Source organism: Vibrio ulleungensis, from assembly GCF_016900875.1.
Taxonomy (GTDB): Bacteria; Pseudomonadota; Gammaproteobacteria; order Enterobacterales; family Vibrionaceae; genus Vibrio; species Vibrio ulleungensis.
This window is the reverse complement of record NZ_JAFEUM010000001.1, coordinates 448,918-506,588: the sequence shown is the minus strand read 5'-3', so window position 1 is coordinate 506,588 and position 57,671 is coordinate 448,918. Positions and strand designations below refer to the sequence as shown.

Sequence of the window (57,671 nt, the reverse complement as noted above, 5' to 3'; positions counted from 1 at the left end):
AGCCTGCTGTAATACTCCGTCGTAGCCCAGTGTCATGAGCTTGTTGAAGTCCATGGCAAAATGACCAATTCCCGCAAAGTGATAATTGTTGGTTTGGAACACTTTCTCGCCCATGTGCGAGCCTTTCTTCTGGTCGTCATCCAAATGGGCGGTAATGATTTCGTTGGCGCTTTTGCCTTTCCAGTACTCACACAGCTCCAAGATTTCGGCGCGATCTTGATCGTTGCGAATGTAGAACTGATCGTTAGAACGCTCTTCAAACGGCGAATGCAAAATCTCGTCAATAATCCAATCTACGGAAAACTCGGGATAAATCGGAGAGGCTTTGGCAGGTGCGGCAATCTCACCCAAAATAAGGTCATGCTCATAGATGTGTAACGTGCTGTTTAGTAGTACGTTTTCAAATGCATACGCACATTGCAAAATGCGAGGCGTGGCCTCGTTATCCTTATAGGCTTGAGTCACTAGGCGAAGTCGTTCGACATCAATTTCATAAGGTCTATCAAGGAAAGTCTGCCTCAGAGTATTGACTCGTGGATAGGGTGACCAATCCTCATGGCCCACTTCATAGCCCAAGCCATACACCTTATCAAACGCCTCTACACCACGCGCTAATGTGTGCGTACCCGAGTTGCTTTGGAGTAAAGCATCCTGTTCCACCTGAAAATTGTCCATTGTTTTCCTCTTAAAATATTCAATCTAATTCGATATGTGGACGCGCTTCAGTGCGGCAGTTCAACCGCACTCCCCTTACTATCATGGTGCTTCTTTGGTAGCCCATTGGGGTCTTTAAATCGCTTAACGTCTCACTCAACAAGCCCACGTTAAGGTCGACTCGTTATTGTATTTTTTGTCTACAACCCGTTGGGTGCAGTTAGGGCTTTGTATTGTTAAGCCCATTATATAGAGCCGTTGAATTGCGTCTGGGAGAAATGTCACAATGCGAAAGTAAATCAACAAAAATTGACACAATGTGACACGTGTAATGGTAATTAACTGTATGAAGCCTATAGTGTCCATAAATTTACAGGGCAACTCAGCGCTTTTTAGGACGGAAGATGGATACAACCCTTATACTCATTTCGATGATCATCGCATTGGCCGGATTTACCCAAGGTCTCACCGGGTTTGGCTCGGCGTTGGTGTCGGTACCTTTACTCTCACTGTTAGTTGGTGCGCAAACAGCTGTGCCTATCGCAGGTATATTTGGCTGGATTGTAACCTTCCCAATCGTATGGAAAATGCGTCACTCCATTCAGCGAAAAGTCGGCTTAATTCTATTTGCAGGCTCAATTCCCGCCTCTTTTATGGGTGCGAAGTTGCTGGCAAGTCTTCCTTCTCATTACATTTTGATCACTATGGGCTTGGTGTTGATTGCTTCTAGCATTCACTCACTTCGCTCTACTAAGCCTTTGTTTCAAAAAACATCTGTCCCAGTTACTGTGGGTGCAGGGTTTACTTCGGGGTTACTGGGCGCTAGTGTTGGTGAATCAGGTCCACCGGTTATTGCTTACACCTCTATGCAGCCATGGTCAGCTGACGAAATTAAATCAACGCTCGCGTTTTTCTTCATGTTACAAATGATCGGTGCCAACATTGGGTTTTACAATGAGGGGTTAATTACTGCAGAAGTGCTCGACTATGTGATGTCTGCAATGCCTGCATTTATTGTGGGACTGGCAGGCGGTATGATTGCGTATCACTTTATGCAGAAATACAAAATTGACTACCACAAGATCGTTCATGGCTTCCTACTGTTCATGGGTATCGCGCTTGTGTTCAAAAATGTTAGTTTTTGATTATTTGTGTCATAGCGAATGGCGTATATGGTAAAGCCCACGCATAATTTGGACTGATAAACAGAAAAAAGCCCTCACAGTAAGACTGTGAGGGCTTTCTATTTAGGGCTTAATTCCAGTGTCAGCTAAGATTAGTTCCACTCTTCTTGGATGTTCTCGTAGCCTTTCACGTTCTTAAGGTGCTCACGAATATCAATTGGGAACGTCTCTTCATCAACACGGAGCTGACTTGCACGCTCGACTTCTTCACGTGGGTTCTCAACCGTTAGGAACGGCATTGCACGCTCTTGTTCAATATTCGGGAAGGCGTCGATCATCATAAGGTGACGCGTCTTCATAGTAGTGAACATACCTTTAGCAGGGAACATTGGTAGCATCATACCAACGCGCTCACGTGGATCCGCATACAGGTCGTAGTACTCTGCACCAGATAGACCTTTTTGTGCGCCAGCAACATGGTGCTTGTAGCGGCCTTTAACAATCGCACCTAGCTCATCACCTGTGTAGATGTAAACGTAGTCACGACGACTGTAAGTATCACCATTGATAAATAGGGACGTTTGGTCAACACCGTCGATAATACGGTCTGTAGGTACGTGGTCCATTGCTCCGCCTAAGCGTGCGAATGTAGTGAACAAGTCTGTTACGTGCAGAATATCACCCGGTACTGAACCTTCTTCAATCATTCCAGGCCAAGTAGCAAACATAGGAACGCGAACCGCGCCTTCTGTGTACATACCTTTACCACCCGTGTAGAGAGTTTCGTTCATGCCAACTGGACCACCAGACACCATAGGGCCATTATCTGCCATAGCGATGATCAGGGTGTTTTCTTCAATACCTAGCTCAACCACTTTTTCTTGGATTTCGCCAAGCATTTCATCGATGCGAGTTAAGCCTTCTGCCAAGATAGAACCATTGGTGGTGCGGAACTCATCCGATGGATGGATGTTTAGGAACGATGCCATAGTTGGCCAATGTGCCACATAAAATGGCTTGCCTTCTTCAACACTGCGCTCAATGAAGTCTATTGTACGATCGGTCGCTTCACGGTCGATGTTGTAGTAGAAATCTTCCGTAGGCTCGCCCCACTCTGTTACTGGACCATTTTTGTTACCTTCTAACGCGTATACAAAGCCGTTTGGTCGCCAGTTTGGATCCATGTCGTATGGGTCTTCAGGGAACATTTCTGGAAGCAATACGCCTTTCGCTAGTGCGCCGTGCTGTCCACGAGCGTTATACAGGCTCGGAACTTGGTTGTATGGCGTCCAGAACGCTTCGTCAAAGCCTTGCTCATTCATGTTACCGCCTTCGGTATCACCTTGGTGAGCTTTGCCGTGGAATGCCGTTTTGTAGCCCGCTTCGCTAAGGATCTCAGCGATGGTCACTTCTGAGCGAGGTAGACCGCCATACTCGTATGGGAAACCAACTGTATACATACCATTACGAACCGCATAACGACCCGTTAGCGCTGCGGCGCGAGTTGGCGTACACGAAGGCTCGGTGTACATACGCATGAAGTTAGCACCGTCGCGCGCCATTTGGTTTAGTACAGGCGTTTCGTAGCCACGTACCTTTTGAATTTCTGGAATACCTACATCACCAATTGGTGTGTCATCCCACATGTAGTGGATGATGTTTGGCTTAGTGCCAAAGCGTGCTTCAAGTTCGGCCAATTTTGCGTCGAGATCTTTGTCTTCAACAGCCCAACGTTCGCCGCTTTGTGCGTGTAAGATGTAGTGCTCAGCATCATGGATGATTTCATTAGCGTGAACCGCTGATGCACCAAGGGTCGCTGTAGCGATGGATGCCGCTACGATAGATTTATTGAGTTTTAACACAGTATCGCCTCTTTAGTTATGCGTTTGTCGTCGAGCCGTAATACTGAATCGCCCGTCATGATGCATAACAAATAGGTTAATGGTTTTGTCAGGTGCCGCAGTGAGACCACTCGGCCAATGAGTTCCTAGTGCCTATCCTAAGGAAAAGAACCCACTGTATTGCTGACTGCTTTGTCCATCTCTGTATGAGTAGGACTGCATTCCGTGCGAGGCCTATCTTCTACCGATGGCCAATTTCAATCAATTAGGCTAAGTTGCTTTGAAACCTCACTTTCAATTATGTTTTACGCCAAATACAGTGGGTTTATTCATTAGTATTTAGGTTAAACACAAAAAATGGCCACGTTTGATCGGTTAGATGCGATCAATCGTGGCCATGTTAGGCTAAAGATGTACTTTTACAGATGATTAGAATTGATGATTAAACTCGAGTTTAAAGTCGCCTTTCTTAAAGTCAGTCTCATTATCCCAATTGGCGTAAAAGCGAACATTTTGGCGCGGGTTGAGTCGATAGGAGGCGGTAATTTCATGATCCAGCTGGCTCCAATCACTGAGCTGCCCACCGACACCTGCTTTATACATTGGGTTGTAGTTTAGCCAGATGGTATCGGTAAGCGTCACTTTGGTATACACCCCCACCAAGGCAAAGCCGCCAGGAATGCCGATGCCATCCTCTTTCTCATCCGACACCGTAAAACCTGCACCAGCTAAAGGATAAAATTGAAACGCGCCGTATTTAGGCGTTCCTTGTAAAAAACTGTAAGAGGCGCTGCCCATATCACTGTCGAAGTCCCAATCCATATCGATTTGAGTACCGCGATTTTTTTGCTTATCAAGTTGGAAATTGCGGTAGCGAATGGAGTCTATTGAATCGTCTCGGGTGTCATGGTCACTCCACCCAAGCGCTTCACCCGCTATTCCCTTTATTTCGAGCACATGCATAGCTTGGTTATTGGAGTCTGGGGTCGCATATTCTATGCCAAACTTAAGGTTAATTCCGTTATTGGTCACACCTGCTCCCGCACGATTATAAACCGCTAACGGATCCGACATGTCTGCCAGTTCGGTCTCTTGCGTATTGGCAACATCAGCATGGGAAATAATAGGCACAAAGACTATTAAGCTTGCTAAAGCGATAGTAGATTTATTCACAGTTCATTCTCGGTGTTTAAAACAGATTTATTCAGGGGAATGCACTAGTGTTGAATTGAAATCCATTATCTATAGCAACCGACTTACATACCTCCCCTAGCGTATTTAAATAGTCAATGAGAAACGACACCACGATCAATACGGTCAACTTAATGTATCACCTCACCCTCATTTATGAATTAACAAAGTGCGCACAAATCATTGATAATAAATGATTTTAATCTTCATTATTTTCATTTGCTAAAGTGTTTTTCTTTGATTTTCGTTCAATTACCTGCGAGCAAGAAATAACCTATTCACCTCAATTATCTATTCATTTATAGTGACCGAAATTAATGCTTCTTGGCACAAACGAACGAGTAATTGGAGATAACCATGGCCGACACAATTAAGGCATTTCTTATAACCGCTTCTGCACTTTTACTTATTGGATGCCAAGGCGACGATGTTCAGGCAAATAATAAATCCGACGCCACAGCGATAGTAGAAAATAAAGAGGCTGACTCGATACTGGTACCTTCCAACCGCCTTGAGCAGCAAGCCTACGCACTGGGTTCAACCTTCGCCTCTCGCTTATCACAGAACTTAGAGCACCCACAGCAACTAGGCATCGAACTGGATCCTGATTTTGTGTTGCAGGGCATTGAAGACGCCTTTAAGCGCACTTCACAAATCACTCCTGCTGCTGCCACCGAGATTTTAGAGGCGCTACAAGAAGATATGGCGCAAGCGGCCGCTCGCAAAGAGCTAAGCAACAGCACCGCGAGTGATCAACAAGGCTAATAGCCCAGCAAACCACTCGAATTTAAAAACCACAGTTTTCAGCGATTGTGTACACACACGATGACATAGGTAACAGACAATGACCGTACAAGACAGCTCCACTTTCAATGGTAAACCCACCAAACGCACCCACATTATGGCTAAACCTGTAGGGGCAGCGTGCAACATTGATTGCACCTATTGCTACTACCTAAGTAAACAAGATTTGCTTGAATACAAACCAGGCTGTACACCAAAAATTGAAGGTGAAGCCTTAGAAACTTATATCAAGCTATATATCGAATCACACAACGCACCAGAAATCATTTTTTCATGGCAAGGCGGCGAGCCAACGCTACTGGGGCTCGAGTACTTTAAAACGGTTGTTGAACTGCAGAAGAAATATCAACCCGACGGCGTGGTTATAAAAAACGATCTTCAAACCAACGGCATCTTACTTAACGATGAGTGGTGCGCTTTTTTGGCGGAGCACGACTTTTTAGTGGGCCTTAGCATCGATGGTCCCGAGCTTTTGCACAATGCCCACCGCACTAACCGCGCTGGACGCGGCACCTTTAGACAAGTCATGAAAGCCGTGGATCTGATCCACAAACACAACGTCACATTCGCGACTTTGACATGCGTAAACAACCTGACCAGCAAAAACCCTGTTGAGGTATACCGGTTCTTACGTGACGTTGTTAAATCAACACAGATTCAATTTATCCCTATTGTCGAGCAGAAGACCTTCCGTACCGATGCACCGCAAAGTGATACAGAGTCTTGGCAGGCCGAAAATCAAATTAAGCAAGGTGACAAGCGTCTTATTCCTGGTCACAAAAACTCAGTAGTTGAGTCATTTTGTGTTTCAGACCTAGGCTGGGGCAACTTTTTGATCGCGGTTTTTGACGAGTGGGAAAAAAGTGATATTGGCAGCGTGTTTGTTCAATATTTTGAAGCAAACCTTGCCTCGTGGATTGGCGAGCGCAGTCAATTGTGCACCTTAAACCCAGTTTGTGGCAAAGGGTTGGCGATGGAGCCTAACGGTGACCTCTATACCTGTGACCACTATGTGTATCCGGAGCACAAAGTCGGCAATATTTATCACGACAATCTCGAAGAGGTGTCGTACGGGCAGCAGCAACAAGACTTTGGCTACGCCAAAATTGAATCGCTCACCAGTGCTTGCCAACGCTGCGAGTATGTATTTGCGTGTTACGGCGAATGCCCAAAAAATCGATTTATCAAAAACGCCGACGGCGAACCGAACCAAAACTACCTGTGTGCAGGCTGGAAAAAGTACTTTGATCACATCGACAAGCGCATGGCACACATCGCCCGCAGCTATGGATACCCGGTGAAATTTGGTCGCTATAGCGATGATAAAATGGCAAGCCTGTTGGGCTCAAACCCACGCTACATGTTTAATACTCAATACTAATTCCCATCTTTAGAGTCAGCGACAATGGAAATTGCTGAGTCTTGAGATCAGTTTAAATCGAATCACCCTTAATAAAGGAGTATGCCATGAGTGATTCCATGCATAAGTGAATCTTCCAATGAAAAAGGCACTCTCGTTTTTAAGCCTAGCTATCTTTTCTACAACCGCATTTTCTAACCCCACATCAGACGAAAACCTACAACTCACCATTTCTGGATACGAATTTCCAAGGCTCAAACCCATCCTAAACGGTCAAGTTGAGATTGAAGGTGTTGATCTCCATTTTAAAAAAATGGGCATCGGTGAAATGAATAACGATGTCCTCAATGGCGATCAAACTTTAGACATCACAGAGATTGGTTTGCACCCATATATGCTAGCCTACGCCAATGAAGAGTTTCGGGACTATACCTTGATTCCTGTTTACCCATTGCGCGTCTTTCGACATAAGAGCATCTTTATCAACAGCGACTCGGGCATCGAAAAGCCTGAAGATCTAAGAGGCAAAACCATCGGAACGCCAGGTTACTCGTCCACCTCTCTCACCTATATACGCGGTATGCTGCAGGACGAATACAACATATCTCCACAAGACGTTAACTGGGTTGCCTCCGATGTAGATTCATCTAAAGGAGTAACGGGCGCGGTATCGGCTCAAGAAGCGCACATGCCAAACGGCGTTGTGGTTCGCACAGGCTCGGCAGGTAAAGACGAGTCAGAACTTTTAGTCAGCGGTGAGGTAGACGCTTTATTCCATGCCGCGGAGCCCGAAGCTTATATACAAGGGCACGAAAAAGTCGCTCGCCTATATAGCGATTCGCGCACCGCAGAGCAAGAGTACTACCAAAAGACCGGTGTATTTCCAATTATGCACGCGGTCGCGATTAAAACAGAGTTACTGGAAGAGCACCCATGGTTAGCAGAAGCTGTCTATAACGCTTATGTCGAAGCCAAACAGATCGCGTATGGGCAAATGAACCAGATCGGTTGGGCGGCAGATATGATGCCTTGGTATGTCCAAGAGCTTGAGTCGACGCGCGCGTTAATGGGCGATAACTTCTTTAGCTATGGCTTTGATGCCAATAACACCAAAACCTTAGAGACCTTATTCCGTTATTCGTATGAGCAAGGTCTGTCAGAGCGCGAACTCACTATAGAAGAGCTGTTCCACCCAGCAACACTCAAACTGGCTGAGTAGTTACCCTCTATCGTTTCAATCCCCCCCAATAACACCCATGGCAAAGAACAATGTTGTCTTGGGTGTTCTTGGCCAGTTTACGGCTATCAATTTGACTTAGAAGCCTCAAGCGACGCGACAATCAGCGACATTGGCCCTTTAATCATGTCCGTTTTAATCAGTGACTGGTCTTCACAGCAGCTGATTGAAAGTGCAAAACCATGTAAATAATCCGCAAGTAAATCCAAACAGTCCTTCTCAATTCTTTCTGATAATTCAAGCGGCCTGATGAGAGCAAGGTAGCGACTAGTAAAAACGTGCGCCGGACCGCCAGATTTCATACTTAGCATAGTAGTCAACAGCCCGCGATACTCCCGAAGAAGCTCAATATAACTGACCGATAAATGTAAGAGCTCTTGCTGCCAATCTGCATTCTGGCTTGGCTGATAAATCTCTTCCACCAGAGAAGAGGTGAGGGATTCAAGCAAGGCATTTTTATTCTTGAAGTAGTGGTAAATCGCCATAGGGTCGACATTGAGCTCTTTTGCGAGCAAACGAATACTGGGCACTTTTCCTTCGCTTTTCATCAATGACTTTGCCATACCTAAAACAACGTCTGCACTAAGTTGTGTTTGCTTCGCGCGCGGTCTACCGCGTTTTTTATCATTGACAGCCATAACGTCTTCTCGCTAAACTCCATTAAATCTACACTGTAGAATTAATTTTACCCTATCCCAAACCATGACTCAAGCAAGTCATCCTTTAGTGAGGTTTACATGGCGAACATCGTATTTATTGCAACAAGTTTAGACGGATTCATTGCCGACAAAAACGGAGGTTTGGATTGGCTTGAATCGGTACCGAACCCCGATCATGTCGACACCGGCTTTTTTTCTTTGATGGAACGTATTGATGGATTAGTCATGGGACGTAACACCTTAGACGTGGTGTTGGGATTTGGAGGAGAGTGGCCGTACTCAAAACCTGTGTTTGTGTTAAGTAACACCATGACTGAAGTGCCAAAGGGCTATGAAGATAAGGTCACGTTAGTAAATGGCGACCTAAAAGACGTGGTGGCGGATCTAAATGCGAAGGGCTTCAACGATATTTACATTGATGGTGGGAAAACAATTCAAAGCTTCCTGAAACTCGACCTCATCGACGAAATGGTGATCACACGTTTTCCAATGTTACTTGGAGGTGGTGCGCCACTGTTTGGCGACTTGGATACCTCGTTGAATTTCACAGTGAGTAAAAGTGAAGTCGTGCTGGATCAGCTGGTTCAAACTACTTATCTGCGTAATCGATAAGCCACTATCGAAGCTCCTTTCTACAGATAAACGGGTGTCTTATCACCCGTTAAATCAATGGCTCAACTTGCCCTTATTCAGCAAGCCAATGACCATCCAGCGCGAACGTTTTTTCATCAAAATCAATGGTTGCGTTCACACCCAATGGTGTAACTAACATTGGGTGTGTATGGCAACTGTCGAAGCCATACAAAATAGGAACTGCTTTACCATTAAGCACTTCCTTAAGAACATCCAATGGCGAGCGACCAGTCCCTTTGTCGTTAAACAACTCATGCTTGCCTAACACAATGGCCCCTACCTTATCAAAAACGCCACACGCGAAAAGGTGCGCAAAGGAGCGCTCAACCGATTCAATACCCTTAAGTGAATCTTCCAGCAACACTATATCGCCAGCTTCTATCTTAGGCATATACTCACTGCCCCATATCCCCGACATGGTATTGAGGTTGCCACCGATAATTCGGCCACTAACCTTGCCACTACCAATGTATTGCCATTGATTATCGAACGTAGGTTTTGCGGTGTCTTGAGTCTCCCAGTCGTGCATCACATCGGTCCACACCGCTGGCATGGTGTATTGATGCGAGGACGACACACCGCATAAGATGTCGCGAAATGAAGCAAATGTCTCATCAACCAGTGGTGGCAGTTCACCAAAAGACGCCACCAGCGCAGGGCCATAAAACGTCACTATATCCGTTTTTGCGACTATGCCTAACAGCAGCGCTGTCACATCGGAATAGCCAATAATGATCTTAGGATCCGCTTTGAGAGCTTGATAATCGATGTAAGGAAGGAGCGAATTACTGTTGTAGCCGCCGATTGTGGACATAATACATCGGACACTAGGATCGCGAATCAGTTGATTGAGCTCGTCTGCACGCTGCTGAATGGACCCCGAACGATAGGAGTCCGAGCATCCGGTCAATGAGCCTGCAACCAGTTCAAAACCATGAGAAGCTAAATATGATTTGGCGCGTTCAAATCGATTGGGTGCGAAACTGGTCGCGGGAGAAGACGGTGAAAAATAACCAATTTTGTCGCCTTGTTTTAATGCCTTGGGATAGATCACTCAGTAGATTCCTTTTGACTGAATACGCCAGATTTACTGGGTATTTTTAGCAAACTTTATCTCTGAATAATCTCTTAACTCTGTTTAATTATCAAAAGGTTATTTCATTAATGCATCGATTAGTCTTTGCGTTATCAATTCATAGCATTATGGCTTGCAAGCTAAGCGCGATAACCAAAGCGGGCAAGATAGTGCCACACTTTCTTAATATCTTGCTCATCATAACCTTGCTCTGTCACCGCCAAGCCCAAAAGCTTGGGGTTAATTTTTCCATTACGCGCAATCTCTCGCGCCAAGTCAATATACTGCGGTCCACGGTAATTAGGATAACGGCTCATTTCTTCAATACTTAGCTCATAGCCATTGTGCCATCGAACGGGAATACCTAGTGCTAGCGCCTGTTCCTCAACTGGGGTGTTTCGGTACACTGGATCAAGCACTATGCACTCGATGTCTTGTTCAATAGAAAGTACACCATGAATGTGCGCCTCAATATAATCATCAAGCCGATCCTGGTTGTCTTCTGTGGCTTTGCTAATAAGCAGGCCTATCTGCTCACTGACAGCAAAATCTTCGGGTTCAAAAAAGCTGTCTGGATAGCAAAAGGTGGTGCGATTGAGAGTCTCTGCTTTTAGGACAAAGTAAGCCGACCCAAATCGTGGTGAAGCACCGGTCTCATAGAGTCGAAAATTAAGAGCGCCGTATTTAGGACGAAGTGCATCTGACGCTTCGTCGTACGCTCCGTCAAACACTCGATTCTCCCACAACCAGCGTTCGCCGCCTTTAAATGCCGTCAATCCACCATTGCTGGTCTTGGTTTCAAATTGGGATTTGATGTTTCCTTGCTGCGCGATCGCCTGTAATAGAGGCTCGCCATCCGGAGTAAAACGATCGGGGTGAAAATTGATGGTCACCGAGTAAGGATGCGCGGTAACTTCACCTTGGGACTTGTGCTTAATATTCTCTATTGCGGCGACAACGTAGTGGTGCATAAGGTCTCCAAGCGGTGGTAGGGACATCTAACTTATTGAGTCAAAAATGGAAGTACTAACGCTCACATTACAGTTGCTTTAACTACTTTGGCAATGTGGCGAATTAAGCCGTTTTTAATGCATGCTTAACTGCGAGTTAGACAGGGTAATGATCTCTTCAGCTATATCTTCTATTAACCGCCCAGTGGTTGTTATCTGCTTAAACTGTTTAAAGTAAGGGGCACTTTGTTGCTCCAGCTGCTGCATCAGTTTGAGCTTGTCTTCAGCCTGAACAAAGCGAGGTCTATAGGTTGTGCTTGTCGTATTGCTTAGGCGCTCAACAAGTTCAGAGAGCTCTGCCACCAAACACACTACAACACCGGTGTGTTGCATAACATCGATGTTTGATTGATTGAGCATGAATCGTCCGCCAGTAGAAATGACGCAGTGCTGCTTGGCACTTAACTCATTCGCGACCTGCTCCTCGATAGCACGAAACTGCATATCCCCGTTAGTTTGACTAAAAATGGACGCTGCAGGTCCAAATTGCGCTTCGATATATTCGTCAGTATCGATAAATGTACGGTTGAGCTTGTTGGCAACGTGTCTACCTAAAGTTGTCTTACCGGTTCCCATTAGACCCGTTAATATCACGTTATTAGCCATAAATGTTGCTCGCTATTAAACCGTTGAACCACTAGCGCTTTCGATTCTGTTGAACCAGTTTCTCATTCCACGCGGTGTTGCCATCTCGCTTGCTCACATCGTACTCCGAGCAAAACTGAGAGATCGTCATATTGTTATCACCCGTTGCGAGTTTTAACGCCAATTGAACCTGTTGCAGTTTGCTTTGCAATCGCAATATTTGCCCTGCATTTGGACTTTTCTCTTTGGCAAATTTTAACGCGGCGTGCTTACGCTCAGCAGCTCCAGCGCGGCGATCGGCTTCTCCCAGCAAGAATCGTAACTGAGCAATACTTTTACCTTTTTTGAATGCGGGATCTATCAGCTCGACACACTCTTCAAAAGAAGGGTCTACAACGTAAGGATCAATTTTATGCGCTTGCTGGCGCATCCATTCAAGAGCGAGTTTTTCGTCAGACATAATCCAATCTTTACTGAAATAATGAGTGCTTATGGTATCGCTCAATACTAAACCACCGCAATAGAAAGTTGTGTATCTAAATTTTAGTTATCACATTACGAATACGTTCCCACATATGCGGGTTATTTTATTTTAAGTTTTAGATGCCAAGTAGCGGGAGAATTGGCGGTAACGTAAGCGCTCGTGCCATTGTTCTGCGCCATTTGTGCACTATCATAGATGCCTGAACATGGTTCTAAAGCGAAATTATGGGTGCCATTATGTGCACCTTGGTTTTTCCAAACCCCTAAATAAGGAGCAACATTTGCATCGACATTCATCATTAGTCTGCAACGGCTGTCTTGAAAACCAAACCAGTCCTCGCTATTGAGTAGTGGATCGAAATAGAATTTCTCGCACAACCCTTCATCTTGTTGTGCGAACACAGAACCATCCCAATCGATACCATCAGCTTGAGTGTGTCGAGGGTACGTGTACCGTTTTGTTTGATCTTGCAATCGCCCTACAGGACAAACACTAGTGATGGTATTTAGGTGTTTAGGAATCAAAATTGTAGTGTCTGGCTGATAGGAAAAAAGCGCGTGAGGCGTCCATAGAAACGGCATTTTGGTCACTGTCCCTGTTAATTCAACCCTATAGTTGATAATGAGTTCATTATTTTCCAACGTCACTTTTTTAGTTAACTGGTATGGAATGAGTGCACTAGTAACAGAGAACATCAGACTGCCATCTGGCTCGATGTGATATTGCCAAGGAAGCGACCAAACATCGCCATGATCGGGTATGGACATTGAAGTCAGTCTACCCTGCTCTTCAACCTCTACCTGGCACTCTTCAATGCTTGGAAAACATTCGTCAAACCCACTAGTCTCGAAGGAGCCAAAGTCTGCACCATAACTCGGACAAACTAACTTAGTTAGCGGAGTTTGGTAAAGAAGTTCATGCTCACTCGTAGTTTTAACGACCAACGACACCATTTTTGCACCGTAATCGGGTATCCATTCGGCTCGTATCAAAGCGTTTTCAAGGACAACCGTTGGCAAACCTTTAAAATGTCCCACTGAAAACTGGACCCTTTTAGTTTCCATCAGATTTACATGTTGCTTATCACTATCGCTGATCATTGAACTACCATCTTAGAAATTGGGCACCTGACAGGTTATTGCAAACAGTCGATATTCCCAAAATACGACAAACACTAGAATATCTAACTGCGAGTAAAACACACAGCTCCTTGATCACCAATTGTGCTCTATATTGGTCAAAAATCGTTGATCTTGCGCCCATTTCACGACAACAAGCTTCTCTCAAGAACTTACCATTTCGTTACAACGATTATGATTTAACTCGAAATACGCTGTACAAGAACTGGCTCGCAACACAGCGCCATCGTAATCAAGTTTTGGCTGGGTAAAATCCACCCCTCCTTTACGGTTGATATAACTCAACCTCACTGGCCGTCAACGTATAAACTGACTCAACATTTGACGCTCCATCCGCATAGCTAACGTTCTCTATAGACTCTTCTGCGTACAAGTGACCACTTACCCATACTGGCGTCGATAGGCTAACCAACTCAATCCCTTCCGGATAATCGACCAAAACCAGCTGATTCGGTGGTGGAGGTGGCGCTCACTTTACCCAAGCCAAAGAGATACTAATTGCCATTTGGTGACACTGAAGCCGTTAACAGTGGTAACGACGAAGATGCTATTGATGGTTAAGTGCAAGCGTTGTCCCAGGCAGCTCAAAAACTGATGGAGATTGCTCGGCATCGAGCCCAGACTCAGAGCCCAGAGACACAATCGCAACAAAACTCTCAAAGTGATGATGTTGTCGATGCCGAGTTTGAAGAAGTTAAGTAATTGCTAATTAGGCTAAAACAATTCATAGTTTAGCCCAATAGCAAAGTGACTGTATGGCATATAGGCGCGTGAGGAAACTCAGGCGCCTTTTCTATGTTAAAAGTGAGAAGAAGCATGTCTAAACCCGATTATTACCAAGTGCTAGGTGTCTCAAAAGTAGCCTCAGAAAAAGAGATTAGAAAAGCCTATAAGCGCATGGCGATGAAATACCATCCAGATAAAAATTCGAGCGAAGAGGCAACAGAGAAGTTTAAAGAAATAAAATACGCCTATGAGATCTTAACGGACAAAGAAAAACGTCAGCAATACGATGACTTTGGTCACGCGGCATTTGAAAATACTGGCTTTAACGGTTCGGCAAGACACTCACAAGGCGCTGGGTTCGACGATATTTTTGGCAGCGCATTTGGCCAGCGTGGACAGGGATTTCAAGGTGGAGGCTTTGGAGGGTTTGATGACATATTCTCTCAAGCTCAGGGCCGTCGCCGCGGACCTGTGGCTAGAAAAGGACAAGACAATGAATTTAAGTTAACCATTGATTTTGTCGATGCGATTAAAGGTACTCAGCTCCCTGTAGAATTGCCCATTAATGGAGAGCAGAAAAAGATCAATGTGAAGATCCCTGCTGGGATTAAAGAGGGAGAAAAAATTCGATTTTCCGGAAAAGGTGGCATTGGACAAAACGGCGGGCCAGCGGGTGACCTGCTTTTGTCTATTTCGATTCGTCAGCATGCCTTCTTACAACGAGAAGACAATGATCTTATCTGCAACACTAAAATCGATATGGTCACTGCTGCCCTTGGTGGAGAGATTGAGGTGTCTGTTCTAGACAGTCGATTTAAACTCAAGATCCCAGCGGGTACGCAAAGCGGTCGCAAGTTCAAAATGGCAGGAAAAGGCGTTACGGATCGTAAAGGCAATACCGGTAACCTCTTTATTAGCATTCATGTGCAGACTCCCACCAACTTGAGTGAGCAACAACAAGATCTGTTACAGCAACTTAAAGCCACTATGAACTCATAGCATCCTGTTGTATTGGCCTGTCGACACTATGTTTTTCACCCAAGCATATTGTCGATAGCCAATGGTTTTCAAATGAATAACGAGACGCTAGCCTCAAAGTTCCAATTATATCGATGAGTATTGGACGTTTTTTATAAAGCAGCATATTTGATGGGCAGCATGTTGGGGCTTAAAGATGTAAATATGGCCTCTCCATCCCCATTTTTAATAATGAGCAAGGAAGAGGTCATATAGAGTTATGTTGGAGATTACGTCAAAACATAGGAACATCGACAGCGCTATTGAAACAACCCTTACTCATCAACGGCCACCTCAAGTTTACTACTTCAGACTTGATCTGACAGTTACCCAGTTTCCAGCTCACTATTGCGCGTATTTCTCCCGCGTTTTATCCCATTTTTTCAAAATTTCTACATAGTCCAACGAAGTGTCCAACATAAAGGCTGTAATGTCGTTGCCCATATCTTTGGTTAGCTCACTAGGTAAAGAGCCTACGGGGAAAGTAATATATCCTCCATTGTCTTTTGCGTTTAGGTATTGAGACGCAATTGCAGGAGGCAATCCATGTGTGCCATTTTTTAGTGTGCTCATAGCGACATCAGCTTCAACAAATAATTTTAGGTTTTCATCTTGTAACCAAAAATCAATCCATAGTTTGGCTTCTTCAATATTTTTGCTCATCACAGGGATAGCCCAACCTGGGCCATAATAATCCATTGCCATACCGTTGCTCCCATAAAAGGAAGGGAAAGGCTCAAACGTGAAATCGCTTGGCAAGCTGTCTTCTTCAAATCGGTGAATATTCCACATCCCTTGTGGCAACATAGCAACTCGCCCAGATTGAAATGAGGATAAGCCAACAGACCAAGGATCCGTTCCTGCGCTCAATCGAGGGTCAAAACATTTTTTGTTTTCCATTTCTCTAAGCGTTTCAAATGCTGCCAACATCGCTTTGTCTTCTGCGAATTTTATTTTCCCACTGTTGAACTGTTCGATTCGATCCTGCGTTGGGCTTGCTTGGTCGGCTAGTCCCATTGAAAGCAAGAAGATAAACGGTGTCCAGTTTCCGTTATTAGCTGGTAAAATCATTGGCATCATGCCCTTTTCAACTAATGTTTCACATACGTCTAGAAACTGTTTTGTATTTTTTGGGTACGCTTTGATACCAGCATCTTTAAGCATAGTTTGGTTTACATACATCCCCATGCCAGATACTTGCAACATCGTGTAATAAGGTTTGCCGTCTAGTCCTAACGCTGGTGTAAACTCATCACTGATATTATTGATACTAGGGATATCTTCTAGGCTTCTTAGAAGATTATTTTTCCCCCAATGGATGACAAATTCACGATCAACCATCACCACATCGGGTGAATCTCCAGCTTGAAAACGTGCGGGAATATTTGTGACAACATCACCACGAGACATGTAATTGAGTTTGACCTCGATATCGGGATACTCTTTTTCAAACTTTTCAATGAGTAGTGGAAAGTTAGCAACTTCAGCACCCGCACCTTTCCAACTAGCGACCTCAATAGTTGTTTTTGCGCTCAGCTCTGTTACCTGAAATAAGCACAATGCTGTTGCTAACAAAGCTGTAATTTTGTTAATTCTCACGTGTAGCTCCTTTAAATGTTTTTAATTTATTACTTCAATATGAATTCCATAGATACCGGCAAAAGGGCTTCCCCAAGTTTTATCGATAAAGATCAAAAGAGATTCAGAACAGACACCAAATAATTCAATTTTGTTTATCGATTGAAAGTTGTTTTTGACCTCATGAAGCAGGTTTCCATTGCTATCTAAGATTCGATAATCACGAATACAGTTTGGAAAATGCTGGAAGCGGTGCTTTTTAAGTGTTTCTATCGCTTGGTTGGTATCTGTATCATGGTAAAGCGTTAATACGAGGTCGTTACCTTCCTCAAACTGTGAGTGACTAAGTCGTACTTGAGGGGATGGTTTTGTACAGTCAACGATCCAACTATTTGTAGAATGTGTCGGTCTAAACGGTGCCTGGCTAACGTTTGAAACAGGGTAAATTGAGAGTGTTTTATCCAAGGTAAAGCTTAGGTTTTCGTATGGATAGCGAGGACAGTTCCACCCTTGGAAATCAACATCTTGACTGTCACATACCGTTTGATGGACATCATCATTAGCTCTATATAGCGTGACAATACCGGGATAATGTTCGGAAGACGTCCCTATTTGCACAGCGCTGTTTTCCACTATCTCGATAAGTAAATATTGTGCGTGTGTTAACTCTATGCCGGTATGAATAGAGATTCTACTCGTTCCGCTACAAATACTTTCTTGTTGATCGTACAGTATCTGCGACGGTGTAAAGCCTTCGACTTGATAAACGCGAATACCAACGTGGGTTGATTCGACGGCTTTTGTAATGAAGCTGATAGAAGGAAGCTTTCCCTCCTCGACAGGCAACAATACGCCGAAGGACTTATCTAAACTCGTGAAACTTCCATTGTGTTTTAAGCCATTAAATAGGTGTTCCTTCGCAGTGATTGTTGCACCAGAAACCATGTTTTCGTAGTTCATAACTTTCTTGGTTGGAATGTATTGCCCAGTAAGAGAAATTTTGTTTTGCAGTTCTTCTATTAGGTTATTGGTGTATAAGTCCCTAGGATTTAGGTTGCGTAAAGTGCACATTGCGGCTGCAATACCGACAGCTTGACCATTCATTGCAGCGGTGAGCATCACACGCGTGCTACCAAAAGCGATGTGAGAAGAAGAAATGAGTCTTCCAGAAATAAAGAGATTAGGTACATTTCTACTGTATAAGCTTCTATACGGTATGGTGTAAATGGTTTTCGAATACCGATGAAAACTAGAACTAAACTCCGAATACATACCGTCTGCAGGGTGAAGATCGATTGACCACCCGCCATAAGAAACGGCATCTTCGTGTTGACGATTCTGTAGTACGTCCTCTTGAGTTAGAACGTAATCACCCAAGAAACGACGACTTTCGCGTTTTCCCGGTATAGACCCAACCCAAGAAATTGTTTTATTTTTTGCTTCTGGAAATTTTCCCGAGTTTTTAATGTAATTCCAAGTCGTATATAGGGCACTTCTAAGTTCATATTTTATGTTTTCATTGTCATGTATGGTGTCCAAGCGTCCGCCAAACTCCATCCACCAAAAATGACAGCCTTCGTCTAAAAGTTTAATTTGCTTGTATTTCTTAATTTTTTTAATGTCATCGAAGATGTAAGTCGGTGGTGTGTAAGGGACTTCATGGTCCATATCTTGAATTGAGAACATTAGTGAGCTTCCAAGACGGTGACCAAATTCATTGGGCTGTACTAAAGATTCACCAAAAGTCTCTTTTGTCTCTGCCTGATCTGTAAAATCTGCGCCTGATAAATACCCAACGATCCCATCTCCTGAAGCGTCACAAAAGAGTTGTCCTTTGACCAAATACTCAGTTTCATTACTGCTATTAAACGCAGTAATTTGATTAATATTCCCCGTAATTTCATCGCACTGCACTTGGTTTACGGCCGTATTGAGAAGCAATGTGATTAGAGGTTCTGCAAGAACCTTATCTAACAGCAAATCATCAAAGAAATACGGGTTCCCTTCAGGATTAGTGTGTAAATTCTCAACCAGTATTTCATCTATAACTCCTCCTTCACGGCTCCAACGATTATTTGTGTTCATGTGTGCTGCGGCACCGAGTGCCCACACGCGCACTTCTGACGAAGCGTTTCCACCTAGCACCGGACGATCTTGTATTAAGATCACCTTAATGCCTTGGCGAGCAGCGGTGATTGCACTGCACACACCAGCAAGTCCCCCTCCAACCACAATGTAATCAGAGACCAAAACTGATTGATAAATCTGCCTATTCAAAAAAACACTCCTCACCACTACTAATTACTATAATTGAAATTACTATAATAGTAATATCATGTAAATTAGGATCTTGACTAGAAGTGTTTGTGAAAGTTTTGATAACAATCACATCGAATAGGAGCTGGACATGATCATGTAGATTGGAAAGTTGGAAATGCTAGCGATAGCAATGATTTTCGATTAGCATCTAAAATCACTTTTTGTGCGTTAATCAAATAGAGGAAGAGAATTGACTGCTCAACCCAACCAAAGCCTTATAGACGGTATTACATGTTTACAAGAACTTTCGAGCTCGAGCAGACCTCTAGGCAACAAGGAGTTAGCGGAACGCTTAGGAATTAATGTTGTTAAGGTCAACCGACTTTTAAAGTCTCTTCAATCTATTGGAATGGTCGAGCAGAACAAGCAACGAAAATACGTGTGCGGCTCAGGGATCCATCTTCTCGCTGCGCAAAGTTTGCATAATTCAACTATTTTGCGGGCATCGCTAAGAGTTGCGTTGAGTCGAGCATATAGTGATAGAACTCTGGCAATTGGTACCTTGTGGCGTACATCGGTTATCTACACCTATTATGCACTTGATACACATTCACCATTAGAAGGGTTGTCAGGGTACCGAACGACGGACGTCAATGAATCGACTATAGGCCAAGCATTACTCGCGGAGAAAGTTGGAATAAATGGCTCAAATGAAGATTATTCAGGTCACATTGGTGAAGAGCTGTTAAACCGGCTTCCTAGCATTACTCAACAAATTCAAGATACTGGTTATTATGCTCATTTTGTTGATTCACATTACATTGACAATATATGTGCCCTTCTGCGCTTCGAGGGAATGAGTATCGGACTAGCTTTTGCAAATATTCATGTTCACACTGACGATATGCAAGCGTATGTTGATGAACTGCAAGTCATTGCAAATGCTATTAAAGATGAGTGTTTAGCTCTGGTCGATAGTGAGGTTTAATTCATTGACTTTGAGTTATCGCGAAAGTGACTCACCGATCTTCGTTATGAAAGCCAATAGCCTAAACCCGTGATACGGACCTGCCATATCACGGGTTTGTTCCAAGATTATGTTGCTGCTTTAGTGTGCCTAGCCATTGTTTATTTGCCTTTTTTAGACAAAATGTCCACGTTGGCATCAGATAAATAAGAGACATCCATTTCTTTTAGCAGCAAAGCTAAGCGAGCTGTTTCTTCTAATTCTTCTGCGTTATCGACCGCATCTATCAGATCAGTACCTGTCACTACTGGACCATGATTGGCCAGTAAATAGGCGCGGTGATCATGGGCTAGCTTTGCTAGTTCAATACCAATCTGAGGGTCACCTGGGTTAAAATAATCGACAACGGGCAATTTACCTACTCTCATCACGTAATAGGGAGTGAACGCCCTAATAGCATTGGACTTGTCCAAGCCGTTTAGGCATGACAACGCCGTGAGGTAAGTAGAATGCAAATGCACAATGGCATTGGCTGATGCGCGGTTTTTATATATCTGCAGATGAAACGACACCTCTTTTGAGGGTTTATCTCCCGCAATATGTCGACCATCCCTGTCGACCACGGACAAGCTTTCAGGGTTTAAACGGCCAAATGAAGACCCGGTAGGCGTCGCCAAAAAGCGGTTGTCATCCAGTTTTACGGAAATATTCCCTGCACCACCAGTGGCGTAACCGCGTTCAAACATAGACCTTGCTAGCTCGACTAACTGGATTCTCTTTTGTTGTTCATTCATTTAAGCTGCTCCTGTGCCTGCCTAAAAAAATCAGGCGTTCCAAAATTACCCGACTTCAACGCCAGCATAATTTCACCATCTAAGCTATTAACCCAAGGCACACCTGGAGCAATCTCTTTGCCCACGCGAAACCCGGTCACATCCAGCGCTTGCGTTACCGTGCCTGAGGTTTCACCCCCTGCGCTCACGAAAGTATTGAAGCCATGTGAATAGAGTTCCGATACGAGCCAATGAAACACGCGCTCAACAGCAACCGACGCTTGAGAACCAAACTGATTTTGTATATTTCGCAGCTCATTCGCGTCTACGGTTGCGTACACTAATGGGAAATAATCGTGGTCAGCATGCTGAATTACCCATTTTAGTACCTGTCGCCCATAGTCTTCATTGTTAATGCATTGGTCGACATCAAGTTTAAACGACGGTGCCAACTGCTTATAGTTCGCTACTTGCTCATTGGTCATTAGCGAACAAGATCCGGATAAAACGACGCCATGTCCACTTGCAGAGACGAATGCGTTGGTGCTTGTTTTACTCTCCCGTGGTGAGACGTTTTGACTAAAGTGGTGTGCAATAGCGCCCACTAATCCAGACCCACCAGTGACCAATGTATGGTGTTGTGCCACCGCGCCGATCGTTAAAAGATCAGTCTCACAGATTGCATCACACACAATAAATCTGACACCCTGTTCAACCAACTCTTCAACCCTAGACTTAACGCTAGTAGCGCCTTTAGATACCGTCGCCCAATCCACTAGCCCTGCCCTTCCTGATGACTGATTTTCAATCAATCGAAGTATATTTGAGTCCGTCATTGGTGTAATTGGATGATCTTTCATGCCTGACTCAGAAAGCAAAGAATCAAAAACAAATAGATTACCTTGGTAAACTGTTCTGCCATTCACTGGTAAAGATGGACACAATAAACAAGATTGCACATTAAGCTCTGCCATCAAGGCCTCAGTAACGGGTCCAATATTCCCTTGCTCGGTACTGTCAAAGGTTGAACAGTACTTGAAGTAAATTAGGTTACACCCTTGATTCAATAACCATTGGCAAGCGTGTAAAGAGTCCTTTACCGCGTCATTAGGATCACTTGAACGACTCTTTAAGCTTACAATCAGAGCATCACCAAAAGTTGAAATATCCTGACAAGGAATGCCAGAAAACTGCACAGCACTGAAACCATTCTTTACAATGAAGCTCGCAGCATCGGTTGCCCCAGTAAAGTCATCGGCGATAACACCAATTTTCATAGTTACCTCTCTCAACATTACGTTTCTCTATTTTTTGGACCGAACGGCTCCCTGCTAACTATGCTTATTAAGTAACAGGGAAGATCGATTAGTTCGCTTGTTTATAATTAGATTGATCGGCTTTCTCACTTCGCGCTCTCTTAAACACACGAAGTGCAAAGGAGAAGCTGATCGCCGAGAACATAATGAGAGTCAGTGCTAATGAAATTGGTCGGTCGACAAAGATGGCCAAACTACCTTGGCTAATGATCAAAGATTGAAGGAACATGCTTTCTGCCATTCCACCAAGAACCAATGCCAATACAGTTGCCGCAGGAGAATAGCCATATAGTTTCATGCCAAAGCCGACAAGTCCCATTATCAATAACATTGACGTCTCGATGATGCTGTTATTAAGAGCGTAAGCCCCAATCACACATAAGATAACAATGACAGGTACTACTAAGCGGTATGGAATGTCGAGAAATTTAACAAACAGTGGGATGGCTAAAATACTTAGCGCGACAAGAATCATGTTACCCATGTACATGCTCGCCACCAACCCCCAAACAAGATCGGGGTTACTGTCGATAAGCATAGGTCCAGGCTGTAGTCCCCACATCATTAAAGCACCTAACAACACGGCGGTTGCTCCCGAACCAGGAATACCAAGTGCAATGAGTGGAACCATTGCGCCTGCTGATGCTGCATTATTTGCGGTTTCTGGTGCGACTAACCCACGGATATCACCTTTCCCGAAGCTTTCAGGATCTTTCGCCACCTTTTTCTCAACTGAGTACGCCAAAATCGAACCAATCGTTGCACCAGAGCCTGGTAATACGCCTGCAATGAATCCAATCACAGAGCCGCGAATGAAAGTAAACCGAGAAGACACATAGTCCTTGGCTGTCGGCCAAAAATCTTTAGAACGAAAGTTAAACTGGACTCGAACATTCTCTTTTTTATGTTGGCCAGTGTAGATACAGTAGAGAAGTTCCCCGATTCCAAAAAGGCCAATCGCAACTGGTACGAAGTAGATCCCACCAATTAGCTCTGGTGAACCAAATGTGTATCGCTGTGCACCACTGACCGAGTCAACCCCAACCATTGCAATCGCAAAACCAAACAGGGCTGAAACGACACCGTTTAGGCGATTTTCACCCATCATTGTAGTGAGCAATAGTAGGCCCAACATTATGATTAGGAAATACTCTGACGGTCCAAATGATGATGCAAAGTTAGCCAGTAATGGAGCGAAACCACAAATGAGTATCACACCAAGCGTCCCCCCTACAAAAGATGCGATCGCTTGCATTACTAGTGCCGGCCCTGCTCGTCCATTTTGCGCCATAGGGTAACCATCTAGTGTTGAAGCAACCGTAGCGGACTCACCAGGGGTATTGATCAGAATCGAGGTTATCGTTCCCCCATACATCGACCCATAATAAATACCAGACAACATAATAATCGCCGTAGTAGGGTCTAATCCAAATGTCATTGGGATCAATATCGCTATACCAGCAGCGGGTCCAAAACCAGGAAAAAGGCCAACGACCATGCCGACAAATGCACCTATCAGCAAAAATAGAACATTGGCAGGCGTAAACGCCACCGACAATCCAAAAGATAAATTTTCAAAGATTTCAGCAAAGAACATAATACAATCCCTTGTGATTAATAGAATAAACGCAGTAGTCCGTCAGGCAATCCAGCCTGCAACCACACGTCGAATAATAAGAAAACCGACATCGGGAAGGCTATTGAGTAGCCCACATTCTGTAGGTGCTTTCCTTTGTTAAAATAGGAAAGAAATGTCAGACAAAACGCAATCATCGCAACTACAGCGCCGAGGAAATTAAGAGAAAAGATAAGCAAACCGATACACACCGCTGTCGCAAACGCATCTCTTACATAAACCGATTCTGGGTGATCTTTTTCTAGTGACTCAAGGGTTTTCCCTCTTCTCTCTTTCAGATCCTTATAAACATTTATACCTGTAGAGATTAGTAAGCCAACACCAATAATAAGTGGAAAGTATCCGGGTCCAGGTCTGCCGTTGAAATCATAGATATCAAGGGTTTGCAGGCCATAGAGCAAAAATGCTAGCGAGAACAAAAATGTGCTCAGCGAAAACCAAAAACGCATAACAACTCCTTGGCTGCGCGGCAACGAAACCGCGCAGCCTACTTAATTATTTTATTGCACCAATTTGTGTGAGTACTCGCTTGAAGTCGGCATTAGTTGCCGCAAGATTCTTAGCAAAATCTTCGCCCCACACCGTATTGCCTGACAGGCTGTTGGTGTTTAAATAGTCTTTCCATTCCTGAGTTTGTACGACCTTTTTCATCGTATCCACCCACCATTGTTGTACATTTTCGTCTACGCCACCCGGCATAACCACACCTCGAGGCAGAGAGAATGCAAAGTCGTAGCCCTGCTCTTTAAAGGTTGGTACCTCTGTATAGACGGTGCTACGCTGAGCTTCCGAATACGCTAAAGGTCGAAAGTTCCCTGCTTTTATTTGCCCCGAAACCTCAGAAGGGTTAGCCACTATGGCGTCGACACTCTTTGAAGTTAAAGAAGTCACCATACCACCACCATCTTGAGACGGAACATAGTCATAACTAAAGCCTCCGGCTTCTGCAAACAAGCTCGCGACTACTCTCTCTGGACCAGCAGCCCCTGTACCGCCTACTGTCACTCGATTGCTCTTAGCGTATTCAACAAAATCTTGTGCGGTTTCAAACTGTGAATCAGCGCGAACCACAATGAACATGGCGTCTTGAGCCAGTAGACCAATTGGAGTGAAATCTTCATAAGTCCACCCCGTGTTCGACACTAATGGTGTACCTAGGAAGTTACCACTGGTAGAGGTGAGGTGGTAAGGATTGCCTTTCTTCTGAGCAACGAAATTAAAACCAACAGCGCCACTTCCGCCTGCGATGTTATCAACACGAATAGTATTGTCGTAGTAATCATACTTTTTAAGAATATCGACCACTGTACGAGACATAAGGTCATTACCACCACCAGGACCAAACGCGATGGTGTAGTTTAGCCTTTTGGTTGGGTAATCCAGATCCTTGGCTAGACTCACTGGTGAGATTAAAATTGTAGCTAGCACAGGTGCGGCTACGAGGGTTTTAAGTAGGGACATGAGTTCTTCCTTTTCTATGTAGGTACTTTACTTGTTCTATCGAATAATTATTGTGCTGTACTACTTAACTCAGCGTTATCCACTAGCTATTGGCTAGTTGTTTCGCTACCGCATGACTAAAGGCCTGACAGCCACATGAACCGCCTAGGTCTGCCGTACGATAATTTGGATTCTCTAACACCGCATCCACAGCTGACGTCATCGCTTTCGATGCGTTCAACAAGTCTTCACGGTTATGTTTTTGTCCCATCCACTCTATAAGCATGGCTACAGACAAAATCATTGATGTTGGATTAGCAATGTCTTGGCCTTCGATGTCTGGTGCTGAACCATGCTGTGCTTGGGCACAACAATGTTCGTCACTGGCCATCATGGAACCGGCTAGACCTAAGCTTCCAGACAACTCGCTCGCAAGATCGCTGATGATGTCGCCGTAAAAATTGGTCGCAACCAATACATCAAAACGTTCTGGACTGCGGACTAAATGCGCCGTCGATGCGTCCACCAACAGGTCATCAAGTTCCACTTCTGGAAACTCTTTTGCTACGTCATTTACGGCTTCAAGAAACAACCCATCGGTCATGTGAAAACTATTGGCTTTATGAATGGCAGTGACTTTTTTGTTACGCGACATAGCCAATTCAAATGCTTTTCGGGCGATACGCTCAGAGCAATGACGAGTGATTTTCCGAGTAGACAGCGCCATATCTGGTGAGGGTTTAACTTCTCCCCAGCCTTCAGTCATGTTGCGGTCAGGATAAAACCCCTCTGTGGCCTCTCGCATGATTACGAGATCAATGCTCTTGCCTTCACTCATGTTGGTAGGTAAGAAAGCGCGAGAACGCGCAGGGCGTACGTTAGCGTATAGGTCTAACCCAATACGGAAACCGGCTGACACATTGCGGCCACCAAGCTCTGGTTTTGGGTAGTCGGCATGAGATTGCGTGCCTAAAATTATGCCGTCATACGTTTTCGCTTTATCAAGCGTTTCTTGACGAAGTGTAGTGCCATGCTTTTTCAAGCTGTCAAAGCCAACATCATCAAAGTCATAACTCAAACCCAAGCCGAATTTACTGTCTACCGCTTTCAGCACGTGAACAGCCGCTTGAGTGATTTCTGGTCCAATTCCGTCACCAGGTAATACTATTAATTTCATACATTCCTCTCGTACTTATTGCAGTTAGTGTTATTTCTATTAATGCGTTAGTGTGTGTTTAAGTTGTCTGACAGCGCATTCAGGGCTAGAAAGTACTTTCATTCCTGTCGCTTGCTGTAAGCTTGCTTGTGCCACGGCTGACGAAAAGTGCGCCAACATAACCACTCTCTTCCCTTCAATCGATTGAATACCATCCAATAGATGCTGATTATGACTAGCGATATTTTTGTCATTCAGTGCCGCTCGTGCTTCTGGTACGCAAATACTTTCCAGGCTTCTGGTTTTGCCTTGTTTTTCCGAAGCCTCATTAAACTCAGCTTCCATCCCGGCCATTGCGGGTTTAAACGTCCCAAGCAATATGGCTGGTATGTGTTCATTCAGAGCTTCATCAAACATGGCTTGATTTGGCTTTAGTACCGGTATGTCTGAATGCTCAGCTATGCGTTCAATTGCTTCACCAAATGCAGAACACGTGAACAACACCGCATCAGCACCATCTAGTTTCGCCAACTCAAATAACGCATTGACGCGTTGATGAAGAGCAGGCGTTAACTCCGCAGTTTTTGCTCGTTCAATGCTGAGTGATTCATCCCATAAGTGAACGATATGCGCTTCAGGCCAGCCTATTCTAAAGGCCTCTTTGATTGGCTCTATTGCAATATCAACTGCGTGTATCAGGGCAATTTTTTTCATGATTAAATTGTATTTTGTTAAACACAAATACATTTATTACAGATGATTAACTTATTGTCAACATGAACACGATTAAAGCCAGCTCGCTGCCCCAGGCATAGAAAACAGACAAATAGGCTTATAATACAACAAGTTAATAGGGTTTCTTGATGATTTTTGTTTGAGCAGGAAAGTGTTTACTTGATATATTGTATTTTGAATATGTGAAATACAACACATTTATTCAACATATGGCGCTTGGTGGATACAAGTTATTCACAAAAAACAATTTATGCGGCATACTGGCAGAAATTAAGCGAAATCGCGGTCATTTTCTTACGATAGAGTAGTGAAAGAAGAAGGGTGGCTTTGTTGAAAAGGTTAGGGACAATATGGATCTCGCAGTGAAAAGAAAGAAAAAAACATCAGCCGAAATTTTGGCGGATCGCGTGCTGGAGCATGTTCTCAAACATCAACTTGAGGTTGGTGCTCATATCAAAGAAGTCGAGTTGTCTAAGATCCTTAAAGTATCTCGCACTCCAATTCGCAATGCTTTTCTCCATTTGCAAAATTCAGGTTACCTAATTAAAAAGCCTAACCAAGGCTTTTTTCTCGAGAAGTTACCTGATCAAAACCTCACTAGCCCACGACTGGGCAATGAAAATGAACACCCTGATCTCGACCCTATTTGTTATAACATTGGTCAAGAATACCTCTCAGGAAAACTGAACCGCAGCTTTACCGAAAACGACCTTATTAATCGATACCAGTTAGGTCGAAAATCCATACAAGAAGCTCTGATTGCTATGGAGAAAGATGGCTGGCTATCTCGAAATATTGGCTATAGCTGGGAGTTCAACGAGTTTATATCGTCACCCATTGCCTACGCGCAAAGTTATCGCTTTAGGCAATTGATCGAGCCAGAAGCTCTTAGAGAGACTGGATTCACTGTGGATCACACTCGATTGCAAATGCTTAGAATGTCTCAGATAGATATTTTAAATAATGATCAGAAACTGGTCTCTGCCGCAGATATGTTTAACGCAGGTGTGTTGTTTCACGAAACAGTAGTTGCAATGTCTGGGAACGTCTTTTTGCTAGACGCTCTCAAGCGGGTTAACCGACTACGAAGGTTAATCGAATACAATGTCAACGGCAAACGGCCTATTCCAAGGAAGGAGTGTGAAGAGCACCTGCATCTACTCAGCTTAATAGAGGAAGGAAACCTTGTTGAAGCATCTAGCTTTCTTGAGAGCCATCTCGAGCGCACCGCAAAAGAAAAAGAAGAGATCGCCAAAAACTTATTTGGATAGCCGGACTAGCACCATGCGAGAGTCTCAAACCGCTAGTTATTACATTCCATGCTAAAAGCTACAGCCTTAGGTTTTTCTTGCGACAACAAAATAACTAGACGCGTCCCTGAAGATCTCTTCAGCTTGAACGATGTCAAACTCGAGTTCCCCCAACAATCTATCCAGATCTGAACGCCTGTATTGCCTTATCGAAATTGGGATAGCTCCGGTCTTAGAAAGGACTTTAACTAGATACATCTGCAGTTTAACCAATAGAGATTTTTTCCCACCCAAACAAGGTGTGCTGGAGATTAAGAGTCCATTAGGCTTTAACAACTCGTATATTTTTTTAAGGACATGGCCAGGGTTATCAATGGTATGTAACATGTTGAAAGCAAAAATTACATCAAACGATCCGTGTTCATAGTCGTTACTAAAGATTGTAGCTTGAGAAAAATGAACATTTTCTATATTGCAATCGGCAGCCTTGCGTCTTGCCGACTTAACCATTTCTGCAGATATATCAATGGCATGAATTTCCTTCACATAACTAGCTAACTCACATGATTTGGTGCCTGTACCACACCCATAATCTAAAGCCACATAGCTTTTATTGAGGTGCTTTATAGAGTTTGCTCTCGTCATATTATGTATGTATTCAAAACGTGCCTCAGACTTGTCATAGTCTTTTGACGCCTTGTCCCAGAAGCTTTCGGTCTTGTCCATTATCTACCACCTTGTCGTGCTTGGATACCATAAACCCACATCTTGAATTGGAATTCTATGGCCTAAAATTTATCGCTTTCCTCTATTCTATCGATGCTATTATGAATTAATATAAGTAAAAATGAATAAATGGTATTCAAATGCGCATAGATTGGAAAGCAGTAGATTTTGATTGGAATCACGCGAGAGCATTTCTTGCAACGGCTGAATTGGGTTCTTTATCAGCCGCAGCCAAAGCGCTTAATAGCTCTCAACCCACGTTGAGTCGGCAAGTCAATGCATTGGAAAAGCAGCTTAAAGTTGCTCTATTTGAACGCGTCGGGAAGGGGCTTGAGTTAACCCCTAGTGGTGTCGAACTGGCTGAATGTGTCAAAAGCATGGGAAATGCTGCTACTCACTTATCACTCACAGCTTCGGGAAAGTCGGAGTCACTAGAGGGGGCGGTTTGCATAAGTGCATCAGAGAACATGGCGGCTTACGAGTTACCCGCAATCATATCAAAATTGAGGCGTCTCGAACCCAAAATTACGATTGAAATCGTTGCCTCTAACGCGAGCAGCGATTTGAAGAGGCGAGAGGCAGACATCGCTATCAGATCTTACCGGCCTGAACAGCTTGATCTAATTGCTAAAAAGATCAGAGATGACCATTTCTATCTCTACGCCGCACACGCCTACCTTAATTCCATCGCGAGCCCAAAGACTTTGTCAGATCTCAATTGTGCTTATTTCATTGGCCCCCCAGATTTTCAACAGATTATCTCGATGCTCAATCAACGGGGACTTAGTCTAACAACGGAAAACTTTCCCGTAACAACGAGCAATTATACCGTTTATTGGGAATTAGTTAAGCAAGGCGCTGGTGTCGGTTTTATTCAGGAACACTTGGTTAAACCTACTGATAATGTAGAAAAAGTATTGCCAGAACTTGGCGACTTCCCAATTCAACTTTGGCTTGTTACCCATCGAGAGCTTCGAACAAATACAAGGATCCAATATGTCTTTGAATTTTTGAGTAAGGAACTATCGAGCTATAGGTAATGAAAATACGTCTACGGCTTCTAGCATAACCTGTAGCAACTAATGAATTCGACTACATTTTCCATATTGTACTTCTAACAAACTTATTGGGGCAATGGTGTACCGTTATCGGCTCTGGAACACCATTAGACAGTTTCTAGTCGCGTTTCTCTACACTGTAAAGCGTGTGTTAACTTAAGTATAAGCAGTCCAAGTCAGCTTAGTTGTATGTCTAGCAACAATGGATCAATTCACTAACTTCAGGCCTGACATAAACCAATGATTTCACCATTGGGTCCAGTAAAAAACGTATGTTTGTCTTCTCGGTAGTTCATGTTCTCCAATACGTAGGATTTGGTCACAAGTTCATCACCAATCGCGCCTATATCATCGACATAGAGCATGAAGTGATTGTGGTTAGTGTTGCCCACTTCGCCAATAGTGTGATTGAATTTTGGAGCAGTTAAGGATAGATGGATTAGACAGTCCCCAGCGAGTAGATTCAGAACTAACATTCCTTCAATATTCTCACCCTGGAGCACGTCGGCCTTGACGAGTTTGAAACCGAGTACCTCACGATAAAGCTCAAGTGTCTTTTCCAAACTTAGCACGTGTACGCAAATATTCTTTAAGCCTGTAACTTTAGCCATTATACCACTCCATCCGTAGTGAGTTTTTGATCTGTCAGCCAGTGCATAGCCTGATGGTCAAGAGAAATTCGACTCGCTTCAAAAGCCTGTTGAAGATGTTCTTTAGTTCTTGCCCCAATAATAGCGAATGACGGAAATGGTTGATTACAAACATATGCTAGTGCCACTTGGGTGGGCGTGCATGTGAGCTTTTCTGCTAACTTAGTGGCTTTTTGAAGGCGGCTCCAATTACTATCAGAATAATACACTTCCACCATTTCTCGATTAGCCGTGTCATCTGGCGAGTATTTTCCGGAAAAAAAACCCGATGCTTGTGGTGACCAAGCAAATAGTGGTACAGCGTTTTCTCTATGCCAGGCGAGCATCGACTCTTCGGCCATAACGCACCCTGGCCATGGGGGATGATTGCAATCAGCCAAACTAAAGCCGGGATTATTAAAGCTAAACTCAGTTAACTTGTTCTTTTTAGCATAGTCATTCGCAGCGGAAATTCGTTCTTCAGTCCAATTCGATGTACCAATTGCGCCGACTTTACCGTCTTCAATAAACTGATGCAGTGTCGGCATAATCTCAGATACGGGCATGCTTTCATCGTCTCGGTGCAATGCGTAGAGTTCAACAAAATTAGTTGAAAATGCCGACAGACTTGCCTCCAGATCAGCGCACAAATCTTGCTTAGACAAACGACTTTTATTAGGTTGTTTTAGGCTAGGATGGCCACCCTTAGTGAGAATTGATACCTTATCTCTGCACTTTCTTGTTTCTAGCCACTCACCAATAATGTTTTCACTCAACCCATACTGGCGGCCGGTATCAATACAATTACCACCTAATCGTACATATTCATCGAGAATTTCCAAGGCGTTACTCTTATCCTGTTCAGAATAAAATTTACCCGTACCGAGAACCACCCTGGACAGCTGAACAGTTTTTCCGTTCTTTAGCTCAAACTTTGGACACTGCATAAATACCTCAAATATCACCACCAAAAAATAGACTTATGAAATACTGAATCGACCAAACTTTTGATTCAGTTACTACCCTTAATAGTTAAAACTAAGTTAAACATTACTTCGCACTGACTCTTTAAATGAAGTATGAAATGCTTTGGCATTGGTACGAATCTCTTCGTCAGAGAGATTGGGTTTAAACAGTGATGCACCTAAACCAAAGCCTTTCGCTCCCAGATCTACATAAGGTTTCATACTTTCTACCGACGGGTTAACGCCTCCAACAGGTAAGCAAATTACCTCTGTTGGCAAGACCGATTTCAACGCCTTGAATCCGTCCAACCCAAGAGACGATACTGGAAATACTTTTAGTCCTGTCGCACCGGCCGCGAGAGCAGAAAACGCCTCTGTTGGTGTTACAACACCAGCGAAACATACACAACCTTCAGCAACTGACATTTTCACAACTTGCTCATTAAAATTTGGTGTTACGATTAAATTAGCACCAGTCTCTATTACGGCGAGGGCTTTGTCAGGTGTCGTAACAGTGCCTGCACCAATTAGATATTTGCTACCAAATTTTTCAACCAACATCTGTATACTAGTTAGAGCATCTGGTGAGTTGAGTGGGACTTCTATCATAGAAAAACCTTCCTCGATTAAAATCTCAGCTACTCGTATACAGTTAACAGGCTCTACACCACGGAGAATAGCAATAAGAGGGAAGTGATCATCTAGGTTAAAATCTTGTTTTATCATGACTCATTGTCTCTTTGATTTGTATCATTCCTGCGATAAATGACCTATCGCCGCTGATGCATTGGGTTGTAATATTCAGTTGGCTGCATGCTTGCTCATAACGTTCAGAAAGATTTTTTTCTCCCACCAGATAGAGACTATCGTGGTCGACGCCTCTCACTTCGTTTCCAATCAAAGATCCAGAAATATAATCATGTACTTCGTTTTCTGCTAGATTTCCAAACAAGCGATGAGTTCTAGCTTTAAAAAGCTGATTCGTGATAGATGGGTTTACGCTATCCTCTATCCCCTTATGAAAAGCAAAGTCAGAGTCAGTTTGCTTAGGTAAGTCTCTACCTAAAATTGTGTTTGTAGTTAAAGTAGAGAAGAGTTCGCCAGTCATGTACGTTGAAAATGACATCAAGTTGTCTTTTTTGATATCTGCGTGCTTACTATGGGTTCCAGGAAAAACAGCCTTGAGGGTAGAGTTTCCTACTAACTCAAGAAGACCAAACAACTGAACTTCTTCACCTCGCATTACATCGTAGCTGCCATTCTCTGTGCAATGACTGACACCTGGTACGATAGTGGCAGTTGCCCCCCAAGGCAATTTGAACTGGTGTGTATTTTTGGCCAACGACTCTACATTTGTCGGTGTGGAAACATAAGGTACGTTTACCCACCCCTGAGCAGACCCCACCATACCTGCCATATAGACCGGAAGGTGTTGATATACTTCGAGCCAATCGCTTAACAATGACTCTAAATATGAGTCAAAGCCACCCGCTTTCACTTTAAGCAACCCCATTTTTCGTTCAATTTTATCAATGACCTGTCCTTGGTCATCCATGGCAAACGCCCGAAAGTTTGTCGTTCCCCAGTCCAAAATTAACCAGCTGATTTCATCTTTATTTTCCACAATTCGGCTCACTTTAGTCATTTTAAACACGCATTTTCAGTTAGCAGGTTTCGCCTCAGAATGACTACGGTTACCATAGCCTGTACTCAGACACTCAAAAACTATGTGAGTGTCTGCAATTCTAAGAACATTGTTATTAAGCAGGAGGGTTCCTACGAATAGGTTTGTAGCCACATATATAGTTCCAGTTCCAACTCGAATCGTATTTATGGCAGAGTCCCCACGCTAGACCCGGTGCACCCAGCTCTTCACCACGAAAAATGCCTAACGCTTCTGGTGTCCATTTAATGTGAGACATGATCGAAAAATTGATGCCATCTGGAGACCATTGAATTGTATTTCTTTCTGCGCCATCAGTGCTCAAGAGTGACGCAACACCACCCTCTTGAAGCCATACAGCCACCTCATGCCCACTATTTGAAATAGGGTTATAGGGCGATTTGGTGTAGGGACCCAATATGTCATCTGCGATTGCAACACCATGTTTAATTTCTCGACCACTAAAGGTCATCTCTTCTCCCATTATTTCTCCTTTGTAGTAAAGATGAAACTTTCCATTGAAGACCAAAAGGCAAGGATCATGAACCTTATGGCTATCGAAACTACCTTTAGATTTTACTGACAGTCGGCTATCTGCCTCACCTAACCACTCTCCATCACGAGACGGCGATAAAATGGGTTCGGGAGATTTAACCCATGGACCAAAAGGGCTGTCCGATTTGGCAATAGCAATCTCTTCAAACTGGCGATTTACATAGGGGGCTTGCACTGTTTGATACACCAAATAATAATATCCATCGTGATGCAAAACCTCAGGAGTAAAGACGGCTCGGTCGTCATAAGAGCCACTCTCACCGCGAGCAATCGCTCGTCCCTGTTCTTTCCAATCAACACCGTCTTTAGATGTAGCGTGCCAAACTTCGGTTAAGTCCCACTGGAATACCTTGTCATCTGGATTGGAAGAGCCAAAGCCGACCGTTTCTCCTTCCCCTTTGGTATACCAACAATGGTAAACACCATCGACTTCAATCACTGAAGAAGGATCGCGTCGGATCACACCCTCTTCAAATGCAAAGTCACCCTTTAATTCAGACACTTCAAAGTCAATAAACCATTGCGCAGACTTTTCGTGATAACCGAGCTCTCTTGCTCGCTTTGTGGCTAAGCTTTCTAACATTGTTTCTATTCCTTGTGCTAATTCGAATTTAGCTGTTGAGCCTCTACAGAAATTGATTATTTAGAGGTGGCCGTACCTAGCTTCTAGAACTATTCAATACATCTCTTGTTAAGCAGCTTTTACTTTCTCAACGATTTAAACTGTTCTCTAATAAAGTCTTGTGATGCTTCATGGTGCTCTGAAATTAGCTTAATAAGTGCAGCGTGGTCTTCTCTAGAGAACATCTCTATAATTAGGCAGTGTTCGTCATACATAGAATCGACACGAGACTTTCTTTTATCTAATTGCGAAGTAAATATGTCTAAAGTTGTTCGCTGAATTTGCCACATTCTAATAAAGCGTTCGTTGTAGTGATGTTTAAACATCTCATAGTGAAATTGGTGATCTATCTTAGTGATCATGTAATTGTTGTTCTTCTCAACGGTTGTCAATTGCTCATTAATTCGTACTAAGCTTTCAACTATCCCATCAACCTCCACAATTCCTTCCCAGTCGATCAACGATTTTTCTATACAACCTAATATTTCATTAATGCTCTCAACTTCGAAGCGACTTAAGTCGATAGTACGAGCGCCTCTATTGGCGGCTATTTCGACAAACCCCTCCGCTTGTAATTGATGCAACACCTCACGAATGGGGGAGTTGCTCACTTGATAACGCTTAGATAATTCACTGATATTGATCCGGTCTCCCATCGGAATCGAACCGCATACCATGTCATCAATTATTCTGTCGTATAAACTACTTAGTTCTGGCTTCATTGTTCACTTTCATCCGAATCTATACATGCGCAGGTGTGCTCTTTCCCTACCGTTACGAGTCGGTACTGATAGTCACTGCATTCTGACCTGGCGTTTGGGCAACGAGGGGCAAACTTGCATCCCGTAGGTAAATTTCTCGCATCACCAACCTCGCCGCGTAAGTTGATGCGATTGATCTTATTTCTATCTTTAGGGTTTTGGATTGGCATTGCAGAAAGCAACGCACGAGTATAAGGATGCTGAGGATTACCATATACCTGCTCTACATCGCCCAACTCTACAATCTCTCCCATATACATAACTGCTACACGATTACAAATATGACGAACAACCGATAGATCGTGAGAAATAAAGATGTATGTTAGCTGATACTTTTCTTGCAAATCTTTAAGTAAGTTCAATATTTGAGCCTGAACAGACACATCGAGAGCAGATACGGCCTCATCTGCAATTACAAATGAAGGATTTACAATTAGAGCTCGTGCAATACTAATACGCTGCCGTTGACCACCAGAAAACTCATTTGGATATCGGTTCATATGCTCTTCACGCAAGCCAACTTCGACAAGCATGTGTCCGACTTTCGACTTTAGCTCTTCTTTATCTGTCACCCCTAACTTAGTTAAGGGCTGAGCTAGGGATTCAAATACCGTTAAACGAGGATTAAGCGATGCGTTTGGGTCTTGAAAAACATAACGAATTTTAGTCCAATACTGACGATCACAAGAATTCGTATCGCTATCGAGTTCATACTCATAATCGTGATCGACAAACTTTATGTTTCCATTGGTCAGCGATTCGATGCCAATAATACAACGTCCCGTAGTTGACTTGCCGCAACCACTTTCGCCAACGATACCAAGGGTTTCTCCATGCCTTACATCGAAATTCACGTTGTTTACCGCTTTCACCTCCGACACCGTTCTACTAAAAAATCCAGTTGTTTTGGTATAGGTTTTTTCTAGGTTGTTTACTCGCAATATTTGATTCATTTCGATACCTATTGAGACTGGACGCAGCGAATAAGGCTGCCATTAGACATTGGATTTAAGCTATAACAACCGTTTTCACACCCACCACTGCGTTCAGGACAACGAGCACCAAAACGGCAGGTATCTGCAACATTAAGCAAACTAGCAACTGACCCTGCGATTGTTTCAAGTCTTTGACCTGGTTTCACTATTCCGGGGACAGAATTCATCAACGCTCTTGTATAAGGGTGCTTCGGGTTGTCAAATATCTCGTAGACAGTCCCAAACTCAACGACCTGTCCCATATACATAACGGCTACGTCATCAGCGATTTCTGCAACTACGCCAAGATCGTGAGTGATAAACATAACCGCCATATTCATCTCTTGCTGCAACTCTTTAATAAGATCAAGAATCTGAGCTTGAGTCGTCACGTCGAGTGCCGTAGTTGGCTCATCGGCAATGAGCACCTTTGGATTACAACTCAGCGCCATTGCGATCATCGCGCGTTGTCTTAATCCGCCGGATAGTTCAAATGGGTACGAGTGGTAGAGTGCTTCTGGGTTAGGCATACCCACTTTTTTCATAATGTCATGTGTACGCTTTGTCGCTTCTTTTTCATCAACGTCATTATGAAGCAAAATAGTTTCTTCAATCTGGTCTCCAATAGTGTTTATTGGGCCTAGAGAGGTCATTGGTTCTTGGAAGATCATCGAAATAACACCGCCTCGAATGCTGCGTATTTTAGAATGATTTTGACTAAGGGTGACCAGATCTTCCGTACCTTCCTCTGTGTTTAGTAAGATTTCGCCACTAACAACTTTTCCTGGGTGTTGCTCTAGGCGCATGATAGAGCGCCCTGTAATCGACTTCCCACACCCACTTTCACCTAATATGGCAAGCGTCTTACCAGGCTCCAGCTTGAGATCAACACCATCTACCGCTTTTACAACTCCATCATCGGTGAAGAAATGCGTTTTCAAATCTTTAACTTCGAGTATTGAATTCATATTAACTCCTATGATGAAAATGGGTCTGAAGCATCCCTTAGGCCATCACCTAAGAAGTTCATAGATAAAACAGAAAGAACGATCGCTAAACTCGGTGCGATAAGTAGCCACGGTGCTTCAACTATGGTGCGGATATTCTGTGCTTCTTTCAGTAGCACACCCCACGATATTATCGGCGGCTGCAAGCCAATCCCTAAGAAAGACAATGATGTTTCAGCCAATATCATTACCGGAATAGCCAGCGTCAGCGAAGCAATGATGTGGCTCATAAAACTTGGGACCATGTGCTTCATAATGATTTCAAAGTCAGTAAGTCCATCAAGCCGAGCTGCTACAATGTACTCTTCATTTCGAAGTGATAAAAACTTGCCGCGGACTTCTCGAGCAAGACCCGTCCAACCCACCATCGATACAATAGCGGTAACAATAAAATAGGTATATATAGGTTCCCAATGAAGAGGTATTGCGGCTGTGAGCCCCATCCATAATGGTATTGTGGGAATGCTTCTCAAAAACTCAATTACCCTTTGAATGACGTGATCAATCCAACCACCAAAGTAGCCCGATATACCTCCAATAATAACTCCAAGTACCAAAGAAATAACAACTCCAACTAAACCAATTGACATCGAAATTTTGGTACCCAAAATAACCCGGCTTAGGATGTCTCGGCCTAATCGATCTGCACCAAATAAGAAAACTTTATCGCCTTGGTGTTTAGCGCCAAATAAGTGAATGTCTGTAGGGATAATTCCTAACAGCTTGTATTCAAATCCTCTCACGAATAAACCTAGAAAGACTGGCTTACTCGGATCTTCGATAAACTCTTTCTTAAAGGAAACAGGGTCTCTTTTGACTTTATAGTCCAACACATGAGGAGCAAATGATTTGCTACCGGATTCATCTTGATATATAAAGCGGACTTCTTGGGGTGGCGCAAACGCATGCCTAACACTCGTATCTACACCATCAAAAGGGGCAAAGAACGATCCAAATAATGCCACTAAATAGATAAATGCCAGAATATACAAACTCGCAATGGCTAACTTATGCTTTTTAAGCTTGCGCCACATCAATTGACCCGCTGTAGGCATTTGATGGGTAACTTCTTCTTGAATCTTAATAGTTTGCTGAATATTTGTACTCATTGGAGCCTCACTCGCGGATCTACCCAAGCCAATAGTAAGTCAGAAATAAGGGTTCCGATTATGGTCAATACACTGACAATTAAAATAATAGAGCCGGCTAAATACATGTCTTGAACCAGCAGAGAACGAAGCAGCATAGGTCCCGTTGTTGGCAGGTTCATTACTACCGAAACAATAATTTCTCCAGAGATCAGCGTCGGTAAAATCCAACCTATAGTTGAAATAAATGGGTTAAGCGCAACACGCACTGGGTATTTGAAAATAAGTTTCATTTCCGACATACCTTTAGCTCGAGCCGTAATAACGTAAGGTTTGTTTATTTCATCCAACACGTTTGCTCGCATAATCCGGATTAGTGAAGCTGTTCCTGCTGTTCCTACAACCACGATGGGTACCCAAATATGAGCAGCGAGGTCTTTGAATTTTGCCATACTCCAAGGAGCGTCAATATATTCAGGACTAAACAACCCTCCAGGACTCATGTTAAATACACTGAACTGTATGTACATAATCACTAAAGCTAATACGAAGTTAGGTGTAGCTAACCCCAAAAATCCAAGAGTAGTAGCAATGTAATCACCTGGAGAATACTTTCTCACTGCCGAATAAATACCGATTGGCAATGCTACTAACCAGATAAAAACGAGCGTTAATAGTGAAATAACCAGTGTCCAGCCGACTCTGTCAAAAATAAGTTCGGTGACGAGTAAGTTCTTCTCAAATGAAATACCAAAGTTGAAATCAAATATGATTCCATGCATCCATTTTAAGTACTGTATATAAATGGGTTGCCCTATCCCGTACTGCTCACGTAAAGCGTGGAGAGTGCTTTCATCAATACCACCAGAATCGGCCATTTCAACCATAAGGGTCGTTAAATAATCACCTGGAGGTAACTGCACAATGAGAAAAGTAGCGATCGACACTGCAATAAACGTCGGAATTGAATATAGAAGCCGCTTTAAAATATATTCGCTCATATTAGTTCCATATGAAGTAGATTAGAGTCGACAAAGCCATCGCATAAAGCTCGTTGTTAGGGGCGTTGCCGACTCCATTAATTGATCGTTAATAGTTAGCGATCAACTGCTGGGTGATGGTTACTTATTTTTCCCATCTTCAAGGAAGTACTGAACTGTGTGAGGCGATGGGAACCAAAGTTCACCAGCAATCACAACTTTTGGAGGTACGTTCTTAAAGTTGTTTTTAACCGCAATTACAGCAGGTCCGCCATGAATCAACCCTACCGTCATCATCTCGTCAGAAGACAGTTTAAGGAACTCACGAATCAATTCATTTTGCTTTTCTGTATTTGCCTCAACCGTAATATCGTCATACACATCGAATAGCTTTTTCACCTCTTCTGGTGGCTCAACGCCAGCATCATGATCGGCATACCATTCGGCCCACTTGACCGCATAGTTAGGGGTAGAACCTAACTTAGGCATATAACAAAAAGGTGCGTTTACTACGTCAAACTCTCCGCCTGCGCAATTCCAGATATATGCTTCGTGTTGATTGCTGCGTACGAGTTCCATTAAACGTGAGCTATCAGTTGCCCTAACCTGAATATTGATTCCAACTTGCTTTACGTAGCCTTGGACCAACTCCATAACATCAGGGTAGTTAGCACCGAATACATCAGCGACCATAAATGTAATATCAAGTGCTTCGCCATTCGGCCCCGTTCGGAATCCGCGACTATCACGGTTAGTCAGGCCGGCTTTGTCCAGGTACTCATTGGCCAATTCAATGTTATATTCCACTGCATTATTGTTGATGGCCTCATCAAAGAATAAGGAGTTAACGGTTGGCGCAACCTGAGATGGCATACCTGACCCTAAGTAAATAAGTTCGATAATCTCTTCACGATCGATTGCATGACTAATCCCCTTTCGGAAATTGATGTCTTGGAATACTCCACGTTTGAACTCATCTTCAATTGTCAGGTTAAAAAGTAGGGATGCTAAACTGGCTTGAGTATCTGCCAAATCGGCTAGGCGATAATTACCTCGTTCTCGATTTTCAAACAAGATAGAGCGATATGAACTCGCCGTTATGTGGCGCGACTGAAAATCAATCTCTCCTGAGATAACTTTAAGTAATATGTTTTCAGGATCCTCAACTTGCTGCCATTCAATTGCATCCAAATACGGTAGTTGGTTTCCTTCATTGTCGACTTTCCAGTAATACGGATTACGGACTGCACGAACGACATCACTCGAACCGTATGCATTTTCTAACGTCCACGCATGCAGTGTTGGACGCTCAATGTTCTGCCAGTACCCCGGAGTATTTAGTGGTGCGCCTTTTAACAAAAACAATTGTTGCCAGTTGTTCGCTGCAGGCTCTTGTGCCACTAACTTATCAACATCACTATTATAGTCAGCATGGAATTGTTTAAGGTAATGTGCCGGATAGTTTACCGGTAAGAATCCCGTACCATAAGCAAGGTTGTATAGAAATAGTCCATTTGGATCTTCAAAAATGAACTTGAACGTTGTTTTATCTATTACCTCTAGCTTGACGGGTTTTTCTTCATGCACAAACAATGGATTCTTAACTGGGTTTAGTGTTTCGTTTAAAAACACATCGTTATACCAAAACTGGATATCGTCAGTCGTAAAGGAGGCACCATCCGACCATTTCATCCCTTCACGGAGGGAAAATGTAAACTCTGTTGACGTATCATTAACCTGAAAGCTTTTCGCTATGTTTGGGATAACATTGCTCCATTCGATATCCCAGTTGACTAAGTTCTCATGGCCAACCATGCGAATAATGTTGTGCTGATCGCCACCGCCTAAAATGGCTCGTCGTAATGTACCTCCGTAGTCACCTACTCGATCGACGGGAACAATGACTAACGGCTCAGCTGGTAGGCGTTGCTCAACGGGGGCTAAAGCTTTAGAGGCGACTAAATTATCTAATGTAGGGGCTTGTTGGTAGTTGTCCATTGCATAGGCTCCAGACAAACTGGAGGAAAGCAATATAGTGGCTGTAGTAAGAAACTTTTTCATATCCATATTATTATCCGATTTCACGTTTAAAAGAGAATCACCAATTAGTAAATGACCCATCAAACTTCGAAAGGTGTGGTGGTTCGTGTTCTACTGGCTTTCTTTGTCGTATTAAATCTTCATTAACAATCACTCCTAATCCTGGTTCACCATTCAATTTGTATACACTTCCGTGGAGTTCAAACTGTTGAGGGAATAGATCTTTGTCATGGAAACCCAATGGACTTGTGGAAACTTGATGAGTTTCGACCCAGCTAAGGTTCGGTATTACAGCAGCAAGGTGTAGGGTAGCTGCTGTTGCGACCGGCCCCAGAGGGTTATGTGGCATGACATCTATGTAATGAGTTTCTGCGAGACTGGCTACTTTCAATGACTCTGTAAAGCCACCAATATTTCCAATATCTACCCTTAGAAACTGTGTAATGCCTTTAGAGATAAAGTCATGTGAAGACCACTTAGAACAAAACTCTTCTCCGATAGCGAATGGAACCTCTGTCATGGTTCTCAAACTTTGATAGGCAGGTACGCTTTCCTGCCTTAGAGGCTCTTCAAGAAAGTCAATCGTTCCACGTGGCATTCTCTGACAAAAGCTTGCCGCTTCTGCAATACTTAAACGATGGTGGAAATCAATACCTAGAGTGACATTGCGACCTATTGCAGATCGCAGCTCTACTAAGCAATCGGCTGTCTCGGATAAAGAGTCTCTTGGGTCAAAGGTAGTGTCGGCATTGTGACCTGCGGCCAAAACACGAACACACTGAAAACCCTGTTGGATAAGCCCCTTGAGCTCCAAAATCAAATCATCCAGTTCTTGATGAGAACACTCACTGTAACCGCAAGCGAACGTTGGAATTTCATCCCGCTGCTTTCCACCCAGCAGCTGATATACAGGCACAGATAGTGACTTACCTAAGATGTCATAAAGAGCCATGTCAATGGCGGAGATTGCGGCTGTTAATACCCTTCCCCCCTCAAAATACTGGCTTCGATAACACTCTTGCCATAGACGATTAATCTGACGAGCGTCCTTACCAATTAGGAAACGACTAAAATGTTTAACTGCACCTTCTACTGCTAGCTCTCTAGAAGAAAGTCCGGACTCTCCCCAACCCTCAATTCCATTTTCGGTAATCACTTTTACTAATAATTGATTTCTGGTACCCACAGCACAATGAAAAGTCTCAATTGCTTCAATCTTCATTCAGTAGCCTCAAATCACATTGGATAACCAAACTCTAATCAAGATCGTGCACGATTTGCGTGATATTGCGCATGAAATAGTCAAAACCATCAATAATCAACCAATTTTCGATCAAAAGCTGAATATTGATCACCAAAATTGATCAATTGGATTACCAAAATTACAATATTTCGCCTTTTTGGTTATCCATTGATTGTTAAAATTAGTTTGTAGGGTGCAAATTGAAATACCGGTATACACTTCAAATTTACGATTGCACGACACAAGTGAGGGAGGTGCAATCAAAAGGGAATAAGGTATAGTGCAAATTCATATCTGGTGCATTAACAAGAGGTGAAGTGAAAACATGCAATTTTTGGGGATAGAGTCACTTCGTAATCTGGGGCAAGAAGAACAAAGTGTGGTTCGCTCATTTGATGTTGGTCATGAAAAACAGATTGGTGTTGGATTCCTGTTTAAACAAGGCATGGGCACCGAATTTACCGATTACGTCTTTCCCTATTACTCAATTTGCTATGTAATTAAAGGTTACGGAAAATATACTGACCACAAAGGGCGAACCTATGAGCTTTCACCCGGATGCGTTTTCCAACGCTTCCCTGACTGTAATCACTCCTCAAGTATTGAGGTTGGGAATGATTGGGTCGAGTGCTACCTAGATTTTGACCGTTCAAGCTTTGAGTTCTTTGTAACAACAGGTGTTATTTCTAAAGAGCAACCATGCATTCAGGGATCACCATCTACCGGTATAGTGACTGCATTATTCGAACTAATGCGAGACCTAAAGTCGTACCCTCAAGCTGAGCTGCCGGATCTATTGATACGAGGTGCTACGATACTTCGAGACATGCAGCAACCTGATGTTAAAGTTGATTCAAGCAAAAGCTTTATCAAGCTATCTTCTGAATATTTTTCAGTTCATTATCAACAACGAATTGATATTCAACAATATTGTCAAGAACATGGAAAGGGATACGAGTGGTTTCGTAAGACATTCAAGCAAACTGTTGGTGTGTCCCCAAGGCAATATATAGTGCGTAGAAGAATGGATGTCGCGTGTCAGCACCTCCGCTACTCCACTCAATCCATTAAGCAAATAGCACTGGTACTTGGGTACAGTTCTGCAAGTGATTTTTCATCTCAGTTTAAATCAACGTTAGGGCAATCTCCTCAGCAATATCGTCAAGGTCACATTATCAAATCAAATACCATTTAACCCATAATTGATGCCAACTATGCAATGGTGAGTGCTGAAAATCTCGTCTAACGTGATGGTAATTCAAGTTAGGAGAACGACGTAATGACCTCATTATTAGTATGCAAAAAGGCATGGGAATCACCAGAACTTACTGGACTAAATACACTTAGACCCCGCGCTACATTATATCCCTATCCAACTACAACTCTGGCCGAGCGTTGCGAAAGAGAACTGAGCCCTTGGTTCTCGCTATTAAATGGAGAGTGGAAATTTCAGCTTCTGGACAGGCCAGAAGATTTGGAACAATCGGTACTTACACAAAACTTTGATGATTCTTCGTGGCGTACGATTACCGTTCCTGGCAGTTGGACAATGCAAGATACCGGCGACTATCCTCAATACACAAATGTTCAAATGCCGTTCACTCTCAATCCACCATTAGTGCCTGAGAAAAATCCAACGGGTGTATACCGAACCTCTTTTGACATCGGTAAAGATTGGGCTGAGCGACGTACAGTTATACACTTTGCAGGCGTTGAAAGTGCATTCTTTGTCTACCTAAATGGGCAGCAAGTTGGGCTTTCAAAAGACTCGAGAACACCAAGCGAATTTGATCTTACACCATACCTAACGACCGGTCATAACACCTTAGCCGTTGTTGTAATCCGTTGGTCTGATGGCACTTATCTTGAGGATCAAGACCACTGGTACCATGGAGGGATACACAGAGATGTATACCTGTATTCTTCAGGCACTTGTTATATCCAAGATCTGTTTGCGAAGACTGGTTTAGACGACAGCTACATCAACGGTACATTGGATCTTAAGCTACAAATCGACAATTCACTTGCCGAAAAACAAAAATTTACAATTGACATCTCACTGCTTGATCCTAGTGGCGAGATTGTCCTTGACGACAAACAAGCAAAACTCTGTTTTGGCGAGCCTGTTACTCATACCTCTGATAAAAGCATCAAGCCACTCGACCATAATGTGCGGATAAGCTACGAAATAGACAACGTAAGCGTATGGAGCTCAGAAACACCTAACTTATACACGTTAATTGTCTCGCTAAACAAAGAGAGCGGTGAAACAATTGAAGTTGTATCCATCAAGACTGGTTTTCGTCGAGTCGAGATCCGCAACAAACAAATGCTCATCAACAACCAACCTGTATTAATGAAAGGTGTTAACCGTCACGATCATGACCAATTTACGGGCAAAACCGTCTCAAGAGAAACCATGATTCGGGATATTGAACTCCTTAAACAATTTAACTTTAATGCAGTTCGATGTGCACATTACCCCAATGATGTTATGTGGTATGAGCTTTGCGACCAATATGGCATCTACTTAGTCGATGAGGCGAATATTGAAGCCCATGATTTTTATGATCAATTGTGTCGAGATACCCGTTGGCTCCCTGCTTTTGTAGACAGAGCAAGTCGCATGGTACATAGAGACAAAAACCACCCGAGTATCATTCAATGGTCCTTAGGTAATGAATCAGGATATGGCCCGAATCATGACGCTATTGCAGGTTGGATCCGTAGCATCGATGACAGCAGGCTTCTTCACTATGAAGGTGCTACACGCCAAGAATATGGTCAAGCGGAAACCTGTATGGAGCCTGGTCGTGGCGCACACGCAACAGATATCTTTTGCCCAATGTACCCAAGTGTCGAAGATATGATTGAGTGGGTGACCACAGTCAATGACCCAAGACCTTATATTCCTTGTGAATACTCGCATGCTATGGGTAACAGCAATGGCAGCCTTAAAGAATACTGGCGCGCGATCGAACAACACCATGGATTGCAAGGTGGTTTCATTTGGGACTGGGTTGACCAAGGTTTGGTCAAAACCACCAAGGATGGTCAAGATTATTGGGCTTATGGAGGCGATTTTGGTGAAAAAATTCATGATTTCGATTTTTGTATCAATGGAATGATCTGGCCAGACCGAACACCACACCCTTCGATGTATGAGTTTAAGAAACTAGTACAACCGATAAAAGTTAAAGCGCTAGATTGGGAAAATGGACAGTTCTCTATCGAAAACAAACATGATTTTATAGATCTTAGTTATCTGGAAGCAAACGTCGCGCTAATGAAAAACGGGAACACACTAATAAGCCAATCACTCAATAATTTGGTTGCGAAGGCTGGCGAGACGCAAATCGTTGACGTGGATTTATCCCCAATTCGGCATCAGGATGCCAGTGAGTACCATCTGTTTTTCTCGTTCACCGTACGTGAAAATCAACCTTGGGTTCAGCAAGGTCACGAATTGGCTTGGGAGCAAATTGAATGCCCATGGTCGCAGCGCGTCTATCCGGTATTCGGTCAGCCTACTCAGAATAGCCGTATGCAGGAGCAAGGTGACATTGTCGAGCTAACTTGTGGCGACAACCAACTAGTATTCAGTAAATCTAATGCTGAGCTTACCTCTTATTCAAAATCAGGGAAGCTTTGCATCGCTTCTGCAATTTTACCCAACCTCTGGCGAGCTTCCACCGACAATGATGGTATTCGCGGTTGGACAGGTCAAGATCATAAACCCATGAGCCAGTGGCAACGCGCTGGATTAGATAAATTGAGTTTACAAAACTCAGGCCTTGAAGTGTTAGATGGAACAACGATTCAGATTTCCAGCACATGGGCAGCTGGCGACAATGACAAAGCATTACATTATACCCAGCGATTTTCTTTCGACGTCAATGGCCATCTAGATTTAGAAGTGACTCTCGATTGTCACCCAGATCTTCCCACATTAGCAAGAGCTGGTGTTAAGCTCGATACCGCCGTTGGCTTTGAAAACCTGTCTTGGTGTGGTCTTGGTCCAATAGAAAACTATCGTGACCGAGACGCTGGTGCCTATATCGGACAATTTACGTCTACAGTTAAAGACCAGTTTGTGCCCTACATTCTTCCTCAAGAAAATGGTAATAAATCTGATGTTCGTTGGTTTAGTCTAGAGAGCTCAAAACAAAACATTACGTTCGCCTGCGATCAACCATTTGAGTTTAGTGTTAGTCATTTCACTTCTGAAGAGATGTTCAGCAAACGACATGTTCACGAACTAGAACAAAGTGATATTACACATGTAAACATCGATTTGTATCAACGAGGTGTAGGCACTGGATCTTGTGGGCCTCAAACTCGTCCTGAGTATGAAGTGCCTGCTGGAAAGCATGCCTTTACAATAAAAATTAAGTAAACCTTCAATCCCAGAAGCCATCACGTTAAGTGATGGCTCTTGTACTTGCTTCCTTTATCGTTTGAGCAAAAGTGAACGATCGTGGACTCGAAATCAAAATGATTACAAGCTGCATTTTTAAGATAAATTTACCGTAGCTCTATTCCCATCTTAGCGCTAACTTAACAGTATGAGCCTTTTCCCACGGGAGTTTATTAGGGTTCAAGCAGGAGTATCAAACGCATTTTCGAGTGCAATCAGAGAGGAAGTAGACTGGGAAAGCAGCGCAGATATGATGTTGCCTCTTCATGACTTAGTCGTAAACTTACACAGTCTTAGACCATGAAGAGGCAATATCCAATTATGGTTGCTCCAGTTATCAATATTTGGTTATTTCAGCAAGCGCCAAATAGATTCAGACCTTACTCTTTACCATATACATTGTTTTCTTGCTCTTGCACACGAATAAACGTAGTACGTTTGGTTAGCTCTTTAAGTTGCGCCGCACCCACATAGGTACAAGTTGAGCGAACGCCACCAAGAATGTCAGAAATCGTTTCGTGTACGCTGCCACGAAACGGCAGTAGAACCGTTTTACCTTCTGCAGCGCGATACTTAGCAACGCCACCAGAGTGCTTTGACATCGCAGATTGAGAAGACATACCGTAAAACTTCATGAACGACTGACCGTCTTTTTCAACGATTTCGCCACCAGACTCGCTATGTCCTGCTAGCATACCGCCCAGCATTACAAAGTCTGCACCGCCACCGAAAGCTTTAGAGACATCTCCCGCACACGCACAGCCGCCGTCACCAATGATACGACCGCCTAAACCGTGCGCAGCATCCGCACATTCAATGATCGCTGAAAGCTGAGGGTAGCCTACCCCTGTTTTAACACGAGTGGTGCATACCGAACCTGGGCCAATGCCCACTTTTACAATGTCTGCACCCGCTAGAATCAACTCTTCAACCATATCGCCGGTTACTACGTTGCCCGCAGAAATGACCTTAGTTGGGAATTCAGCACGCACTCTTTGTACGTACTCAACCAGGTGTTCTGAATAGCCATTAGCGATGTCGATACAGATGAAAATCAGATCGTCTGACAGCGCCATAATGTCTTTGGTTTTTTGAAAGTCTGCGTCTGAGGTTCCTGTAGAGACAAACACATTGTTCAATGTGTTCTTTGTTGCACCTGAAACGAACTCAGCCCACTGCTCAACAGAGTAGTGTTTATGCACAGCCGTCATAACCTGATGCTCTGCCAATGCCGCAGCCATTTCAAAACTTGCTACTGAGTCCATGTTCGCAGCGATGACAGGCACACCTGACCACTGGCGACCGCTATGTTTAAAGGTGAACTCGCGAGATAGGTCGACTTGAGAGCGACTTTTTAGCGTTGAACGCTTAGGGCGAAATAATACATCTTTAAAACCTAGCTTAAGTTCTTGTTCGATACGCATGGGTGTTGTTCCTCAAAAAATAAGTCAACGTGTCGTGCGTTTTCGGTCGCCTAATGATGAACAAATAGTAGGCATGCGCGAGTTTCGGACACAAAAAACCGGAGCGTTGGCATACGCTCCGGTTTTCAGCATTATAGGTCGTGATTTGCGTTGCGCAAGACTGATAATAACGTTCTCTTTGTGATATCCTAGGGCGAAATTACATACCTGCCAAACTGATAAATCTAACCTTTCTCGGCAATTCAATCACTTAAATAACTCACCCTTGCGCAAGCTGCGTAAACGTTTGCTATCGCTTAAGTAACTTTTACAGTTAATCCGCTGCTTGGCTCACAATTTTTGCAATAGGAGTTAACAAATCGCTGGCTAATAGTCCGATTTTTATTCCATTTTTGCTGGATAAGTCAGCCGCATACCCATGAATCAGTGCGCCAACCACAGTAGCATCACTCGGTGATAAACCTTGGGCGATGAAGCTGGCAATAACACCAGTAAGCACATCTCCCATACCCGCGGTTGCCATACCTTGGTGACCAATATCAATAATGGACATGTGTCTGCCATCAAAAACAACGGTTCCCGCTCCTTTTAGCAGCACCACACCACCGTATTTTTTGTGCAAAGCTCTTGCAGCCGATAATCGGTCACGCTCTATCTCTTTTATGCTGCAGTTGAGAAGTGCCGCCGCTTCTCCGGGATGAGGGGTAATCACTTGATTCGGGTTAGGCTTGGGAGAGTCAATCAAAAAATGCAACGCATCAGCGTCTATCACCAAAAACTTATCGCTAAAGGTATGGTTAAGCTGCTTTAAGACCAGTGAAAACAAAGTCCTACTCCACCAATCGTTTTGGCCAAGCCCTGGACCTATGGCAATCACATCGCACCAATTTAAACGCGACTCAACATGAGACTTATCCCCTTCCCAACCGCTCACCATGCATTCAGGATGAAAACTGAGCACTGCATTGATGTGCTGAGGGTGCGTCAGGCACGCGACCATTCCAGCGCCTGTCCGATGCGCCGCTTTTCCCGCGAGCATTAATGCGCCGCCCATCCCTTCATTACCGCCGCATACCAGCACTTTACCAGCGTCACCCTTGTGCGCGGTACTTAGTCGATTTGGCAGCATTTTAGCGATATCACTGTCTTGGTATAAGCGAGCAACTGACTGTGTACAGTCCGAAAACTCTTTTTCCACGCCAAGCGTGTCCATCTCAATAATGCCACACACATCTCTTGCGCTACCGGTATGCAGTCCCGTTTTGTCTGCCACGAAGGTGATGGTGACATTAGCGACAACACAGGCTCCCACAATATGGCCAGTATCAGCATTTAAACCTGAGGGAATATCGATGGACAAGGTTGGTGCGTCTGTTCGATTCATGTCACTGATTAGCGCCTCGAATACTGGACTAGGAGCCAAATTAAGCCCTGTTCCCAATAGCGCATCAATAATTAGGTATGGCCCATTGTCGATCCCATCGCCTAAATGCCCATCACCAGCATCAAGCAGGGTTCCTCCGCTCTCCAAATAGTCGCACTGCGCTTTAGCTGCATCCCCTCGTAAAGGCCGCTCGCTATCGACTTGGATAAGGGTGACATGATAATTAGCATTGAGCGCACACTTGGCAAAAACATAGCCGTCCCCAGCATTGTTGCCTCGACCGCAAACGACTAAAAAGTGGTGATACAAAGGGTAATGGCGCTGCGCACAGTCAAAAGCAGCTTCTCCTGCTCTTTCCATCAACTGAAACAACGAAATGCCTGCTATTTTGGCTGCCTGCTTCTCTCCGTCTTTGATTGCACTGGCACTGAATAAAGGTGTCATAGGTACCTCACAGTGAAATGGGTTGAGTAACCACACATTTATCGAAACTGGATCTCAGCAATGAGAACACTAAATCAACGAAGAACATTAATACTATGATGACACTCTTACGGTTGGTCCATACAATGAGTTTCTCATCATTTACTCAGTCTCGATTTTATCGCGCTCTTAAAGTCTACCTCATTTCTTCTAGTGTGGTACTGCATTTACTTGTGGTCGTGATCCTCGTGCAGTTTGTTTCTGGCTTTCTGGCTAGCGGTCCCACCTTCGCAAAAGCGCTCTCAAATAATGGCAATAACATTAAACAGAACTACCCATCCCTGGAGCCCTTAGGCAGCATGATGCTAAGTGTCGCCGATAAACAAGGCGCAAGCGACTATTACGCTGTCCCTTTCGATGTCTCTGACTGGCCTAGTGTTGGCCCAAGAGAGCTCTCCTATACAGAGATGGTACCCAAATCGTTACACGACGCCTTTTTGTATGTGAGCAATGTTAAAGAGTTAGAGCTGGCATTGCGCAATGCCAAGCCACGGTCTGTCATTGTTGTCAAACCTGGCGTCTATCTACTCAAGAGTAAACGCGTAGGTCTAAGTAAAGTAGATACCACCGCCGAAACCCCTATTTATCTGGTTGCAGAGAAAACCGGCGCAGTCACAATCGAATTGGACACCAGCGAAGGCTTTTATGTCGATAAGCCTCATTGGCACTTCATGGGAATTAACTTTAAAGGTGTCTGCGCAAGCGACTCGCGTTGTCACCATGCCTTTCACGTCGTTGGCGGAGGAAGCTTTTTTCATCTAGCTCATAGTCAGTTAGTCGACTTTAGCTCAGCCATAAAAGTGAACGAATACAAAGGCGTTTATCCTGACTCTGGCGTTATCGCCTACAACCACATTTACAATACCCATCCACGTAACACTCGTGCCCCCGTCAACCCCATTAACATGGACCAAGGCAACGACTGGATTGCAACTCACAATATTATCCGTGATTTCTTAAAGTATGGTGGTAACCGCATTTCTTATGGCGCATATTTTAAAGGCGGGGCTGTAGGAGGAGAGATCTCCAATAATCTTGTCATCTGTGAAACCAGTGAGTCACGAGCGAGAGGCTCTATCGTCGGTTTGTCACTTGGTGGTGGCGGAATGAACATAAAACACAGAAGAGAGAACTCAGAGTTCGAGACCAAAGACATTATTGTGCGCAACAATTTGGTCATGCACTGTACTGACGTTGGGTTATACGTGAACAGAGGACAAGACTCTCTCATTTATAACAATACTTTCTACAACACCTATGGGCTCGATTTGCGCTTCCCAGAATCCTCAGGAAACAACGTGTTTAATAATGTTATCAACGGGAAAATTCGTAAACGCGATAACGGTACTGGTAAATTAAGCAATAATGTGGTGTTCGACCGAGATTATTGGAGTGGTAAGAACCGGCTTCAACAGATTTACAGCGAACCTCAAAATGGCAAGTTGGAAATCTTAAATCCAGAAGCGGTTGAGGCTCTGATGGACACGACGGAGATTCCCTTAGACCAGCAAGAAAGTTTTAGCGACTTTTGTGGGCAACCCATTACACCTCCTCTGCTTGCAGGCGCGATACAACTGGGAAGCCGCTGCTTTGGGAGCAAAGAGTAAATTAGTTAACACTTAAACCCCAATGTCTTGTATTAGATACAGGTTCTAATTCGTTTGTTCGCTACCATTGAAGCAATGTGACAAAGGGATTGGATCATGACTCATAGTAAAAAACGACCAGTGTTTCTCACCATCGCCATGTCAGTTGCGATTTTATTCACGGCTGGTTGCCAAAAACAATCTGCGCAAGAACATGTAGACCAAGCAAAACAGTACCTCAATAGTGGTGATAAAGATGCGGCGGTCATCGAACTTAAAAATGCCATTCAGCAAGATGACGCATTAGCGGAACCAAGATTGCTGCTCGGTAAAATCTACCTCGAGCGAGGTGGGTATTTGCAAGCTCAACACGAGTTCAAGCAGGCCAAAAACAGCGGCTACGATACCCTAATAATCGATCCTCTACTTGTTCGTGCCTACCTTGCTGCTGACGATGTCGTCAATACGATTGAGGTTGTCGACGATAGCGATGTCACTTTACCTGCTATTAAATCAGAGCTGTTTTCGATGAAAGCGCTAGCATTACTAGGGCTTGGTGAGAGTGAGCAAGCCGATGTGTCGTTAGAGCGTGCCGCAAACCTGACGGATCAGGGGTATTATTACTCCCTCGCTAAAGCCAAATCGCTTGTCTTTAAACAGCAAGTTGAACCCGCCATTGATATGTTAGTTTCTGCAACAGTGGCTGATCCAATGAACAGCGATGGCTGGCTGTTACTCGGTCACACTTATTCGGCAAACCTGCAACACGATAAAGCCGCCGATGCTTATCAAAAAGCCGTCGATTTATCGCCACTTGCGGTTCAATATCAGCTACATTTGGCCAAAGCGCTCGTTCGTGATGCTCAATATGACAAAGCAGAGCCCTTGCTAGACAAACTGTTTACCATGGCTCCAGAAAACATGCTGGTAAACGAGTTACGCGCGATTTTATTTTATTCTCGTCAAGATCTTAGTGAAGCGGGCTCGGCCGCAAATATCGCACTGCAAAAAGGCTCGCGTAACTTGCAGTTAGAATTAATCGCAGGGGTCAGCGCTATAGAGAAAAACAATTACCCCGAAGCAGTTCGTCACCTCGAGCCTATTGCGCCACTTCTAAACAGAGACCATTTTGCCAACAGACTTTACGCTGTCGCGCTGTTCGAAACAGGCGAAATCGATAAAGCGAGAGAGTTCTTAGCCCAAATGGCTGACAGCAGCGAAGAACACGACGACTTTATTGTTAATATGGGTCGAGAATTTCAAAGAATGGGCCGCGTTGATGTTGCGCAATCTATTCTGAACGAATCTTCTATAAATAATCTATCACAGCGAGGTCAAGCGCAGCTTGCATTGATGAAGCTGTCTCAAAATGATGCCAGCGGTATTCCAGAACTGGAAGCGATCATCGAACAACAGCCGGAGTTTACGGACGGTACTCAAGCGATTGTTTTCTATCATATTGCTGCCAATGACTTAGAAGAAGCTGAAAAAGTTACTCTACAATGGTTAGAGCGAGAGCCAGAAAGCGCAAAAGGCTATCTGATGAAGGGTGCCGTTGAGCAGCGCAAGGGAGATTTGGAGAACGCTCTAATTTCGACTCGCCGATCGTTAGAACTCGAACCTGACGATATTCGCGCTCAACTGTTGTTGGCAGAAATCCATTTCAATAATAACCAACCAAACGAAGCTTACCAACTACTCACAGAAAGCGCTAAACAGAACCCGAGTGAATCTGGCATTGCCCGCGCGCTGTTTATGGTGGCCGCAGACATAGACAAAACCAATGACGTACTGGAACTGTATAAACAACTCAGCGAGGAGCATGGGCAACAGCATATGTTGGCCAAAGCCTATGCCGCTAGTGGTGACCCAACTAACGCCATTGATGTTTTAGAGAGACTGCCAGTGAATGATCGCAATGACGATTCCTATGCACTGCTTTCTCGACTTTATCTCGCGATAGGCGATCTCAAACAAGGGGAATCGGCGACCGAGAAGTGGGTTGAACTTGCTCCTAATGACCGCATTGCTTTAGAGCAGCTTTTTGCGCTCTATGGACGTAATCAGAAATATCAATCTGCAGTGACTGTAGGAGAAAAACTCGAGCAGCTATTCCCTAACAATGTAGCCTATACAACCGGCAAAGCTCGCATGTATGTAGCTCAGAAAAAGTACACCATGGCAATGGATAGCATTAACGCTCGTGAAGATTGGCAAGGGAGAGAAGCAGACAAAGATTGGGCGTTAGCGCATATATACACAGAAAAAGGCGACCATCGCAGAGCTCTTCCTCTTTACCAGCGCACCTATGAGAGCGCTCCAAACGCAAGAACTGCGCTAGCGTTATCTCGTGGGTATCACCAGATGGGCAACACCAGTGAAGCCAAAACGTTGCTCACCGGGTTAATCGCCCAACAAGTACCTGGCTATGAATCGCTCGAACTTATGCTCGCTCAGATTCAATTAGAGGAAGATCCTAATAGTGCCGTGCCTCAGTATCTAGCAGTGCTAAAACGCGACCCAAATAATTTGGTTGCGCTCAATAACATTGCTTGGACCTACTTAGAGTCCAACCAGATTGACGAAGCTTGTCGATACGCGCAACGAGCGTACGATATCGCGCAAAACCTTCCACAGGTGCAAGACACCTATGGCTATTGTTTATTGCAGCAAGGCAACGTTAACCAAGGTGCTCCGTTAATCGAAAAAGCCTACCAAGCGCTGTCTAACGAAGATGAAGTTACTTTGCACTATGCGGAGTCATTGCTTCTAGAGCGTCGCTTTGATGAGTCGAAGGCAATACTCAATAAAGTGAACACTCAGGATGCAAGATTAATCGCGCTTAAGAAAAAAATTGAACAGCAACTCGATCAGTAACCAGCAAATCAATCACGAGGTGACGCAATGAGCGCATGGCTACATTCAATTATCCGGTTTTTGTTAATAGTCATTGTGGTTATAACGGTCTTACCCGCTTTTGCGTCTGCCCCGGACACAATTGAAAAGGTTAAACCCGCTATTGTTGGCATTGGTACGTATAACAAACTAAAAACGCCAAGAGCAACCTTGTTAGGAACGGGCTTTGTGGTGTCGGAAAACTTAGTGGCCACAAACGCCCACGTCGTGCCAGAGTCCCTTGAGGTGAAGGGCTCGTCAATCGTAATTTTCAAGTCGGTCGGCTCAAAAAATCAATACCAGTCAGCCACCGTAATTGCTCGCGACCGTATACACGATTTGGCATTGCTCAAAGTTCAAAATTTGAAGCTTTCACCATTAGCTTTATCGACTCAAAAAGTGCGTGAAGGTGAGATTTATCTCTATACAGGCTTTCCGATTGGCGCGGTGCTTGGGCTACACCCTGCAACTCACCGAGGGATGATTTCTAGTATTACTCCTGTCGCAATTCCGGCCAATAATTCTAAAGAGCTTACGCTAGAGCAGGTAAAGCAACTTAAGAAAAACCCTTATAAAGTCTATCAAATCGATGGCACCGCTTACCCAGGGAACAGCGGGAGCCCAGTCTATGATAGCGAAACTGGCAACGTGGTAGCCGTTATCAATAAAGTTTTAGTCAAGAAGACCCGAGAATCTGCATTGACGGACCCAAGTGCAATAACCTACGCAATACCGGTTGAGCACTTACGAGCATTAATAAACAGCCAGTAACCCTAGCTGAAAAAAGCGATCAAAAAAGGGAGCACTTGCTCCCTTTTTAAGTTCTGCTTCAATAGTTATCTTTTGATGCGTCGCAGACCAGCCAACGCTAACATCATGAGTACGCCACCAAAGCCTACCGAACCACTTGAAGGACCGAAGTCAAACGGGTCACTACTTCCAATAATGATTTGAGGCGACTCCCTACCTGCCAGCACGTCTTCTATCCAATCGTTGTACGCAGCAACTTCGGTGAAAACTGATGTAAATTCTTCTGAGGTATCGCCACAAATCGTTGGCCCAAAGCTGGTGATCCCAATTTGAACCATCTGACCGTTATCATTCCAGTAAAGTGGACCACCCGAATCCCCTTGGCAGGTCGAGCTGTTTAAACCGCTAATGGCAGAGTAATCACCAATAGTACAGATTCGGTCCGTTGTCGGAATGGAACTGCAATCACTCACCACATTAAGTGTAGTAAATTGAAGTTGGTCTAGATCGTTGTAACTGTTGTCAACGTAACCATGTCCCACAGCGAAGTGATCAAGGCTGGTATTGTTGTATTGACTTTGCTGTGTCGTTTGACCCAGAGAGACATAATCCGAAGAGCTTACTAACAGCGATTGAGAAACTTCGACAATAGCAATGTCATTTGGCCATGCGAGAACAGAGCTATCTCTATAGCCATCGGGGTAGTAAATTTTGGTTGCTTTAACACTATGCGCCGTGCCATTCGCGTAGTCGTTTTTATTATCTAGTTGAGGTGCTACATAGGTATTGTTCACTGCATCATCATCGCCAAAAATACAATGAGCTGCAGTTAACACATGATAGTTGTCTAAAATCGTGGCTCCACAGTACACCGTGAAGTACCCATTAGATTCATAAACTAAACTGGCGATTGACGGGTAGCTTGCAGATGAAGTATCCGAGCCGTTGATAATGCGTGTTTCCACGTCACTTGCGTTAGCCCCCATTGATGAGAACAATAATAATGAAGTTAGCAGGGTCACGTTCTTCATGCGGACCACATCCTTATGTCAGCAAATATTTCAGCAGTCTACCATGGAAATGCACAATTGAAACTAAATGTAAGCAAATCTAAGTAACACTCTCAAACTTGATTAATGGTCTATTTTCCACTGTCAAAATCCGCCTTTAATTTAGAGTACCTCTATATAAAACAAAAAGTTGGCCCATAGATTGGACCAACTTTTTTGATGCACTTAGGTTAGCGCGTATACAGTTTGCGTCGACCGACAGCTGTCATCAAGAGTAGAAGCAGTACCGCTATTGAACTACTACCAGCCTTTGTCGCATTGAGCGTAGCTGACTCGCTATCTGATCCTCCAGTTGACGAAGAGTCATTGGTCGGTAAATCAATAGTATCCGACGTTCCTTTCCCTGGCTCTGGCTCCGGAGTTGGTTCCGGTGTTGGCTCAGGTTGAGGGCTAGGTACCGGTGTTGGTTCTGGTTCTGGAGTCGGCTCTGGCTCTGGAGTTGGCTCCGGCTCTGGTGTCGGCTCTGGCTCTGGAGTTGGCTCTGGCTCTGGAGTTGGCTCCGGCTCTGGAGTCGGCTCTGGCTCTGGAGTTGGCTCTGGCTCTGGAGTTGGCTCCGGCTCTGGAGTCGGCTCTGGCTCTGGAGTCGGCTCTGGCTCTGGAGTCGGCTCTGGCTCTGGAGTCGGCTCTGGCTCTGGAGTCGGCTCTGGCTCTGGAGTCGGCTCTGGCTCTGGAGTCGGCTCTGGCTCTGGAGTCGGCTCTGGA

The 57,671-nt window shown here is 44.0% G+C and carries 49 protein-coding genes and 2 pseudogenes (1 of these 51 running past the window's edge); 15 read left to right on the top strand and 36 right to left on the bottom strand.

The annotated features are described in order from the left end of the window. On the bottom strand, positions 1–675 hold the start of the coding sequence (gene hpfG, locus JQC93_RS02435; RefSeq protein ID WP_205156866.1) for a (2S)-3-sulfopropanediol dehydratase. Its footprint begins 1,857 nt before the window's first position; 675 of the gene's 2,532 nt are visible here — the first part of the coding sequence; it begins with the start codon at positions 673–675; its stop codon lies off the left edge, out of view. Between the two features lie 383 nt (positions 676–1,058). Here hpfG and JQC93_RS02430 point away from each other — a divergent pair, with 383 nt between their 5' ends. Next, a complete protein-coding gene (locus JQC93_RS02430) occupies positions 1,059–1,799 on the top strand; it encodes a sulfite exporter TauE/SafE family protein (RefSeq protein WP_205156865.1) in 741 nt (246 codons plus the stop codon). 131 nt (positions 1,800–1,930) lie between these two features. On the opposite strand, the gene JQC93_RS02425 is transcribed toward JQC93_RS02430, so the two are convergent. Together JQC93_RS02425 and JQC93_RS02420 are read right to left on the bottom strand one after the other, a co-directional pair. Then, positions 1,931–3,640 carry a sulfatase-like hydrolase/transferase gene (locus tag JQC93_RS02425; protein ID WP_205156864.1) on the bottom strand — a complete coding sequence of 570 codons (1,710 nt, stop codon included), beginning with the start codon at positions 3,638–3,640 and terminating at the stop codon, positions 1,931–1,933. A 408-nt stretch (positions 3,641–4,048) separates the two neighbouring features. Beyond that, on the bottom strand, positions 4,049–4,792 hold the full coding sequence (locus JQC93_RS02420; protein WP_236009250.1) for a hypothetical protein: 744 nt from the start codon (positions 4,790–4,792) through the stop codon (positions 4,049–4,051). Positions 4,793–5,167: 375 nt separating this feature from the next. Between JQC93_RS02420 and JQC93_RS02415 the strand changes: the two genes are divergently transcribed. The 3 genes from JQC93_RS02415 to JQC93_RS02405 all read left to right on the top strand — a co-directional run bounded on the left by JQC93_RS02415 (position 5,168) and on the right by JQC93_RS02405 (position 8,193). After that, positions 5,168–5,575: an FKBP-type peptidyl-prolyl cis-trans isomerase N-terminal domain-containing protein gene (locus JQC93_RS02415; protein ID WP_205156863.1), complete on the top strand. Its 408-nt coding sequence runs from the start codon at positions 5,168–5,170 to the stop codon at positions 5,573–5,575. 79 nt (positions 5,576–5,654) lie between these two features. Next, entirely contained in the window at positions 5,655–6,995 is a 1,341-nt protein-coding gene (locus JQC93_RS02410) for an anaerobic sulfatase maturase (RefSeq protein ID WP_236009249.1), read from the top strand. Positions 6,996–7,113: 118 nt separating this feature from the next. After that, on the top strand, positions 7,114–8,193 hold the full coding sequence (locus JQC93_RS02405) for an ABC transporter substrate-binding protein (RefSeq protein WP_205156862.1): 1,080 nt from the start codon (positions 7,114–7,116) through the stop codon (positions 8,191–8,193). A gap of 86 nt (positions 8,194–8,279) precedes the next feature. On the opposite strand, the gene JQC93_RS02400 is transcribed toward JQC93_RS02405, so the two are convergent. Continuing rightward, the gene (locus JQC93_RS02400) at positions 8,280–8,849 is read right to left on the bottom strand and encodes a TetR/AcrR family transcriptional regulator (RefSeq protein ID WP_205156861.1); all 570 of its coding nucleotides are present in this window, start codon (positions 8,847–8,849) and stop codon (positions 8,280–8,282) included. Positions 8,850–8,948: 99 nt separating this feature from the next. Between JQC93_RS02400 and JQC93_RS02395 the strand changes: the two genes are divergently transcribed. Next, positions 8,949–9,482, top strand: coding sequence for a dihydrofolate reductase family protein (locus tag JQC93_RS02395; protein WP_205156860.1), 534 nt, complete (start codon positions 8,949–8,951; stop codon positions 9,480–9,482). A gap of 73 nt (positions 9,483–9,555) precedes the next feature. Here JQC93_RS02395 and JQC93_RS02390 read toward each other — a convergent pair whose 3' ends face one another. The 6 genes and pseudogenes from JQC93_RS02390 to JQC93_RS02365 form a co-directional block, all read right to left on the bottom strand. Then, positions 9,556–10,557 (bottom strand): S66 family peptidase, encoded by a 1,002-nt coding sequence (locus JQC93_RS02390; protein WP_205156859.1) that lies wholly within the window; start codon positions 10,555–10,557, stop codon positions 9,556–9,558. A 161-nt stretch (positions 10,558–10,718) separates the two neighbouring features. After that, a complete protein-coding gene (locus JQC93_RS02385; RefSeq protein ID WP_205156858.1) occupies positions 10,719–11,549 on the bottom strand; it encodes a DUF3626 domain-containing protein in 831 nt (276 codons plus the stop codon). Positions 11,550–11,663: 114 nt separating this feature from the next. Beyond that, positions 11,664–12,194, bottom strand: coding sequence for a shikimate kinase (locus JQC93_RS02380; RefSeq protein WP_205156857.1), 531 nt, complete (start codon positions 12,192–12,194; stop codon positions 11,664–11,666). A gap of 31 nt (positions 12,195–12,225) precedes the next feature. Further along, positions 12,226–12,633, bottom strand: coding sequence for a hypothetical protein (locus JQC93_RS02375; RefSeq protein WP_084883590.1), 408 nt, complete (start codon positions 12,631–12,633; stop codon positions 12,226–12,228). 122 nt (positions 12,634–12,755) lie between these two features. After that, the gene (locus JQC93_RS02370) at positions 12,756–13,757 is read right to left on the bottom strand and encodes an aldose epimerase family protein (RefSeq protein WP_205156856.1); all 1,002 of its coding nucleotides are present in this window, start codon (positions 13,755–13,757) and stop codon (positions 12,756–12,758) included. Positions 13,758–14,061: 304 nt separating this feature from the next. Then, positions 14,062–14,253, bottom strand: a pseudogene (locus tag JQC93_RS02365) (DUF3299 domain-containing protein); the annotation flags it as partial. Positions 14,254–14,312: 59 nt separating this feature from the next. Here JQC93_RS02365 and JQC93_RS02360 point away from each other — a divergent pair. Next, positions 14,313–14,498: pseudogene (locus tag JQC93_RS02360) on the top strand (hypothetical protein); the annotation flags it as partial. A gap of 114 nt (positions 14,499–14,612) precedes the next feature. Next, positions 14,613–15,521, top strand: a complete 909-nt coding sequence (locus JQC93_RS02355; RefSeq protein WP_205156854.1) for a DnaJ C-terminal domain-containing protein — start codon at positions 14,613–14,615, stop codon at positions 15,519–15,521. 363 nt (positions 15,522–15,884) lie between these two features. Here JQC93_RS02355 and JQC93_RS02350 read toward each other — a convergent pair whose 3' ends face one another. Both JQC93_RS02350 and JQC93_RS02345 read right to left on the bottom strand, forming a co-directional pair. After that, the gene (locus tag JQC93_RS02350) at positions 15,885–17,138 is read right to left on the bottom strand and encodes an ABC transporter substrate-binding protein (RefSeq protein WP_205156853.1); all 1,254 of its coding nucleotides are present in this window, start codon (positions 17,136–17,138) and stop codon (positions 15,885–15,887) included. 21 nt (positions 17,139–17,159) lie between these two features. Next, the gene (locus JQC93_RS02345; RefSeq protein ID WP_205156852.1) at positions 17,160–19,394 is read right to left on the bottom strand and encodes an FAD-dependent oxidoreductase; all 2,235 of its coding nucleotides are present in this window, start codon (positions 19,392–19,394) and stop codon (positions 17,160–17,162) included. A 232-nt stretch (positions 19,395–19,626) separates the two neighbouring features. Here JQC93_RS02345 and JQC93_RS02340 point away from each other — a divergent pair, with 232 nt between their 5' ends. Next, positions 19,627–20,364 (top strand): helix-turn-helix domain-containing protein, encoded by a 738-nt coding sequence (locus tag JQC93_RS02340; protein WP_205156851.1) that lies wholly within the window; start codon positions 19,627–19,629, stop codon positions 20,362–20,364. Positions 20,365–20,504: 140 nt separating this feature from the next. On the opposite strand, the gene otnC is transcribed toward JQC93_RS02340, so the two are convergent. From otnC to JQC93_RS02305, 7 genes are all read right to left on the bottom strand, one after another. Then, positions 20,505–21,137: a 3-oxo-tetronate 4-phosphate decarboxylase gene (gene otnC, locus JQC93_RS02335; RefSeq protein WP_205156850.1), complete on the bottom strand. Its 633-nt coding sequence runs from the start codon at positions 21,135–21,137 to the stop codon at positions 20,505–20,507. Beyond that, entirely contained in the window at positions 21,134–22,393 is a 1,260-nt protein-coding gene (gene otnK, locus JQC93_RS02330; RefSeq protein ID WP_205156849.1) for a 3-oxo-tetronate kinase, read from the bottom strand. The genes otnC and otnK overlap by 4 nt, the downstream gene beginning before the upstream one ends. An 88-nt stretch (positions 22,394–22,481) precedes the next feature. Further along, a complete protein-coding gene (locus tag JQC93_RS02325; protein ID WP_205156848.1) occupies positions 22,482–24,029 on the bottom strand; it encodes a tripartite tricarboxylate transporter permease in 1,548 nt (515 codons plus the stop codon). Positions 24,030–24,046: 17 nt separating this feature from the next. After that, a complete protein-coding gene (locus JQC93_RS02320) occupies positions 24,047–24,517 on the bottom strand; it encodes a tripartite tricarboxylate transporter TctB family protein (RefSeq protein WP_205156847.1) in 471 nt (156 codons plus the stop codon). 46 nt (positions 24,518–24,563) lie between these two features. After that, a complete protein-coding gene (locus tag JQC93_RS02315) occupies positions 24,564–25,529 on the bottom strand; it encodes a Bug family tripartite tricarboxylate transporter substrate binding protein (RefSeq protein WP_205156846.1) in 966 nt (321 codons plus the stop codon). A gap of 82 nt (positions 25,530–25,611) precedes the next feature. After that, on the bottom strand, positions 25,612–26,685 hold the full coding sequence (locus tag JQC93_RS02310; protein ID WP_205156845.1) for an isocitrate/isopropylmalate dehydrogenase family protein: 1,074 nt from the start codon (positions 26,683–26,685) through the stop codon (positions 25,612–25,614). 39 nt (positions 26,686–26,724) lie between these two features. After that, complete coding sequence (locus JQC93_RS02305; protein WP_205156844.1) at positions 26,725–27,378, bottom strand: hypothetical protein; 654 nt, start codon at positions 27,376–27,378, stop codon at positions 26,725–26,727. A gap of 383 nt (positions 27,379–27,761) precedes the next feature. Here JQC93_RS02305 and JQC93_RS02300 point away from each other — a divergent pair, with 383 nt between their 5' ends. After that, positions 27,762–28,670, top strand: a complete 909-nt coding sequence (locus JQC93_RS02300; protein ID WP_205156843.1) for a GntR family transcriptional regulator — start codon at positions 27,762–27,764, stop codon at positions 28,668–28,670. A 66-nt stretch (positions 28,671–28,736) separates the two neighbouring features. Here JQC93_RS02300 and JQC93_RS02295 read toward each other — a convergent pair whose 3' ends face one another. Continuing rightward, positions 28,737–29,375: a class I SAM-dependent methyltransferase gene (locus JQC93_RS02295; RefSeq protein ID WP_205156842.1), complete on the bottom strand. Its 639-nt coding sequence runs from the start codon at positions 29,373–29,375 to the stop codon at positions 28,737–28,739. A 140-nt stretch (positions 29,376–29,515) separates the two neighbouring features. Here JQC93_RS02295 and JQC93_RS02290 point away from each other — a divergent pair, with 140 nt between their 5' ends. Then, a complete protein-coding gene (locus JQC93_RS02290; protein WP_205156841.1) occupies positions 29,516–30,415 on the top strand; it encodes a LysR family transcriptional regulator in 900 nt (299 codons plus the stop codon). Between the two features lie 239 nt (positions 30,416–30,654). On the opposite strand, the gene JQC93_RS02285 is transcribed toward JQC93_RS02290, so the two are convergent. From JQC93_RS02285 to JQC93_RS02230, 12 genes are all read right to left on the bottom strand, one after another. Continuing rightward, positions 30,655–31,044, bottom strand: coding sequence for a VOC family protein (locus JQC93_RS02285; protein ID WP_205156840.1), 390 nt, complete (start codon positions 31,042–31,044; stop codon positions 30,655–30,657). Next, a complete protein-coding gene (locus tag JQC93_RS02280; RefSeq protein ID WP_205156839.1) occupies positions 31,044–32,009 on the bottom strand; it encodes an aldo/keto reductase in 966 nt (321 codons plus the stop codon). The genes JQC93_RS02285 and JQC93_RS02280 overlap by 1 nt, the downstream gene beginning before the upstream one ends. A 96-nt stretch (positions 32,010–32,105) precedes the next feature. Further along, positions 32,106–32,753 (bottom strand): 2-dehydro-3-deoxy-6-phosphogalactonate aldolase, encoded by a 648-nt coding sequence (locus JQC93_RS02275; RefSeq protein ID WP_205156838.1) that lies wholly within the window; start codon positions 32,751–32,753, stop codon positions 32,106–32,108. Next, positions 32,734–33,651 carry a 2-dehydro-3-deoxygalactonokinase gene (locus JQC93_RS02270; protein WP_205156837.1) on the bottom strand — a complete coding sequence of 306 codons (918 nt, stop codon included), beginning with the start codon at positions 33,649–33,651 and terminating at the stop codon, positions 32,734–32,736. The genes JQC93_RS02275 and JQC93_RS02270 overlap by 20 nt, the downstream gene beginning before the upstream one ends. Positions 33,652–33,787: 136 nt before the next feature. Then, complete coding sequence (locus JQC93_RS02265) at positions 33,788–34,828, bottom strand: glycoside hydrolase family 117 protein (RefSeq protein WP_205156836.1); 1,041 nt, start codon at positions 34,826–34,828, stop codon at positions 33,788–33,790. 119 nt (positions 34,829–34,947) lie between these two features. Beyond that, positions 34,948–35,589 (bottom strand): GntR family transcriptional regulator, encoded by a 642-nt coding sequence (locus JQC93_RS02260; RefSeq protein WP_205156835.1) that lies wholly within the window; start codon positions 35,587–35,589, stop codon positions 34,948–34,950. Further along, positions 35,586–36,581, bottom strand: a complete 996-nt coding sequence (locus JQC93_RS02255) for an ABC transporter ATP-binding protein (RefSeq protein ID WP_205156834.1) — start codon at positions 36,579–36,581, stop codon at positions 35,586–35,588. Before JQC93_RS02255 ends, JQC93_RS02260 begins: the two co-directional genes overlap by 4 nt. Before the next feature lie 8 nt (positions 36,582–36,589). Beyond that, positions 36,590–37,570 carry an ABC transporter ATP-binding protein gene (locus JQC93_RS02250; protein ID WP_205156833.1) on the bottom strand — a complete coding sequence of 327 codons (981 nt, stop codon included), beginning with the start codon at positions 37,568–37,570 and terminating at the stop codon, positions 36,590–36,592. An 8-nt stretch (positions 37,571–37,578) separates the two neighbouring features. Continuing rightward, entirely contained in the window at positions 37,579–38,718 is a 1,140-nt protein-coding gene (locus JQC93_RS02245; protein WP_205156832.1) for an ABC transporter permease, read from the bottom strand. Continuing rightward, complete coding sequence (locus JQC93_RS02240; RefSeq protein WP_205156831.1) at positions 38,715–39,698, bottom strand: ABC transporter permease; 984 nt, start codon at positions 39,696–39,698, stop codon at positions 38,715–38,717. The genes JQC93_RS02245 and JQC93_RS02240 overlap by 4 nt, the downstream gene beginning before the upstream one ends. 120 nt (positions 39,699–39,818) lie before the next feature. Further along, the gene (locus JQC93_RS02235; protein WP_205156830.1) at positions 39,819–41,744 is read right to left on the bottom strand and encodes an ABC transporter substrate-binding protein; all 1,926 of its coding nucleotides are present in this window, start codon (positions 41,742–41,744) and stop codon (positions 39,819–39,821) included. 31 nt (positions 41,745–41,775) lie between these two features. Continuing rightward, positions 41,776–42,939, bottom strand: coding sequence for a mandelate racemase/muconate lactonizing enzyme family protein (locus JQC93_RS02230; protein WP_205156829.1), 1,164 nt, complete (start codon positions 42,937–42,939; stop codon positions 41,776–41,778). Between the two features lie 346 nt (positions 42,940–43,285). On the opposite strand from JQC93_RS02230, the gene JQC93_RS02225 reads away from it, so the two are divergent. After that, positions 43,286–44,155, top strand: coding sequence for an AraC family transcriptional regulator (locus tag JQC93_RS02225; protein ID WP_205156828.1), 870 nt, complete (start codon positions 43,286–43,288; stop codon positions 44,153–44,155). Between the two features lie 84 nt (positions 44,156–44,239). Next, the gene (locus tag JQC93_RS02220) at positions 44,240–47,356 is read left to right on the top strand and encodes a glycoside hydrolase family 2 TIM barrel-domain containing protein (RefSeq protein WP_205156827.1); all 3,117 of its coding nucleotides are present in this window, start codon (positions 44,240–44,242) and stop codon (positions 47,354–47,356) included. Between the two features lie 401 nt (positions 47,357–47,757). On the opposite strand, the gene JQC93_RS02215 is transcribed toward JQC93_RS02220, so the two are convergent. Both JQC93_RS02215 and JQC93_RS02210 read right to left on the bottom strand, forming a co-directional pair. Further along, the gene (locus JQC93_RS02215) at positions 47,758–48,801 is read right to left on the bottom strand and encodes a GMP reductase (RefSeq protein WP_084883682.1); all 1,044 of its coding nucleotides are present in this window, start codon (positions 48,799–48,801) and stop codon (positions 47,758–47,760) included. 313 nt (positions 48,802–49,114) lie between these two features. After that, positions 49,115–50,629, bottom strand: a complete 1,515-nt coding sequence (locus JQC93_RS02210) for an NAD(P)H-hydrate dehydratase (protein ID WP_205156826.1) — start codon at positions 50,627–50,629, stop codon at positions 49,115–49,117. A gap of 125 nt (positions 50,630–50,754) precedes the next feature. Between JQC93_RS02210 and JQC93_RS02205 the strand changes: the two genes are divergently transcribed. The 3 genes from JQC93_RS02205 (at position 50,755) to JQC93_RS02195 (ending at position 55,920) form a co-directional block, all read left to right on the top strand. Further along, a complete protein-coding gene (locus JQC93_RS02205; RefSeq protein ID WP_205156825.1) occupies positions 50,755–52,275 on the top strand; it encodes a right-handed parallel beta-helix repeat-containing protein in 1,521 nt (506 codons plus the stop codon). Positions 52,276–52,371: 96 nt separating this feature from the next. Then, complete coding sequence (prsT, locus tag JQC93_RS02200) at positions 52,372–55,131, top strand: XrtA/PEP-CTERM system TPR-repeat protein PrsT (RefSeq protein WP_205156824.1); 2,760 nt, start codon at positions 52,372–52,374, stop codon at positions 55,129–55,131. Between the two features lie 27 nt (positions 55,132–55,158). Further along, on the top strand, positions 55,159–55,920 hold the full coding sequence (locus JQC93_RS02195; RefSeq protein ID WP_205156823.1) for a S1 family peptidase: 762 nt from the start codon (positions 55,159–55,161) through the stop codon (positions 55,918–55,920). Between the two features lie 65 nt (positions 55,921–55,985). Here JQC93_RS02195 and JQC93_RS02190 read toward each other — a convergent pair whose 3' ends face one another. Further along, positions 55,986–56,930, bottom strand: coding sequence for a S1 family peptidase (locus tag JQC93_RS02190; protein WP_205156822.1), 945 nt, complete (start codon positions 56,928–56,930; stop codon positions 55,986–55,988). A 209-nt stretch (positions 56,931–57,139) separates the two neighbouring features. Next, positions 57,140–57,671, bottom strand: a 532-nt coding sequence (locus JQC93_RS02185) for a hypothetical protein (RefSeq protein WP_205156821.1), incomplete at its 5' end; no start/stop codon positions are given.

Bases quoted from the DNA above. Each gene is read 5' to 3' on its own strand.
- JQC93_RS02430 (WP_205156865.1), top strand. From the start codon at position 1,059: ATGGATACAACCCTTATACTCATTTCGATGATCATCGCATTGGCCGGA.
- JQC93_RS02415 (WP_205156863.1), top strand. From the start codon at position 5,168: ATGGCCGACACAATTAAGGCATTTCTTATAACCGCTTCTGCACTTTTA.
- JQC93_RS02410 (WP_236009249.1), top strand. From the start codon at position 5,655: ATGACCGTACAAGACAGCTCCACTTTCAATGGTAAACCCACCAAACGC.
- JQC93_RS02405 (WP_205156862.1), top strand. From the start codon at position 7,114: ATGAAAAAGGCACTCTCGTTTTTAAGCCTAGCTATCTTTTCTACAACC.
- JQC93_RS02400 (WP_205156861.1), bottom strand. From the start codon at position 8,849: ATGGCTGTCAATGATAAAAAACGCGGTAGACCGCGCGCGAAGCAAACA.
- JQC93_RS02395 (WP_205156860.1), top strand. From the start codon at position 8,949: ATGGCGAACATCGTATTTATTGCAACAAGTTTAGACGGATTCATTGCC.
- JQC93_RS02385 (WP_205156858.1), bottom strand. From the start codon at position 11,549: ATGCACCACTACGTTGTCGCCGCAATAGAGAATATTAAGCACAAGTCC.
- JQC93_RS02380 (WP_205156857.1), bottom strand. From the start codon at position 12,194: ATGGCTAATAACGTGATATTAACGGGTCTAATGGGAACCGGTAAGACA.
- JQC93_RS02375 (WP_084883590.1), bottom strand. From the start codon at position 12,633: ATGTCTGACGAAAAACTCGCTCTTGAATGGATGCGCCAGCAAGCGCAT.
- JQC93_RS02370 (WP_205156856.1), bottom strand. From the start codon at position 13,757: ATGATCAGCGATAGTGATAAGCAACATGTAAATCTGATGGAAACTAAA.
- JQC93_RS02355 (WP_205156854.1), top strand. From the start codon at position 14,613: ATGTCTAAACCCGATTATTACCAAGTGCTAGGTGTCTCAAAAGTAGCC.
- otnC (WP_205156850.1), bottom strand. From the start codon at position 21,137: ATGAATGAACAACAAAAGAGAATCCAGTTAGTCGAGCTAGCAAGGTCT.
- otnK (WP_205156849.1), bottom strand. From the start codon at position 22,393: ATGAAAATTGGTGTTATCGCCGATGACTTTACTGGGGCAACCGATGCT.
- JQC93_RS02325 (WP_205156848.1), bottom strand. From the start codon at position 24,029: ATGTTCTTTGCTGAAATCTTTGAAAATTTATCTTTTGGATTGTCGGTG.
- JQC93_RS02320 (WP_205156847.1), bottom strand. From the start codon at position 24,517: ATGCGTTTTTGGTTTTCGCTGAGCACATTTTTGTTCTCGCTAGCATTT.
- JQC93_RS02315 (WP_205156846.1), bottom strand. From the start codon at position 25,529: ATGTCCCTACTTAAAACCCTCGTAGCCGCACCTGTGCTAGCTACAATT.
- JQC93_RS02310 (WP_205156845.1), bottom strand. From the start codon at position 26,685: ATGAAATTAATAGTATTACCTGGTGACGGAATTGGACCAGAAATCACT.
- JQC93_RS02305 (WP_205156844.1), bottom strand. From the start codon at position 27,378: ATGAAAAAAATTGCCCTGATACACGCAGTTGATATTGCAATAGAGCCA.
- JQC93_RS02295 (WP_205156842.1), bottom strand. From the start codon at position 29,375: ATGGACAAGACCGAAAGCTTCTGGGACAAGGCGTCAAAAGACTATGAC.
- JQC93_RS02290 (WP_205156841.1), top strand. From the start codon at position 29,516: ATGCGCATAGATTGGAAAGCAGTAGATTTTGATTGGAATCACGCGAGA.
- JQC93_RS02285 (WP_205156840.1), bottom strand. From the start codon at position 31,044: ATGGCTAAAGTTACAGGCTTAAAGAATATTTGCGTACACGTGCTAAGT.
- JQC93_RS02280 (WP_205156839.1), bottom strand. From the start codon at position 32,009: ATGCAGTGTCCAAAGTTTGAGCTAAAGAACGGAAAAACTGTTCAGCTG.
- JQC93_RS02275 (WP_205156838.1), bottom strand. From the start codon at position 32,753: ATGATAAAACAAGATTTTAACCTAGATGATCACTTCCCTCTTATTGCT.
- JQC93_RS02265 (WP_205156836.1), bottom strand. From the start codon at position 34,828: ATGTTAGAAAGCTTAGCCACAAAGCGAGCAAGAGAGCTCGGTTATCAC.
- JQC93_RS02260 (WP_205156835.1), bottom strand. From the start codon at position 35,589: ATGAAGCCAGAACTAAGTAGTTTATACGACAGAATAATTGATGACATG.
- JQC93_RS02255 (WP_205156834.1), bottom strand. From the start codon at position 36,581: ATGAATCAAATATTGCGAGTAAACAACCTAGAAAAAACCTATACCAAA.
- JQC93_RS02250 (WP_205156833.1), bottom strand. From the start codon at position 37,570: ATGAATTCAATACTCGAAGTTAAAGATTTGAAAACGCATTTCTTCACC.
- JQC93_RS02245 (WP_205156832.1), bottom strand. From the start codon at position 38,718: ATGAGTACAAATATTCAGCAAACTATTAAGATTCAAGAAGAAGTTACC.
- JQC93_RS02240 (WP_205156831.1), bottom strand. From the start codon at position 39,698: ATGAGCGAATATATTTTAAAGCGGCTTCTATATTCAATTCCGACGTTT.
- JQC93_RS02235 (WP_205156830.1), bottom strand. From the start codon at position 41,744: ATGGATATGAAAAAGTTTCTTACTACAGCCACTATATTGCTTTCCTCC.
- JQC93_RS02230 (WP_205156829.1), bottom strand. From the start codon at position 42,939: ATGAAGATTGAAGCAATTGAGACTTTTCATTGTGCTGTGGGTACCAGA.
- JQC93_RS02225 (WP_205156828.1), top strand. From the start codon at position 43,286: ATGCAATTTTTGGGGATAGAGTCACTTCGTAATCTGGGGCAAGAAGAA.
- JQC93_RS02220 (WP_205156827.1), top strand. From the start codon at position 44,240: ATGACCTCATTATTAGTATGCAAAAAGGCATGGGAATCACCAGAACTT.
- JQC93_RS02215 (WP_084883682.1), bottom strand. From the start codon at position 48,801: ATGCGTATCGAACAAGAACTTAAGCTAGGTTTTAAAGATGTATTATTT.
- JQC93_RS02210 (WP_205156826.1), bottom strand. From the start codon at position 50,629: ATGACACCTTTATTCAGTGCCAGTGCAATCAAAGACGGAGAGAAGCAG.
- JQC93_RS02205 (WP_205156825.1), top strand. From the start codon at position 50,755: ATGAGTTTCTCATCATTTACTCAGTCTCGATTTTATCGCGCTCTTAAA.
- prsT (WP_205156824.1), top strand. From the start codon at position 52,372: ATGACTCATAGTAAAAAACGACCAGTGTTTCTCACCATCGCCATGTCA.
- JQC93_RS02195 (WP_205156823.1), top strand. From the start codon at position 55,159: ATGAGCGCATGGCTACATTCAATTATCCGGTTTTTGTTAATAGTCATT.
- JQC93_RS02190 (WP_205156822.1), bottom strand. From the start codon at position 56,930: ATGAAGAACGTGACCCTGCTAACTTCATTATTATTGTTCTCATCAATG.